The sequence below is a fragment of the Lelliottia sp. genome, assembly GCF_045627565.1.
In the GTDB taxonomy this organism is placed as follows: domain Bacteria; phylum Pseudomonadota; class Gammaproteobacteria; order Enterobacterales; family Enterobacteriaceae; genus Enterobacter.
On record NZ_JAZQNX010000024.1, the window covers coordinates 1 to 56,729 of the forward strand.

Annotated in this window: 57 protein-coding genes and 1 tRNA gene (1 of these 58 running past the window's edge); 43 read left to right on the forward strand and 15 right to left on the reverse strand. The window is 52.4% G+C overall.

Features of this window, described 5'->3' with window-relative positions:
• Positions 1–202: 202 nt before the first annotated feature.
• Positions 203–277: transfer RNA gene (locus ACKI5T_RS13075), tRNA-Arg, on the reverse strand.
• A gap of 75 nt (positions 278–352) precedes the next feature.
• Positions 353–1,294 (reverse strand): formate/nitrite transporter family protein, encoded by a 942-nt coding sequence (locus ACKI5T_RS13080; protein ID WP_407437983.1) that lies wholly within the window; start codon positions 1,292–1,294, stop codon positions 353–355.
• 315 nt (positions 1,295–1,609) lie between these two features.
• Between ACKI5T_RS13080 and mlaA the strand changes: the two genes are divergently transcribed.
• A complete protein-coding gene (gene mlaA / locus ACKI5T_RS13085) occupies positions 1,610–2,362 on the forward strand; it encodes a phospholipid-binding lipoprotein MlaA (RefSeq protein WP_015959883.1) in 753 nt (250 codons plus the stop codon).
• A gap of 46 nt (positions 2,363–2,408) precedes the next feature.
• Here the strand turns inward: mlaA and fadL are convergent, their stop codons facing one another.
• On the reverse strand, positions 2,409–3,731 hold the full coding sequence (gene fadL / locus ACKI5T_RS13090) for a long-chain fatty acid transporter FadL (RefSeq protein WP_407437985.1): 1,323 nt from the start codon (positions 3,729–3,731) through the stop codon (positions 2,409–2,411).
• Between the two features lie 372 nt (positions 3,732–4,103).
• Between fadL and ACKI5T_RS13095 the strand changes: the two genes are divergently transcribed.
• From ACKI5T_RS13095 to sixA, 4 genes are all read left to right on the forward strand, one after another.
• The gene (locus ACKI5T_RS13095; protein WP_015959881.1) at positions 4,104–4,388 is read left to right on the forward strand and encodes a YfcZ/YiiS family protein; all 285 of its coding nucleotides are present in this window, start codon (positions 4,104–4,106) and stop codon (positions 4,386–4,388) included.
• A gap of 163 nt (positions 4,389–4,551) precedes the next feature.
• Positions 4,552–5,862, forward strand: coding sequence for an acetyl-CoA C-acyltransferase FadI (gene fadI / locus ACKI5T_RS13100; RefSeq protein ID WP_407437987.1), 1,311 nt, complete (start codon positions 4,552–4,554; stop codon positions 5,860–5,862).
• Positions 5,862–8,009: a fatty acid oxidation complex subunit alpha FadJ gene (fadJ, locus tag ACKI5T_RS13105; protein WP_407437989.1), complete on the forward strand. Its 2,148-nt coding sequence runs from the start codon at positions 5,862–5,864 to the stop codon at positions 8,007–8,009. The genes fadI and fadJ overlap by 1 nt, the downstream gene beginning before the upstream one ends.
• A gap of 210 nt (positions 8,010–8,219) precedes the next feature.
• Positions 8,220–8,705 carry a phosphohistidine phosphatase SixA gene (gene sixA / locus ACKI5T_RS13110; RefSeq protein WP_133629697.1) on the forward strand — a complete coding sequence of 162 codons (486 nt, stop codon included), beginning with the start codon at positions 8,220–8,222 and terminating at the stop codon, positions 8,703–8,705.
• Positions 8,706–8,750: 45 nt separating this feature from the next.
• On the opposite strand, the gene smrB is transcribed toward sixA, so the two are convergent.
• Positions 8,751–9,302: an endonuclease SmrB gene (smrB, locus tag ACKI5T_RS13115; protein ID WP_407437991.1), complete on the reverse strand. Its 552-nt coding sequence runs from the start codon at positions 9,300–9,302 to the stop codon at positions 8,751–8,753.
• Between the two features lie 157 nt (positions 9,303–9,459).
• Between smrB and prmB the strand changes: the two genes are divergently transcribed.
• The 6 genes from prmB to ACKI5T_RS13145 are packed head-to-tail and all read left to right on the forward strand — an operon-like array spanning position 9,460 to position 14,011.
• Positions 9,460–10,392, forward strand: a complete 933-nt coding sequence (gene prmB / locus ACKI5T_RS13120; protein ID WP_015959876.1) for a 50S ribosomal protein L3 N(5)-glutamine methyltransferase — start codon at positions 9,460–9,462, stop codon at positions 10,390–10,392.
• 60 nt (positions 10,393–10,452) lie between these two features.
• Positions 10,453–11,538 carry a chorismate synthase gene (aroC, locus tag ACKI5T_RS13125; RefSeq protein ID WP_407437993.1) on the forward strand — a complete coding sequence of 362 codons (1,086 nt, stop codon included), beginning with the start codon at positions 10,453–10,455 and terminating at the stop codon, positions 11,536–11,538.
• A gap of 2 nt (positions 11,539–11,540) precedes the next feature.
• Positions 11,541–12,365, forward strand: a complete 825-nt coding sequence (gene mepA / locus ACKI5T_RS13130; RefSeq protein ID WP_407437995.1) for a penicillin-insensitive murein endopeptidase — start codon at positions 11,541–11,543, stop codon at positions 12,363–12,365.
• Positions 12,365–13,177, forward strand: coding sequence for a sulfite exporter TauE/SafE family protein (locus ACKI5T_RS13135; protein WP_407437997.1), 813 nt, complete (start codon positions 12,365–12,367; stop codon positions 13,175–13,177). Before mepA ends, ACKI5T_RS13135 begins: the two co-directional genes overlap by 1 nt.
• Complete coding sequence (locus tag ACKI5T_RS13140) at positions 13,174–13,719, forward strand: elongation factor P hydroxylase (protein WP_133629700.1); 546 nt, start codon at positions 13,174–13,176, stop codon at positions 13,717–13,719. The genes ACKI5T_RS13135 and ACKI5T_RS13140 overlap by 4 nt, the downstream gene beginning before the upstream one ends.
• A gap of 13 nt (positions 13,720–13,732) precedes the next feature.
• Positions 13,733–14,011: a YfcL family protein gene (locus ACKI5T_RS13145; protein WP_015959871.1), complete on the forward strand. Its 279-nt coding sequence runs from the start codon at positions 13,733–13,735 to the stop codon at positions 14,009–14,011.
• Between the two features lie 52 nt (positions 14,012–14,063).
• On the opposite strand, the gene mnmC is transcribed toward ACKI5T_RS13145, so the two are convergent.
• Complete coding sequence (mnmC, locus tag ACKI5T_RS13150) at positions 14,064–16,064, reverse strand: bifunctional tRNA (5-methylaminomethyl-2-thiouridine)(34)-methyltransferase MnmD/FAD-dependent 5-carboxymethylaminomethyl-2-thiouridine(34) oxidoreductase MnmC (RefSeq protein ID WP_407438000.1); 2,001 nt, start codon at positions 16,062–16,064, stop codon at positions 14,064–14,066.
• Between the two features lie 157 nt (positions 16,065–16,221).
• Between mnmC and fabB the strand changes: the two genes are divergently transcribed.
• Entirely contained in the window at positions 16,222–17,439 is a 1,218-nt protein-coding gene (gene fabB / locus ACKI5T_RS13155; protein WP_015959869.1) for a beta-ketoacyl-ACP synthase I, read from the forward strand.
• A gap of 153 nt (positions 17,440–17,592) precedes the next feature.
• Here fabB and flk read toward each other — a convergent pair whose 3' ends face one another.
• Positions 17,593–18,597 (reverse strand): flagella biosynthesis regulator Flk, encoded by a 1,005-nt coding sequence (gene flk / locus ACKI5T_RS13160; protein ID WP_407438002.1) that lies wholly within the window; start codon positions 18,595–18,597, stop codon positions 17,593–17,595.
• Positions 18,598–18,715: 118 nt separating this feature from the next.
• Here flk and pdxB point away from each other — a divergent pair, with 118 nt between their 5' ends.
• The 15 genes from pdxB (at position 18,716) to hisP (ending at position 32,933) form a co-directional block, all read left to right on the forward strand.
• On the forward strand, positions 18,716–19,852 hold the full coding sequence (gene pdxB, locus ACKI5T_RS13165) for a 4-phosphoerythronate dehydrogenase PdxB (protein WP_407438004.1): 1,137 nt from the start codon (positions 18,716–18,718) through the stop codon (positions 19,850–19,852).
• Between the two features lie 67 nt (positions 19,853–19,919).
• Positions 19,920–20,933, forward strand: coding sequence for an aspartate-semialdehyde dehydrogenase (locus ACKI5T_RS13170; RefSeq protein WP_407438006.1), 1,014 nt, complete (start codon positions 19,920–19,922; stop codon positions 20,931–20,933).
• Positions 20,933–21,745 (forward strand): tRNA pseudouridine(38-40) synthase TruA, encoded by an 813-nt coding sequence (gene truA, locus ACKI5T_RS13175; protein WP_407438008.1) that lies wholly within the window; start codon positions 20,933–20,935, stop codon positions 21,743–21,745. The genes ACKI5T_RS13170 and truA overlap by 1 nt, the downstream gene beginning before the upstream one ends.
• A 27-nt stretch (positions 21,746–21,772) precedes the next feature.
• A complete protein-coding gene (locus ACKI5T_RS13180) occupies positions 21,773–22,432 on the forward strand; it encodes a DedA family protein (protein WP_015959864.1) in 660 nt (219 codons plus the stop codon).
• Between the two features lie 154 nt (positions 22,433–22,586).
• The gene (gene accD / locus ACKI5T_RS13185; protein ID WP_015959863.1) at positions 22,587–23,492 is read left to right on the forward strand and encodes an acetyl-CoA carboxylase, carboxyltransferase subunit beta; all 906 of its coding nucleotides are present in this window, start codon (positions 22,587–22,589) and stop codon (positions 23,490–23,492) included.
• 69 nt (positions 23,493–23,561) lie between these two features.
• Positions 23,562–24,830, forward strand: coding sequence for a bifunctional tetrahydrofolate synthase/dihydrofolate synthase (gene folC / locus ACKI5T_RS13190; protein WP_407438010.1), 1,269 nt, complete (start codon positions 23,562–23,564; stop codon positions 24,828–24,830).
• Complete coding sequence (gene dedD, locus ACKI5T_RS13195) at positions 24,820–25,521, forward strand: cell division protein DedD (RefSeq protein ID WP_407438012.1); 702 nt, start codon at positions 24,820–24,822, stop codon at positions 25,519–25,521. The genes folC and dedD overlap by 11 nt, the downstream gene beginning before the upstream one ends.
• Before the next feature lie 253 nt (positions 25,522–25,774).
• Entirely contained in the window at positions 25,775–26,263 is a 489-nt protein-coding gene (cvpA, locus tag ACKI5T_RS13200; RefSeq protein ID WP_015959860.1) for a colicin V production protein, read from the forward strand.
• A 129-nt stretch (positions 26,264–26,392) separates the two neighbouring features.
• Positions 26,393–27,910, forward strand: a complete 1,518-nt coding sequence (gene purF / locus ACKI5T_RS13205; RefSeq protein WP_059179343.1) for an amidophosphoribosyltransferase — start codon at positions 26,393–26,395, stop codon at positions 27,908–27,910.
• 88 nt (positions 27,911–27,998) lie between these two features.
• Positions 27,999–28,568, forward strand: coding sequence for a UbiX family flavin prenyltransferase (locus ACKI5T_RS13210; RefSeq protein WP_015959858.1), 570 nt, complete (start codon positions 27,999–28,001; stop codon positions 28,566–28,568).
• A gap of 289 nt (positions 28,569–28,857) precedes the next feature.
• Positions 28,858–29,640, forward strand: a complete 783-nt coding sequence (gene argT / locus ACKI5T_RS13215; protein ID WP_015959857.1) for a lysine/arginine/ornithine ABC transporter substrate-binding protein ArgT — start codon at positions 28,858–28,860, stop codon at positions 29,638–29,640.
• 243 nt (positions 29,641–29,883) lie between these two features.
• A complete protein-coding gene (gene hisJ, locus ACKI5T_RS13220; RefSeq protein ID WP_015959856.1) occupies positions 29,884–30,666 on the forward strand; it encodes a histidine ABC transporter substrate-binding protein HisJ in 783 nt (260 codons plus the stop codon).
• Between the two features lie 88 nt (positions 30,667–30,754).
• Positions 30,755–31,441 carry a histidine ABC transporter permease HisQ gene (locus ACKI5T_RS13225; protein ID WP_407438015.1) on the forward strand — a complete coding sequence of 229 codons (687 nt, stop codon included), beginning with the start codon at positions 30,755–30,757 and terminating at the stop codon, positions 31,439–31,441.
• A complete protein-coding gene (locus tag ACKI5T_RS13230) occupies positions 31,438–32,151 on the forward strand; it encodes an ABC transporter permease (protein ID WP_131489097.1) in 714 nt (237 codons plus the stop codon). The genes ACKI5T_RS13225 and ACKI5T_RS13230 overlap by 4 nt, the downstream gene beginning before the upstream one ends.
• A gap of 8 nt (positions 32,152–32,159) precedes the next feature.
• Entirely contained in the window at positions 32,160–32,933 is a 774-nt protein-coding gene (gene hisP / locus ACKI5T_RS13235) for a histidine ABC transporter ATP-binding protein HisP (protein ID WP_015959853.1), read from the forward strand.
• Positions 32,934–33,069: 136 nt separating this feature from the next.
• On the opposite strand, the gene ACKI5T_RS13240 is transcribed toward hisP, so the two are convergent.
• The 4 genes from ACKI5T_RS13240 to yfcG form a co-directional block, all read right to left on the reverse strand.
• Positions 33,070–33,579 carry a GNAT family N-acetyltransferase gene (locus tag ACKI5T_RS13240; RefSeq protein WP_407438017.1) on the reverse strand — a complete coding sequence of 170 codons (510 nt, stop codon included), beginning with the start codon at positions 33,577–33,579 and terminating at the stop codon, positions 33,070–33,072.
• 57 nt (positions 33,580–33,636) lie between these two features.
• On the reverse strand, positions 33,637–34,530 hold the full coding sequence (locus ACKI5T_RS13245; protein WP_407438019.1) for a TIGR01777 family oxidoreductase: 894 nt from the start codon (positions 34,528–34,530) through the stop codon (positions 33,637–33,639).
• 19 nt (positions 34,531–34,549) lie between these two features.
• Positions 34,550–34,912 (reverse strand): dihydroneopterin triphosphate 2'-epimerase, encoded by a 363-nt coding sequence (gene folX / locus ACKI5T_RS13250; RefSeq protein WP_015959850.1) that lies wholly within the window; start codon positions 34,910–34,912, stop codon positions 34,550–34,552.
• A 78-nt stretch (positions 34,913–34,990) separates the two neighbouring features.
• Positions 34,991–35,614, reverse strand: coding sequence for a GSH-dependent disulfide bond oxidoreductase (gene yfcG, locus ACKI5T_RS13255; protein WP_407438020.1), 624 nt, complete (start codon positions 35,612–35,614; stop codon positions 34,991–34,993).
• 137 nt (positions 35,615–35,751) lie between these two features.
• Between yfcG and yfcF the strand changes: the two genes are divergently transcribed.
• The 3 genes from yfcF to yfcD are packed head-to-tail and all read left to right on the forward strand — an operon-like array spanning position 35,752 to position 37,612.
• A complete protein-coding gene (gene yfcF, locus ACKI5T_RS13260) occupies positions 35,752–36,396 on the forward strand; it encodes a glutathione transferase (RefSeq protein ID WP_407438182.1) in 645 nt (214 codons plus the stop codon).
• A gap of 55 nt (positions 36,397–36,451) precedes the next feature.
• Positions 36,452–37,003, forward strand: a complete 552-nt coding sequence (yfcE, locus tag ACKI5T_RS13265; RefSeq protein WP_407438022.1) for a phosphodiesterase — start codon at positions 36,452–36,454, stop codon at positions 37,001–37,003.
• 54 nt (positions 37,004–37,057) lie between these two features.
• A complete protein-coding gene (yfcD, locus tag ACKI5T_RS13270; RefSeq protein ID WP_133629720.1) occupies positions 37,058–37,612 on the forward strand; it encodes an NUDIX hydrolase YfcD in 555 nt (184 codons plus the stop codon).
• A 3-nt stretch (positions 37,613–37,615) separates the two neighbouring features.
• Here the strand turns inward: yfcD and ACKI5T_RS13275 are convergent, their stop codons facing one another.
• Positions 37,616–38,635, reverse strand: a complete 1,020-nt coding sequence (locus ACKI5T_RS13275) for a LacI family DNA-binding transcriptional regulator (RefSeq protein WP_015959845.1) — start codon at positions 38,633–38,635, stop codon at positions 37,616–37,618.
• A 236-nt stretch (positions 38,636–38,871) separates the two neighbouring features.
• On the opposite strand from ACKI5T_RS13275, the gene ACKI5T_RS13280 reads away from it, so the two are divergent.
• The 5 genes from ACKI5T_RS13280 (at position 38,872) to ACKI5T_RS13300 (ending at position 42,846) form a co-directional block, all read left to right on the forward strand.
• Positions 38,872–39,315, forward strand: coding sequence for a PTS sugar transporter subunit IIA (locus tag ACKI5T_RS13280; RefSeq protein ID WP_407438024.1), 444 nt, complete (start codon positions 38,872–38,874; stop codon positions 39,313–39,315).
• A 77-nt stretch (positions 39,316–39,392) separates the two neighbouring features.
• A complete protein-coding gene (locus tag ACKI5T_RS13285; RefSeq protein WP_015959843.1) occupies positions 39,393–39,665 on the forward strand; it encodes a PTS sugar transporter subunit IIB in 273 nt (90 codons plus the stop codon).
• 16 nt (positions 39,666–39,681) lie between these two features.
• On the forward strand, positions 39,682–41,073 hold the full coding sequence (locus ACKI5T_RS13290; protein WP_407438026.1) for a PTS ascorbate transporter subunit IIC: 1,392 nt from the start codon (positions 39,682–39,684) through the stop codon (positions 41,071–41,073).
• Positions 41,070–41,900, forward strand: a complete 831-nt coding sequence (locus ACKI5T_RS13295; RefSeq protein WP_407438028.1) for a transketolase — start codon at positions 41,070–41,072, stop codon at positions 41,898–41,900. The genes ACKI5T_RS13290 and ACKI5T_RS13295 overlap by 4 nt, the downstream gene beginning before the upstream one ends.
• Complete coding sequence (locus tag ACKI5T_RS13300) at positions 41,893–42,846, forward strand: transketolase family protein (RefSeq protein WP_015959840.1); 954 nt, start codon at positions 41,893–41,895, stop codon at positions 42,844–42,846. The genes ACKI5T_RS13295 and ACKI5T_RS13300 overlap by 8 nt, the downstream gene beginning before the upstream one ends.
• Before the next feature lie 59 nt (positions 42,847–42,905).
• Here the strand turns inward: ACKI5T_RS13300 and pta are convergent, their stop codons facing one another.
• A complete protein-coding gene (gene pta / locus ACKI5T_RS13305; RefSeq protein WP_015959839.1) occupies positions 42,906–45,047 on the reverse strand; it encodes a phosphate acetyltransferase in 2,142 nt (713 codons plus the stop codon).
• Between the two features lie 76 nt (positions 45,048–45,123).
• The gene (gene ackA, locus ACKI5T_RS13310; protein ID WP_407438030.1) at positions 45,124–46,326 is read right to left on the reverse strand and encodes an acetate kinase; all 1,203 of its coding nucleotides are present in this window, start codon (positions 46,324–46,326) and stop codon (positions 45,124–45,126) included.
• A gap of 337 nt (positions 46,327–46,663) precedes the next feature.
• Here ackA and yfbV point away from each other — a divergent pair, with 337 nt between their 5' ends.
• The 4 genes from yfbV (at position 46,664) to ACKI5T_RS13330 (ending at position 50,284) form a co-directional block, all read left to right on the forward strand.
• A complete protein-coding gene (yfbV, locus tag ACKI5T_RS13315; RefSeq protein ID WP_407438032.1) occupies positions 46,664–47,119 on the forward strand; it encodes a terminus macrodomain insulation protein YfbV in 456 nt (151 codons plus the stop codon).
• A 91-nt stretch (positions 47,120–47,210) separates the two neighbouring features.
• Entirely contained in the window at positions 47,211–47,705 is a 495-nt protein-coding gene (locus tag ACKI5T_RS13320) for a YfbU family protein (protein WP_015959836.1), read from the forward strand.
• Positions 47,706–47,715: 10 nt separating this feature from the next.
• Positions 47,716–48,375, forward strand: coding sequence for a sugar phosphatase (locus tag ACKI5T_RS13325; protein WP_407438033.1), 660 nt, complete (start codon positions 47,716–47,718; stop codon positions 48,373–48,375).
• Positions 48,376–48,451: 76 nt separating this feature from the next.
• Entirely contained in the window at positions 48,452–50,284 is a 1,833-nt protein-coding gene (locus ACKI5T_RS13330) for an SLC13 family permease (RefSeq protein ID WP_407438035.1), read from the forward strand.
• A gap of 32 nt (positions 50,285–50,316) precedes the next feature.
• Here the strand turns inward: ACKI5T_RS13330 and yfbR are convergent, their stop codons facing one another.
• Together yfbR and alaA are read right to left on the reverse strand one after the other, a co-directional pair.
• Positions 50,317–50,916: a 5'-deoxynucleotidase gene (yfbR, locus tag ACKI5T_RS13335; protein ID WP_131489120.1), complete on the reverse strand. Its 600-nt coding sequence runs from the start codon at positions 50,914–50,916 to the stop codon at positions 50,317–50,319.
• Between the two features lie 93 nt (positions 50,917–51,009).
• The gene (gene alaA / locus ACKI5T_RS13340) at positions 51,010–52,227 is read right to left on the reverse strand and encodes an alanine transaminase AlaA (protein ID WP_015959832.1); all 1,218 of its coding nucleotides are present in this window, start codon (positions 52,225–52,227) and stop codon (positions 51,010–51,012) included.
• A gap of 886 nt (positions 52,228–53,113) precedes the next feature.
• Between alaA and lrhA the strand changes: the two genes are divergently transcribed.
• The 4 genes from lrhA to nuoC all read left to right on the forward strand — a co-directional run.
• On the forward strand, positions 53,114–54,052 hold the full coding sequence (gene lrhA / locus ACKI5T_RS13345; protein ID WP_015959831.1) for a transcriptional regulator LrhA: 939 nt from the start codon (positions 53,114–53,116) through the stop codon (positions 54,050–54,052).
• A gap of 630 nt (positions 54,053–54,682) precedes the next feature.
• A complete protein-coding gene (nuoA, locus tag ACKI5T_RS13350; RefSeq protein WP_015959830.1) occupies positions 54,683–55,123 on the forward strand; it encodes an NADH-quinone oxidoreductase subunit NuoA in 441 nt (146 codons plus the stop codon).
• 15 nt (positions 55,124–55,138) lie between these two features.
• Positions 55,139–55,813, forward strand: a complete 675-nt coding sequence (gene nuoB / locus ACKI5T_RS13355) for an NADH-quinone oxidoreductase subunit NuoB (protein WP_015959829.1) — start codon at positions 55,139–55,141, stop codon at positions 55,811–55,813.
• 90 nt (positions 55,814–55,903) lie between these two features.
• Positions 55,904–56,729: the 5' portion of an NADH-quinone oxidoreductase subunit C/D gene (gene nuoC / locus ACKI5T_RS13360; RefSeq protein ID WP_407438038.1), read on the forward strand. The gene runs 974 nt beyond the window's last position; only the first 826 of its 1,800 coding nucleotides appear in the window; the start codon lies at positions 55,904–55,906; its stop codon lies beyond the right edge, outside the window.

The following is a 56,729-nucleotide window of genomic DNA, read 5'->3' on the forward strand; positions in this document are numbered from 1 at the left end:
TATGCTCTGGTGGCTCAGTCTGACGACGCTCAGCGCTCACTGATACAGTTGAAAACGACTGAGGATTGAAAAAAGATAAAACAGAGGAGGTGTAGGTTTTAAATTTCGTTGCAGAGAATAAGCCCTGGAACACTGATTAAATGGCGTTCATATACATTGAGGTTGCGAAGTTGAATTCGGTAGAAATTAAGAGAGGTTTATATGGTGTCCCCTGCAGGAATCGAACCTGCAACTAGCCCTTAGGAGGGGCTCGTTATATCCATTTAACTAAGGGGACGAAGCGGCACGAGTATAGCGTTATTTACACTATGCGTTAAGCTCAATGCCGCCTGACTGCTTAAAGAGTCGCCATTTAATCAGTTTTTTTTGGACTTTCGTCGTTGTTTTGCTGAGCTTTTTCTTTTTCCTTTAACTCGGCCTTACGTTTAGTCGACATGTCATTGCGAATTTGGGCATGGCTTAAAAGAGCGAAAATAAAGGTCCCGCCGCAGATATTTCCTGCCAGCGTCGGCAGTGCAAAGGGCCAGAAAAAGTCGGTCCAGTGCTGTGTGCCATTGAATACCAGGTACAACACTTCAACCGTTCCCACCACAATATGCGTCGTATCGGCCAGTGCAATAAGCCAGGTCATCAGGATAATCACGACAATTTTTGCGGATCCCGCAGACGGGAACATCCAGACCATGGTGGCAATAATCCAACCTGAGATAATGGCGTTGGAGAACATCTCAAGAGGCGTATTCTTCATGACGTCCATACCAATTTTGACGAACGCGTCGCGCGTGGGTTCATCAAATATGGGCATATACTCAAAGGCCCACGCCGCCACTCCTGTACCAATAATATTCCCCAGTAACACCACCCCCCACAGGCGCATCAAAAGCCCAAAATTACCCCACGTCGGACTTTGCATCACCGGCAGAACCGCCGTCACCGTGTTTTCCGTAAACAGCTGCTGGCGTGCCATAATGACGATGACAAATCCAAAGGTATAACCTAGGTTCTCAATCAAGAAACCACCGGGAACGCCTTCTAGCTGCACGTGGAAAATACCTTTCGCCAGCAGCGATGCGCCCATCGACAATCCTGCTGCAATCGCAGACCACAGCAGGGCCATGGCATCACGTTCAAGCTCTTTCTCGCCGTCCTGGCGGATATGCTCGTGAATAGCCATGGCTCGCGAGGGAAGGTGATCTTCATCGATTTCTATTTTTTTACCGCGCTGCTTTTCTTCGCTTTCAACTTCAAGCTCATCCGAATGTTCATCGATTTTTTCTTCTTTTAGATCGTCCATAGAAAGTGTCTCGGTTCGTTATCATCCGTATAATCGTAGCGTTTTTTTGGATATTGCCCGTCGGGATGCTCTTATTTTCTGGCAATGGCAACAAACGCGATACATCACGTTACGTCACAGGCTAAAATCGCCAACAAAATGAAATGGCAAAGTCAGGCTATGCTGTGATCAGGGCGAGCGTAATCATCACCCGGCACTGTGTGCGTGGACATCCAGAAACGTGCTGTTACAATCACTTGCATGTTTATAAGGGAGCGTCATGCGCTCCGTTACGGATGGCAATCTACGATAGCCATACTTAACAGGGAGAAATAAATGAAACTTCGGCTGTCGGCGCTTGCGCTGGGCACAAGCCTGCTTGTGGGCTGCGCCAGTTCGGGCGAGCAAACGGGGCGCTCCGATCCTTTAGAAGGATTCAACCGCTCAATGTATAGCTTCAACTACAACGTGCTGGATCCGTATCTGGTTCGTCCGGTGGCTGTTGCATGGCGCGACTATGTTCCGCAACCTGCGCGTAATGGATTGAGCAATTTCACCAGCAACCTGGAAGAGCCCGCGGTGATGGTGAACTTCTTCCTGCAGGGCGACCCCTATCAGGGGATGGTTCATTTTACTCGCTTCTTCCTGAACACCCTGTTGGGGATGGGCGGCTTTATCGATGTGGCTGGGATGTCAAATCAGAAACTGCAGCGTGAACAGCCGCACCGCTTTGGTAGTACGCTCGGGAATTATGGCGTCGGCTATGGCCCGTATATGCATTTGCCGTTCTACGGCAGCTTTACCGTGCGTGATGACGGTGGCGATATGGTCGATACACTTTATCCGGTGCTGTCATGGCTGACGTGGCCGCTGTCGATTGGTAAATGGACGGTCGAAGGTATCGAAACGCGCGCGCAACTGCTGGATTCAGACGGCCTGCTACGCCAGTCTTCCGATCCTTACATCATGGTGCGTGAAGCCTACTTCCAGAATCATGACTTCATAGCTAACGGCGGTAAGCTGAAGCCGGAAGATAACCCGAATGCGAAAGCTATCGAAAACGAACTGTCCGAGATTGATGCGGAATAAATAAAAAAAGGTGAGCAAATGCTCACCTTTTTTAATGACTGCGGAATTAGAATGCGTAGTTGAAGTTCATGCCGTACAACCACGCTTTCCCTTCGGAGGAGAATTCGTACGGGCCTTCCTGGAAGGTAACTTTCTGTCCGTGCATATAAGACACACCTGCATCAATAGACGCATCTTTGTTGAATGCGTAGGTTGCGCCTGCGCTCAGCCAGAAGCGGTCCTGATCCGGAATAGAGATTGAACGTTTGTCAGCCGGAACCGGGCTATCATCAAAGGCGATACCGGTACGGAACGTCCAGTTATCATCCATATAGTAGGTGGTACCAAGGGCGATACGGTAAGCATCGCGGAAGCTTTCATCTTTATAGAACAGCGTGTCGCCATTGCTATTGGTCGCTTTCAGCTCCTGGAATTGGCTCCAGCTGGTGTATGTCAAGCTGTAGTGAACTGCCCACTGAGGCGCCACTCGGTTATAACCCGACAGTTCCCACATTTCAGGCAGGTTCAGAGATAAAGAACCGCCCGTGGTACGGCCATCGGTACCCATAGGCAGGCCGAAGCTACCCAAAATCTGGTTATACGCAGATGGCAGGCTGCTCTTATAGTCGCCGTCGAAGTCGATTTTCACTTCTGAGCGATAAGTTAAGCCATAACGGTTGTTTTTATCGATTTCATACAGGATCCCCGCGTTCCAGCCAAAGCCCCATTCATCACCTTTCAGGTAAGCAATTTGGGTATCGCCAGGAATCTGTGCCACTTGGCCTGCAAGTGCAGGAGGCAGCATGCCGGATCCGGCAACAATCTGACCTAAGTCACCCGCGTAACGCTCAATTTTCGCTTTCGCGTAAACAGCATCAAAGCCAACGCCGAAGCTCCAGTGGCTATCCAGGCGATAAGCACCGCTCAGGTTAAGGTTCAGCGTTTCAAGATCGGTGGTACCGCCGTACGCGCCGGCAGCGTAATTATTGTTAAATTCAGTCGCCAGGCCATAGTTAGAGGTGACGGATGCACCCCAGCCAAACTGGTCATTGATTGGTGCAACGAAATGCAGGTTTGGCACCCATGCGGTTGGTGCAATGTTTTGTGCGTTAAGGCTCCGTCCTGTTGGGGAACGGCCAGAAATGTTCACATCGGGATCAACAAAAACGGCCCCGGCAGAAAAAGTAGGACGATCAAACATCGTGATCAGCGCCGGGTTACGGCTCACGTTGCCTGCATCATCGGCAATTGCGCCTTCCCCAGAATAGGCACGGCCAAGACCAGAGGAAGAAAATTCGTTGAGCTGGAAGCCCGCTGACCAGGCGGACGTTGATACGATTGCCACTGCGACTGCCAGCGCAGTCTTTTTGAACAGGGTTTTCTGGCTCATGACCATAACCTCATTGAGTTTTTTTTATTCAATAATTGTTACACGTAGTAACAGGAGCGCGGAGTGTAGGGTCTGCGGTAACACTTAGAAATCAGACCAGTGGCGAGAGTATAGGTCTGACCAGATGGAATGTTGCAAGTTTGTTTATTAAGTTTTTCAAAGATGTTTATCGAAACGGGATCTGCGTGGCAAAAATGCGACCCGTCGCACTCATGGAAAAGGGTGATTTTTGCGCTAGATCATTTTTTAGTGTGATATCGGTCACTTACCCCCTTTTGCGCCATTAACGACTGGAGAGACCATCGGCTCGGGGGTAAAATATCGCTAACGTGTTTATCTCGCGCCGTGCGCGAATCCAGAGGAACTTGAGCTATGAGTAAATGCAGTGCTGATGAAACCCCGGTTTGCTGCTGTATGGATGTCGGTACCATCATGGACAATACGGATTGCACCGCGTCATACAGCCGCGTGTTTAGCAAACGTGCGGACGCCGAAGAGACACTGAGCGCATTGACTAAGCGCGCTCGCGATGTGGAGTCCGACCCTTGCGAAATCAAATCCACGCTCACTGAAGTTGAAGGTGGTGTGAAATTGGATATTGATTTCATTTTTGCTTGTGAAGCAGAAACATTGATTTTCCAGCTCGGTTTACGTTAATCCCGTCTTTTACGCCTCTGTGCTTCAGGGGCGTTTTCTTTTTCTTCTCTGTGTTTTAGCTCGCACTTTTTCGTTTCCCTGATTGGCTGAATGTAAAAAAATGGTTAAGACTGTTATCAGGTCAGACCACTTAGTGCGTTTTTGTCATTTACAGGGGAGTGTTATGAGTCAGGCATTACCGCTTGTCACCCGTCAGGGCGATCGCATCGCCATTGTCAGCGGATTGCGTACGCCATTTGCACGTCAGGCGACGGCATTTCATGGAATACCGGCTGTCGATTTGGGAAAAATGGTGGTGGGGGAGATGCTGGCTCGCAGCGAAATATCCCCTGACGTCATCGAACAACTGGTTTTTGGCCAGGTTGTCCAGATGCCTGAAGCGCCGAATATCGCCCGTGAAATTGTGCTGGGGACCGGCATGAATGTGCGTACCGACGCTTATAGCGTCAGCCGCGCCTGTGCGACCAGCTTCCAGGCGGTGGCGAACGTGGCTGAAAGCCTGATGACGGGAACCATTCGCGCCGGTATTGCGGGTGGCGCAGACTCTTCTTCCGTTTTGCCTATCGGTGTTAGCAAGAAACTGGCGCGTGTGCTGGTTGACGTCAATAAAGCGCGCACAATGGGGCAGCGCCTCAAACTTTTCTCTCAACTGCGTTTGCGCGATCTCGCGCCTGTTCCTCCCGCCGTCGCGGAATATTCGACGGGCCTGCGCATGGGGGACACCGCCGAGCAAATGGCGAAAACGTACGGTATCACGCGCGAACAGCAAGATGCCCTGGCGCATCGTTCACATCAGCGCGCTGCGCTGGCCTGGTCGGACGGGAAACTGAGGGACGAGGTGATGACGGCGTATATCCCACCCTTCCGCGAACCCCTTTCCGAAGATAATAATATTCGTGGCACCTCGACGCTGGCGGATTATGCAAAATTACGCCCGGCGTTCGATCGTAAACATGGCACCGTCACGGCGGCAAACAGTACTCCGCTGACCGACGGCGCGGCGGCGGTGATCCTGATGACCGAGTCACGGGCGAAAGAGCTGGGTCTGGTTCCTCTTGGGTATCTGCGCAGCTATGCGTTTACCGCCATCGACGTCTGGCAGGATATGCTGTTGGGGCCTGCATGGTCGACACCGCTGGCACTCGAGCGTGCCGGATTAACACTGTCGGATTTAACACTCATTGATATGCACGAAGCCTTTGCCGCACAGACGCTAGCGAATCTTCAATTGCTGAGCAGCGAACGCTTTGCGCGCGATGTTCTGGGCCGGGCGCATGCCACGGGCGAAGTGGATGAGAGCAAATTTAACGTTCTGGGCGGCTCGATTGCTTATGGACACCCCTTTGCGGCTACCGGTGCACGAATGATTACGCAAACCCTGCACGAACTTCGCCGTCGCGGCGGAGGATTTGGTCTGGTCACCGCGTGTGCGGCGGGTGGTTTGGGTGCAGCGATGGTTCTGGAGGCTGAATAATGGAAACGACTTCCGCATTTACACTGAACGTGCGTCTGGACAATATCGCGGTTGTCACTATCGACGTACCGGGCGAGAAAATGAACACCCTGAAATCTGAGTTTGGCGTTCAGGTGCGCAGTATTTTGAAGCAGGTCCGCGACAACAAAAATATCTGCGGGCTGATCTTTATTTCCGCCAAATCTGACAACTTTATCGCCGGGGCGGATATCAACATGATTGCCCGCGCTAAGAGTGCGCAAGAGGCTGAAGAGCTTGCGCGACAAGGGCAGCAGATCATGGCGGAGATCCATGGTTTATCTATCCCGACGATCGCCGCGATCCATGGAGCCTGCCTTGGCGGTGGTCTCGAATTAGCGCTGGCGTGTCATAGCCGCGTTTGTACGGATGATGCAAAAACCGTTCTTGGCCTGCCGGAAGTGCAGCTTGGTTTATTGCCTGGCTCAGGCGGCACGCAACGATTACCACGGCTGGTGGGTGTAAGCACTGCTCTGGAAATGATTCTCACCGGTAAACAGCTCCGTCCACGTCAGGCCTTAAAAGTCGGTCTGGTCGACGAAGTGGTTCCTCATTCTATTCTTCTGACGGCGGCCGTTGAGCTGGCGCAAAAAGAGCGGCAGGCGAGCCGTCATTTACCCGTACGCGAGCGTATCCTGGCGGGTCCGCTTGGCCGCGCGCTGCTGTTTAATCGGGTTGGCAAGAAAACCGAACAAAAAACCAAAGGCAACTATCCGGCGACGAAACGTGTTCTTGACGTTATCGAAACGGGTCTGTCTCAGGGAAGCAGCAGCGGTTACGCCGCTGAAGCCAAAGCCTTTGGTGAATTAGCGATGACGCCCCAATCGCAGGCACTCCGCAGCATCTTTTTTGCCAGCACCGAGGTCAAAAAAGATCCCGGCAGCGAGGCCGCTCCCGGTCCGCTGAATGCCATTGGCGTTTTGGGTGGCGGATTAATGGGCGGAGGCATCTCTTTTGTCACCGCCAGTAAAGGCAAATTGCCCGTTCGTATCAAAGACATTAATGTGAAAGGCATCAACCATGCGCTGCAATATAGCTGGCAGTTGCTTGATCAAAAGGTAAAACGCCGCCATATCAAAGCCAGCGAGCGAGACCGAGCGCTGGCGTTGATTTCAGGCACCACAGACTTTAGCGGTTTCAAACACCGTGACGTGGTCATTGAGGCAGTGTTTGAAGATCTGAAACTAAAGCAACAGATGGTGGCCGACGTCGAGCAGCACTGCGCGCCACATACGATTTTTGCATCGAATACGTCATCTTTGCCAATAGGCGATATCGCGGCAAATGCGGCGCGACCGGAACAGGTAATTGGTTTGCACTTCTTCAGCCCGGTTGAAAAAATGCCGCTGGTTGAAGTGATTCCTCACGAGTCGACCAGCGCACAAACCGTGGCAACCGTGGTTAAGCTCGCTAAGCAGCAAGGAAAAACGCCGATAGTGGTGGCAGATAAAGCGGGTTTTTACGTCAATCGAATTCTTGCGCCTTATATCAATGAAGCCATGCGATTGCTGACCGAAGGCGAAAAAGTTGAAAATGTTGATGATGCGCTGGTGAAGTTTGGGTTCCCGGTTGGGCCAATCCAACTTTTGGATGAGGTCGGAATAGATACAGGCACTAAAATTATACCTGTGCTTGAAGCGGCTTACGGTGAGCGCTTTAGTCCCCCTGCGAATGTTGTTTTAGCAATTTTGAATGACGATCGCAAAGGCAGAAAAAATGGTCGGGGTTTCTATCTTTACGCCGCAAAAGGGCGTAAAAGCAAGAAACAGGTCGACCCCTCGGTTTATGGGCTTATCAATGCCAGCGGCCAGGGTAAACTCGCCGCGGAACAGTGCGCTGAACGCTGCGTCATGATGATGCTTAACGAAGCGGCGCGTTGCTTTGATGACAAAGTGATTAAAAACGCGCGCGACGGTGATATTGGCGCCGTATTTGGCATTGGCTTTCCACCTTTTCTGGGTGGCCCGTTCCGCTATATGGATAGTCTGGGCGCGGGTGATGTTGTGGCGACATTGCAGCGTCTGGCATCGCTTTATGGCTCTCGATTTACACCCTGCGAGACATTAAAGCAGATGGCAGAAAATGACCTGCGTTTTTGGCCAGCACAGGAAACTGACCCAATAAATTAGGGTCAAAATAGAGTAGATCCTGGGGTGAATGGGATAGCCATTGTCTAATTTGTAAACAGATATTGACTATACTTACGCCATTAAGGTAAAAAACAGCGTTTCATTCATCGAATGGATCAGGCACAATGCCCGGCCATCGGGTTTTCTGCCTTTTTGCTGTATTCGCGGGTAGTCAACGCCGGTGATCCTGGTCAACAAAAGCGGTGCAATATGCAAGTTTTTATCATGCGTCACGGCGACGCGGCACTCGATGCCGCCAGTGACTCTGTTCGTCCTTTGACAACCTGTGGCTGTGACGAATCCCGTCTAATGGCCACCTGGCTCAAGGGTCAAAAAGTGGACATTGAACGTGTTTTGGTGAGCCCATTCTTGCGTGCTGAACAGACGCTAGACGTGGTAGGCGAATGTATGAACCTGCCTAAAAACGTGGATGTTCTTCCTGAACTCACACCTTGCGGCGATATTGGTCTGGTGAGCGGTTATCTTCAGACATTGAGCCGTGAAGGCGTTGCTTCTGTGCTGGTCATCTCCCATCTGCCACTGGTCGGCTATTTAGTCGCTGAACTGTGCCCAGGCGAAACGCCGCCAATGTTCACCACCTCGGCCATTGCTAACGTCACGCTCGACGAAAACGGCAAAGGGGTGTTCAACTGGCAAATGAGTCCGTGCAACTTGAAGATGGCAAAAGCTATCTGACGTGACGCGCGATCTGGCGGGTAGACGTTGTCACCCGCCACTCTGTCAGGGCAGCTCCGGCGGCTGCCACTCTTCGATTTCAATCAACACCAGCAATGCGGCATCTCCGCCGTACTCTTTCGGTGCCTGATGAAAAGCCATCACATGTGGATGCTGAGCCAGCCACAGTGGCGTTTGTTGTTTAAGAATATGTTTGCCGTGCCCGTGCATGACACAGGTGCAAAAAACGTGTTCGCGGCGACAAGCGGCAATCAATGCCCCAAGCTCCTGTTTCGCCTGCATCTGCGTCAAGCCATGCAGATCGAGAAACAGCTCCGGCGAATAGTCCCCACGACGTAATTTTTTCAGCTCAAAATGGCTGACGTCTTCGCGCACGTATTTTACCGCGCCCTGTGTATTGAGCAGCGGCTGGAATTCATCAGAAAAATAGTGGCTGTTATCAGCCTGTTCCTGAAGCAGACGTTTAACCGGCACTTCGGTCACTTTTTTGCGGATCGGACGATGAACAATGGTGTCCTGCGCGATTTGACGCGTCCCGCTCATGAGCTGGCGAAACAGCGTCTGATCCTCCTCGCTAAGCGATGTTTTCTTTTTCATTTTTGAGTCTCATCTCTTATTTCCCTTAGTTTACCTGAGGGAGGCGCAAGCAAAACGCATTTTTTCACCAGTCTCGCGCAGCGACAATGCTGATTTATCGCCGTCTTCATGGCAAACTAGCCGCCGAAAATTATGCAAGCATGCCCTGGAGAGAATAATGGATAAAATTTTTGTCGATGAAGCAGTAAACGAGCTGCATACCATTCAGGACATGTTGCGCTGGTCCGTTAGCCGCTTTAGCGCCGCCAATATCTGGTACGGTCACGGCACCGATAACCCGTGGGATGAGGCTGTGCAGCTCGTACTGCCGTCGCTCTATCTGCCGTTGGATATTCCTGAAGACATGCGCACTGCGCGCCTGACCTCCAGCGAAAAACACCGTATCGTTGAGCGTGTGATCCGTCGCGTGAACGAACGCATTCCGGTCGCGTATCTGACCAACAAAGCCTGGTTCTGCGGCCACGAATTTTATGTTGATGAACGCGTGCTGGTGCCGCGCTCACCGATTGGCGAGCTGATCAACAATCATTTCGCGGGTCTGATGGACCATCAGCCAGAACATATTCTGGATATGTGTACCGGTAGCGGTTGTATTGCGATCGCGTGCGCCTACGCTTACCCGGAAGCAGAAGTTGATGCGGTGGACATCTCGACTGACGCGCTGGCCGTCACCGAACACAACATCGAAGAGCACGGTTTGATTCATCATGTGACGCCGATCCGCTCCGATCTGTTCCGCGATTTGCCGAAGCTGCAATACGATCTGATTGTGACCAATCCGCCGTATGTGGATGCGGAAGACATGTCCGATCTGCCGAATGAATATCGCCACGAACCGGAACTCGGCCTGGCATCCGGTACAGATGGCCTGAAGCTGACGCGCCGCATTCTGGCCTGTGCACCGGATTATCTGACCGATGACGGTATTCTGATTTGTGAAGTCGGTAACAGCATGGTACATCTGATGGAGCAGTACCCGGAGGTGCCTTTCACCTGGCTCGAATTTGACAACGGTGGCGAGGGCGTCTTCATGCTGACCAAAGCGCAGCTTATCGCCGCGCGTGAATACTTCAGCATCTATAAAGATTAATCTTACGGGCTTCGGCCCGTTTCACCTGCTCAAACTGAGAACAACGATAACGGAGCCGTGATGGCAGGAAACAGTATTGGACAATTATTCCGCGTGACCACGTTTGGTGAGTCGCACGGACTGGCACTCGGATGCATCGTTGACGGCGTTCCGCCTGGCATCGAACTGACCGAAGCCGATTTACAACACGACCTTGACCGTCGCCGTCCGGGTACCTCGCGTTACACCACGCAGCGTCGCGAGCCTGACCAGGTCAAAATCCTCTCCGGCGTCTTTGAAGGGCGCACCACGGGCACCAGTATCGGCCTCCTGATTGAAAATACCGACCAGCGTTCTCAGGATTACGGCGCGATTAAAGATGTTTTCCGCCCAGGTCACGCTGATTACACCTACGAGCAAAAATTTGGTTTCCGTGATTATCGCGGCGGCGGTCGTTCATCTGCGCGCGAAACCGCGATGCGCGTTGCGGCAGGTGCGATTGCGAAAAAATATCTGGCACAGAAATTTGGCATCGTGATCCGCGGCTGTCTGACCCAAATGGGCGATATTCCGCTGGCCATTAAAGACTGGGATCTGGTTGAACAGAACCCGTTCTTCTGTGCCGATGCGGACAAAATCGACGCGCTGGACGAGCTGATGCGCGCCCTGAAAAAAGAGGGCGACTCCATTGGCGCTAAAGTCACCGTTGTTGCTGATGGCGTGCCGCCAGGCTTAGGCGAACCAGTGTTTGACCGTCTGGATGCTGATATCGCGCACGCGATGATGAGCATTAACGCCGTGAAAGGCGTGGAGATTGGCGACGGTTTTGAGGTCGTTGCACTACGCGGCAGTCAGAATCGCGATGAAATCACCGCGCAAGGTTTCCAGAGCAATCATGCGGGCGGTATTTTGGGCGGCATCAGCAGCGGTCAGCAGATCGTGGCTAATATTGCACTGAAACCCACTTCCAGCATTACGGTGCCTGGACACACGATTAATCGCGCGGGCGAAGAAGTTGAAATGATCACCAAAGGCCGTCACGATCCTTGCGTGGGTATCCGCGCGGTGCCGATTGCTGAAGCCATGCTCGCGATCGTGCTGATGGATCATTTCATGCGCCAGCGCGCGCAGAATGCGGATGTGATTCCCCCTCTTCCACGCTGGTAACCATGAAAAAAACCGCAATTGCTCTGCTGGCACTGCTCGCCAGTGGAGCCAGTCTGGCAGCCACTCCGTGGCAAAAAATTACCCATCCGGTGGCGGGCAGCGCGCAATCGATCGGCGCGTTTTCTAACGGATGCATCGTTGGCGCGCAGGAATTGCCGCTGCAGTCCGATACCTATCAGGTGATGCGAACCGATCAGCGCCGTTACTTTGGTCATCCTGATCTGGTGATGTTTATCCAGCGTCTGGGTAACCGGGTTCACGACCTGGGGCTGGGGACGATGCTGATTGGCGATATGGGCATGCCAGCGGGCGGTCGCTTTAATGGCGGACACGCCAGCCACCAGTCGGGGCTTGATGTCGATATTTTCCTGCAATTGCCAAGAACACGCTGGAGTTCCGCACAGCTGCTTAAACCTCAGGCGCTGGATTTGGTGGCGCGTGACGGTAAAAATGTTGTGCCGTCACTGTGGACGCCCGATGTGTTCAGTCTGATCAAAGTGGCCGCAAAAGATAACGATGTGACGCGTATTTTCGTCAATCCGGCGATCAAACAGCAACTCTGTCTGGATGCCGGAACGGATCGCGACTGGTTAAGCAAAGTTCGCCCATGGTTCCAGCATCGCGCGCACATGCATGTCCGCTTGCGTTGCCCGGCGAACAGTCTGGAGTGCGAAGATCAGCCATTACCACCGCCTGGCGACGGCTGTGGTGCCGAACTGCAAAGTTGGTTTGAACCTGCCAAACCTGGAACCACACAGCCTGAGAAGAAGACACCGCCTCCGTTGCCGCCTTCCTGCCAGGCGCTACTGGATGAGCATGTACTGTAATGGATAATTTCGTCGATCTTTTCATGGTGTCACCGCTGTTGCTGGCGGTGCTTTTTTTGGTCGCCATGCTGGCCGGTTTTATTGATGCGCTGGCGGGCGGTGGGGGATTATTAACGGTCCCCGCGCTGTTGGCGGTGGGCATGAGCCCTGCGCAGGCGTTGGCAACCAATAAGCTCCAAGCCTGCGGTGGATCTCTTTCTGCCTCCATCTATTTTATTCGCCGCAAAGTCGTTAGCCTTGCCGATCAGAAGCTCAATATTCTGATGACGTTTATCGGTTCAACGTCAGGTGCGCTGCTGGTTCAGCACGTCCAGTCCGATATTTTGCGCCAAATTTTACCGATTCTGGTTATCTGTATTGGTCTCTATTTTTTACTCATGCCAAAGCTTGGGGAAGAAGACCGACAGCGTCGCTTGCACGGCTTGCCGTTCGCCCTGATTGCGGGCGGTTGCGTCGGTTTTTACGACGGATTCTTTGGCCCTGGCGCGGGTTCATTTTATGCGCTGGCGTTTGTCACGCTGGCCGGTTTTAATCTCGCCAAATCCACAGCGCACGCCAAAGTGCTGAATGCGACCTCCAATCTCGGCGGCCTGCTGCTGTTTATCATTGGTGGCAAAGTTATCTGGGCCACCGGTTTTGTGATGATGGTGGGGCAGTTTTTAGGCGCGCGCGTAGGCTCTCGCCTGGTATTAAGCAAAGGGCAAAAACTCATTCGTCCCATGATCGTAATTGTGTCGGCGGTGATGAGCGCCAAACTTCTTTATGACAGCCACGGACAGGAGATCCTCCACTGGTTGGGGATGAACTCATGAACAGTACGCATAATTATGAACAGCTGATTGACATCTTTGACGGCTGTTTCGCTGATGATTTTAATACCCGTCTGATTAAAGGCGACGACGAACCGATCTATCTTCCTGCTGATGCCGACGTACCGTACAACCGGATTGTGTTTGCGCATGGCTTTTATGCCAGCGGGTTGCATGAGATTTCTCACTGGTGTATTGCCGGGAAAGCGCGTCGCGAGCTGGTAGACTTTGGTTACTGGTACTGCCCGGACGGGCGTGACGCGGCGACGCAGGGGCAGTTTGAAGATGTGGAAGTCAAACCCCAGGCGTTCGACTGGCTGTTCTGTGTGGCGGCAGGTTTTCCGTTCAACGTCAGCTGTGACAACCTCGAAGGCGATTGTGAGCCGGACAGAATTACCTTCCAGCGCCGCGTTCATGCGCAGGTAATGGAATATCTTGAGAAAGGCATCCCGGAACGTCCGGCGCGTTTCATCAAAGCATTGCAGAATTATTATCACACGCCGGAATTAAAGGCGGAACACTTCCCATGGCCGGAAGATATTTAACTGAGGAAAGAAGATGATCGCAGAATTTGAATCACGCATTCTGGCGCTAATTGATGGCATGGTAGAGCACGCCAGTGACGATGAACTGTTTGCCAGCGGTTATCTGCGTGGTCACCTGACGCTTGCTGTAGCGGAGCTGGAAGCGGGCGACGATCACTCGCCTGAAGCCGTTCATGCTGCCGTGGGTCGTGGTCTTGAAAAAGCCATCCAGGCAGGTGAGCTTTCTCCACGCGACCAGTCTCTGGTGCTGGATATGTGGGATAACCTCTTCGAACAGGCAAAATCGCAGTAAGTTTTTGCTGTTGTGAAAACCCTCTCCCTCAGGAGAGGGAGCAGCCCACGCTTTATTTCACTGCTTTCCCTTTCAGTAATTTCCGTACCCACAAACGATTCGGACTCAGACCCGCAAGCGTCGTACTGTCCATTGGAATCGGTTCTTCGCTCATTTGTGATGCCAGAATTTCTGCCAGCAGCGGGGCAGTACACAAGCCGCGTGACCCCAGCGCACCCTGCATAAAGAGACCTGGATACACCGGCGCTGTGATGGCTGTTTCGGGGTTTTCGGCAAGATCCTGATATTCCGTTAGCGTCGATGCGTAATCCGGCACATTCCCGACCATCGGCAAGTGATCGCGCGTCGCGCACCGCACGCCACAGCGGGCATCGGAGTCAGAAATATCGACCTCTTTTGCCCATTCGGCCTTCGGGAAGCAATCCACTAAACGCTGACGATTTTGCTGCTGATCGGCCTCGCTGTAGCGCATTTCTGTCTGGCCGCGATGATAGCTAGCGCCTATGCAATGATGACCATTTTCCGGGTTCTGCGGCGTTAAATAGCCGTCATAACACAGCACCTGACGGAGTTTTTCGAGCTGCAAAGTTGTGGGAATGTGACTGACCTGACCGCCAACCGGATAAACGGGTAACTTTTCTGTTTGCGAAAAGTCGCTGATGCGATGGCCGTTAGCCAGCACAACGCTTGAGTGCTGGGCATCAGCGCCATTGTTGAACCGCAATTGCCAGTCACCTTGCTGATGATTCAAAGAGTCCAGGTGATAGCCGTAGTGCACAGCCAGCCCGCGAGACTGCGCCAGGTTTATCACCGCAGCGGTCAGTTCAGCCGGGCATAACCAGCCGCCTTCAGGATAGTGAATGCCACCGCAGCCGGTTGGCAGACCGGTATTGTCCTGAACCTGCTGCGCATCAACCGCTGCAGCGATTTGCTCCGGTAAACCCAGTGAAAGCATCTGGTCTATTTTTTGTTGGCTTTTTTCATCCCAGCCAAGCTGCGTCACGCCGCACCAGTCGTGTGCGTAAGAAACGGGAAGGGCGTCATAGAGGCGACGAGCAAAGGTAAATGCCGCTGGGAAAAACTGACTGATTGCCGGGTCGTGAGCGCTCAGAAGCGGATACAACGCGCCCTGACGGTTGCCGGATGCGCCTTTTGCCGGTGATTTGTCGGCGCAGTAGAGCGTCACGCGCCAGCCGCGCTGAAGTAGTGCGAAGGCAAGCAGTGCGCTGGCAATGCCGCCGCCAATAATCGCCGTTTCACGGTTTTCAACGCCACTGCGAGTAAACCAGGGGGCGCGGGTGGGAAGGGCATTGTCCTGCGCCATGACGCCCGTCAGCATTTCGCGCTTGCGGCCAAAACCTTTGCATTTTTGCATGGTAAAACCGGCATCCTGCAAACCGCGACGTACAAATCCGGCGCAAGTAAATGTTGCCAAAGTTGCACCGGGGCGAGCCAGACGCGCCATTGCAGCGAATAAATGCTCGCTCCACATGTCCGGATTTTTGGCCGGCGCAAAACCATCTAAAAACCAGGCGTCGACCTTTTGATTGAGAGAGTCGTCGAGTTGGTCGGTCAGTGCATTGATATCCCCGAACCACAAATCGAGTGTGACTCTGCCTTCATCAAGTAACAGGCGGTGGCATCCACCGAGTGGCAACGGCCATTGCGTTTGTAATTGTTCAGCCCACTGTGCCAGCTCTGGCCAATGCTGATGCGCTAGTTTGAGATCGTGACCGGTGAGCGGATATTTCTCAAAACTGATGAAATGTAATCTTTGTAGCGTAGCCTCGGGGTGGTCAGCGCGGAACTGGTCAAACGCCTGCCAGAGGGTGAGGAAGTTTAAACCGGTGCCAAAACCGCTCTCCGCCACGACAAACTGGCTGCGGGGATGGAGGGGGAAGCGCGCGTTGAGGTGGTTTCCATCCAGAAAAACATAACGGGTCTCTTCCAGCCCGTTATCATTAGAGAAATAGACATCGTCGAAATCTCGGGAAACAGGTGTACCCTCAGCGTTGAACTCAAGGTTAGCGGGTTGTACGACGTTTTGTTTCACGTAAGTTACTCGTCTGACAGGCAGTGGCATGATCTTAACGATGTGCGTCCGCTGGTGCAAATTTCCGCAGAAATTGGCTGATCGGACTTGTTCAGCGTACAAGTGTACGCTATTGTGCCAGTCGAAACTTTCATAGTGCGACTTATAGAGGTATTGAATGAAACGTGCAGTGATTACTGGCTTGGGCATCGTTTCCAGCATCGGTAACAACCAGCAGGAAGTCCTGGCATCTCTGCGTGAAGGACGCTCCGGGATCACTTTCTCTGAAGAGTTTAAAGATTCAGGTATGCGTAGCCACGTATGGGGTAACGTCAAACTGGACACCACCGGTTTGATTGACCGTAAAGTGGTTCGTTTCATGAACGATGCCTCTATTTATGCTTATCTCTCCATGCAGGAAGCGATTGCTGATGCTGGCCTGAGCGAAGACGTTTATCAGAGCAACCCACGTGTGGGTCTGATTGCAGGTTCCGGCGGGTCTTCAAAAGCACAGGTTTTCGGCGCTGACGCAATGCGTAGCCCGCGTGGCCTGAAAGCAGTCGGTCCGTACGTTGTGACCAAAGCTATGGGTTCAGCGGTTTCCGCGTGCCTGGCAACGCCATTCAAAATTCACGGCGTAAACTATTCCATCAGCTCTGCCTGTGCGACCTCTGCACACTGTATTGGCAACGCAGTTGAACAAATTCAACTGGGTAAACAGGACATCGTCTTTGCCGGCGGCGGCGAAGAGCTGGGCTGGGAAATGGCCTGTGAGTTTGATGCGATGGGCGCACTGTCCACCAAATACAACGAAACGCCAGAAAAAGCGTCCCGTACCTATGATGCACACCGCGACGGTTTCGTTATCGCGGGCGGCGGCGGTATGGTTGTCGTTGAAGAGCTGGAACATGCCTTGGCTCGTGGCGCACACATTTATGCTGAAATCGTGGGTTACGGTGCAACGTCAGATGGCGCAGACATGGTCGCTCCATCCGGTGAAGGCGCAGTGCGCTGCATGAAGATGGCGATGCAAGGTCTGGATACCCCGATCGATTACCTGAACTCCCACGGCACTTCTACGCCAGTAGGCGACGTGAAAGAGCTGGGTGCTATTTGTGAAGTGTTCGGCGACAACAGCCCGGCCATTTCCGCCACCAAAGCGATGACCGGCCACTCTTTGGGTGCCGCTGGCGTTCAGGAAGCGATTTACTCGCTGCTGATGCTGGAACATGGCTTTATCGCACCAAGCATCAACGTTGAAGAACTGGACGAGAAGGCTGCGGGTCTGAACATCGTGACCAAGCCAACTGAGCAGACGCTGACAACCGTTATGTCTAACAGCTTCGGCTTCGGCGGGACCAACGCCACGCTGGTTATGCGTAAACTGAAAGCGTAAGTTTTCCGTATCACGTCAAGCATCATGTAAAAAGGGAGCCAGATGGCTCCCTTTTTGTGCATTCATTTCGGTGTCATGCTGCTCAGCGCCGACGATAGCTCAACGCGCTGTCTCAGCGAATCTATCGCATCCGCGCGAGTATTTGCGCTGCGGTTAAATCACAATCCACACGATCGCCAGCGCAATCATTAGGGCAATGAACATCAGCCCTGGGCGCGCGGACATTGATTTGAGTGTTTCCACCACAGGCGCAAACAGCGGGCTGTAGATGGGCTGGATATTGCGGGCTTCTGGCACACCCGATTCACGTTCAGCGCGGCGGACAAAGATCTGATTGAGGAGATCCTGCACCTGCGCGGTCGTCAGCACCGCTTGCGGCGTCACCTGCCAGTTTTGTTGCGCGTAATCACGCATCGCGTCAAATTCCCGTGGCTCAAGCGGCTGTTTTAGCGCCGCTTGCAAGGTGTGCAGCGTTGGCGCGCTTTGCGTGCTCAACGTCTGACGCGCCTGTAGCCAGGTCACCAGATGGGTAAACTGTTTGGCCGGGATCAACTCGCCATCTTTAACGCCAGAAAGTTCCAGCATGGATTGCCAGATGAGCTTCGTGGGCTCCCCGGTCGCAGCGGCGAGTTTTGTCACCATCTGCTTGAGCGTGTTGTGCTCTGCAGGCAAGAGCGGGCGTTCTGTCGCCGGGCGCGTTTGCGGCTGCGGAATCGACATTTCATTGTTTTGCAGCAGCGTTAGCACGGTTTTTAGCTGATCCGGCGTCAGTTGACTCAGCGCCGTCTGGCCAAATTGCTGACGAATAAAATCACTCACCGCCTGGCGATTATTTCCCTGACCTAATAGCTCGGTCAGTTGCGAGATGGTCTGGCGTGTCGTGTGATTTTGTAGCGCGGTGTTCAGGCGCGTATTCAGGTTTTGTTCCGCCGCCGGAAAGTGGCGCGACAACAATGGCGCATCGCTTTTCAGCCCGAGTTCGTGTTTGACCCCAGCCCACACTTCAGCGTTCTGCTGCGAGGTGAGTGCAACCAGACGGATGATCAGACGCTCCAGCACGGTGCGCTGCAGCGTAGAAAGCGGTTGTTCGCCAACGGCTGAGGGAACTCCCGGGCCATCACCTGGAGGGCGCGGCGGCGTACCTGAAATGGGCTGCATCGTCATAAATCCTTAAAGTCGTTACTCACCGTAATCCAGGCCAGCTGTACGTATATGCCTGGGGGCGAGATTATGGCACACTTGCCCGGTTAACTTCCTCTCAAACAGGTACTCAGACGTGAAAATCCTCGTTGACGAAAATATGCCTTACGCTCGCGAGCTCTTCAGCCGCCTGGGCGAGGTTAAGGCTGTTCCTGGTCGTCCTATTCCGGTTGCTGAACTCGATGATGCGGATGCTCTGATGGTGCGGTCCGTGACCAAAGTGAATGAGACGCTGCTGGCCGGAAAAGGCATCAAGTTTGTGGGTACCGCAACGGCGGGAACCGATCATGTGGATGATGCCTGGCTCGCAAAAGCCGGTATTGGATTTTCAGCCGCACCCGGCTGTAACGCCATTGCGGTGGTGGAATACGTTTTCTCGTCGTTGCTGATGTTAGGTGAGCGCGATGGTTTTGCGCTTCAGGACCGCACCGTGGGCATCGTCGGTGTCGGTAACGTTGGCGGACGCCTGCAAAAACGTCTCGAAGCATTGGGCATTCGTACGCTGCTGTGCGATCCGCCGCGCGCCGATCGCGGTGATGAAGGCGATTTCCGCACCCTTGATGAACTGGTCGAGCACGCGGATGTGATCACCTTTCATACGCCGCTGTTTAAAGACGGTGCGTATAAAACGTTCCATCTGGCCGACGAGACGCTGATTCGTCGTCTCAAGCCTGGCGCTATTCTGATAAATGCCTGCCGTGGCCCGGTTGTGGATAATGCGGCATTGCTGAAATGCCTGGAAGAGGGGCAAAATCTCAGCGTTGTGCTGGATGTCTGGGAGCCAGAGCCGGATCTCAACGTGGCGCTGTTGAATCGCGTTGATGTGGCAACCGCACATATCGCGGGCTACACGCTGGAAGGTAAAGCGCGCGGCACAACGCAGGTCTTTGAGGCCTATAGCGCGTTTATCGGCAATGCACAGCAGGTGGCGCTTGATACGCTGCTGCCCGCGCCGGAATTTGGTCGCATTACGCTGCATGGCCCGCTCGATGAGTCTTCGCTAAAAAGGCTGGTGCATTTAGTGTATGATGTGCGCCGCGATGACGCGCTGCTGCGAAAAGTAGCAGGAATTCCAGGTGAGTTTGACAAGCTGCGCAAGAATTATCTCGAGCGCCGCGAATGGTCTTCTTTGTATGTGATTTGTGACGATGCCGATGCGGCAGCGTTATTGAATAATCTCGGGTTTAACGCCGTTCATAACCCGGCGCGTTAATGTCTTCTTAATGCTCCCTGCCGGATAATCTGGCGGGGACGCTTATTTATTTCTGGAGTACACCACCATGTCTGAAGGCTGGAATATTGCCGTACTGGGTGCCACTGGCGCTGTGGGCGAAGCCCTGCTCGAAACACTTGCGGAGCGTCAGTTCCCGGTGGGAGAAATTTTTGCACTGGCGCGCGCAGAAAGCGCGGGTGAAGGGCTGCGGTATGAAGGAAAAACGGTGCGCGTTCAGGATGTCGCACAGTTTGACTGGTCGCAAGCCCAACTGGCGTTCTTTGCTGCGGGCGCTGAGGCATCAGCCGCTTACGCCGATGAAGCCGCCAACGCGGGATGTTTAGTTATCGATCTGAGCGGCCATTTTGCGCTGGAGCCTGACGTTCCATTGATCGTGCCGGACGTAAACCCGTTTGTGCTGGCTGATTACCGCAATCGCAATATTATCGCCGTACCGGATAGCCTGACCAGCCAGCTCCTGACTGCGCTCAAACCGCTGATCGACGATGGCGGTTTATCGCGTATTTCAGTGACCAACCTGCTTTCTGTCTCCGCGCGCGGTAAAAAAGCCGTCGACGCGTTAGCCGGGCAGAGTGCGAAACTCCTGAACGGTATTCCGGTTGATGAGGATGATTTTTTTGGCCGTCAACTGGCGTTCAATATGATGCCAATCCTGCCGGATCGCGAAGGTAGCGTGCGCGAAGAACGTCGTATCGTTGAAGAGACGCGGAAAGTGATGCAGGACGAAGGCCTGATGGTTTCCGTCAGTTGCGTGCAGTCTCCGGTGTTTTACGGTCATGCACAGATGGTGAGCTTTGAAGCGCTGCGCCCGCTGGCCGCCGACGAAGCCCGCGAAGCGTTTGAACGCTGCGAAGATATCTCCCTCAGCGACGAAACCGAATTCCCGACCCAGGTAGGGGATGCAACCGGCAGTGCGCATCTTTCCGTCGCCTGCGTGCGTAATAACTACGGCGTGCCGGGCGAAGTACAGTTCTGGTCGGTTGCCGATAACGTTCGTTTTGGTGGTGCGCTAATGGCCGTCAAAATCGCTGAGAAACTGGTGCAGGAGTATCTGTACTGATGTCGGGAGTGGAACTCAAGCCGGTTCATAGAATTGCCCTTGGAATTGAGTACGATGGCAGTAAATACTATGGCTGGCAGCGTCAAAATGAAGTGCGTAGCGTTCAGGAAAAACTGGAAAAAGCGCTTTCTCAGGTGGCGAATCAACCGATCGCTGTCTATTGCGCGGGTCGGACTGATGCCGGCGTGCACGGTACCGGACAGGTTGTGCATTTTGAAACCACGTCGGTGCGTAAAGACGCTGCATGGACGCTAGGCGTAAATGCGAATTTACCTGGTGACATCGCCGTGCGCTGGGTGAAAGATGTGCCGGATGATTTTCACGCGCGTTTCAGCGCCACGGCGCGTCGCTATCGCTACATCATCTACAATCAGCGCCTTCGCCCGGCAGTACTTGGTCAGGGTGTGACGCACTTTTACGAGCCTTTGGATGCGGAGCGTATGCAACGTGCAGCGCAATCGCTGATTGGTGAAAATGACTTTACCTCGTTTCGCGCGGTGCAGTGCCAGTCGCGCACGCCGTGGCGAAACGTGATGCACATAAACGTCAGCCGTTATGGCGCGTATGTGGTGGTGGATATCAAAGCAAATGCCTTTGTACATCATATGGTGCGGAATATTGTTGGCAGCCTGATGGAAGTGGGCGCCGGACACCAGCCGGAGAGCTGGATTGCAGAACTGCTGGCAGCGAAGGACAGAACGCTTGCGGCAGCAACGGCGAAAGCGGAAGGCTTGTATCTGGTTTCTGTTGATTATCCAGAACGTTTTGACCTTCCAAAACCGCCAATGGGCCCGCTGTTTTTAGCGGACTAACGCAGTTGCAATTAAGGCTTAACCAATATGGACGTAATACATTTTATCATCGATTTCATTCTGCATATCGATGTGCATTTGGCAGAACTGGTCGCGCAGTATGGCGTCTGGGTTTATGCCATTCTGTTCCTGATTTTGTTCTGTGAAACCGGCCTGGTGGTGACACCGTTTTTGCCGGGCGATTCACTGCTGTTCGTCGCGGGTGCGCTTTCAGCGCTACCGACCAACGATCTGAATGTGCACCTGATGGTGATGCTCATGATCGTTGCGGCGATTATCGGCGATGCGGTGAATTACACTATTGGACGGCTGTTTGGTGAAAAGCTGTTCAGTAATCCAGATTCGAAGATCTTCCGTCGCAGCTATTTAGACAAAACGCACGCGTTCTATGCACGGCATGGGGGCAAGACCATTATCCTGGCGCGTTTTGTCCCGATCGTGAGAACGTTTGCCCCGTTTGTGGCGGGAATGGGGCATATGTCCTATCGTCATTTTGCGGCGTATAACGTGATCGGCGCGCTGCTGTGGGTTCTGCTGTTTACCTATGCAGGCTACATCTTTGGCGATCTGCCGATCGTGCAGGAAAATCTTAAGTTATTGATTGTTGCTATCATTGTGCTCTCGGTTCTGCCGGGTGTGGTCGAAATCATTCGACACAAACGAGCAGCAGCAAAGCAAGCGAAGTAAGTACGCATTTGCGGTTCGACCACTTTTTTATCCAAAGTTTCGGGCTGTTATGTTTTAATGTGCAACATTCATGGTCTGTTTGTGGCAAAAATGGCATTATGCGCCGCTTACAGCAAAACTGGCATACGACCAGGTTCAGGCAGAAAGGTTATCAATGAGCTGGATTGAACGAATTAAAAGCAACATAGCCCCCACCCGTAAGGCGAGTATTCCTGAAGGGGTGTGGACCAAGTGTGATAGCTGCGGCCAGGTTCTGTACCGCGCTGAGCTGGAACGCAATCTTGAGGTTTGCCCGAAGTGTGACCATCACATGCGTATGTCGGCGCGTAATCGCCTGCATAGCTTGCTGGATGAAGGCACGATGGTAGAGCTGGGCAGTGAACTTGAGCCGAAAGATCTGCTGAAGTTCCGTGACTCTAAGAAATACAAAGACCGCATCGCTTCTGCACAAAAAGAGACCGGCGAGAAAGATGCGCTGGTGGTGATGAAAGGCACTCTGCACGAGATGCCAGTTGTCGCTGCAGCCTTTGAGTTCTCCTTTATGGGGGGCTCGATGGGTTCTGTCGTGGGCGCGCGTTTCATCCGCGCCGTTGAGCAGGCACTGGAAGACAACTGTCCGCTGATCTGCTTCTCCGCCTCGGGTGGCGCGCGTATGCAGGAAGCGCTGATGTCCCTGATGCAGATGGCGAAAACCTCTGCGGCACTGGGCAAAATGCAGGAACGCGGTCTGCCGTATATCTCCGTACTGACTGACCCAACCATGGGCGGCGTGTCGGCGAGCTTCGCGATGCTTGGCGATCTGAACATCGCTGAACCGAAAGCGCTGATTGGCTTTGCCGGTCCGCGTGTTATCGAGCAAACCGTACGTGAGAAATTGCCGCCTGGCTTCCAGCGCAGTGAATTCCTCATCCAAAAAGGCGCAATTGATATGATCGTTCGCCGTCCGGAAATGCGCCTGAAACTGGCGAGTGTCCTGGCGAAGCTGATGAATCTCCCTGCGCCGAGCCCGGATGAACCACGCGAAAGCGTCGTTGTACCGGATCAGGAACCCGAAGCCTGATAACTTGAAAGGGCAGGGCCAAACGGCGCTGCCCTTTTGCTTTCTCACCGTAACTGAAAAGTGCGTATCATGGAAAACAACAGCATTCCCCAAGCCACGTCGCCCCTGGTCACGTGGCTTTCTTATCTGGAAAACCTGCACAGTAAAACCATCGATATGGGGCTTGAACGCGTCAGCCAGGTGGCGGCTCGCCTTCATGTGTTGAAGCCTGCGCCGTTTGTTTTCACCGTGGCTGGTACCAACGGTAAAGGCACCACCTGCCGCACGCTAGAATCTATGCTGATGGCCGCAGGGTATAAGGTCGGCGTGTACAGCTCTCCGCACCTGGTGCGTTACACCGAGCGCGTTCGCATTCAAAATACCGAGCTGCCAGAGTCTGCACACACCGCCTCTTTTGCCGAAATCGAAGCGGCGCGTGGTGAGATCTCCTTATCTTATTTCGAGTACGGCACGCTCTCGGCGCTGTGGCTGTTTAAGCAGGCGAAGCTGGACGTGGTGATTCTGGAAGTGGGTCTCGGCGGGCGTCTTGATGCGACCAATATGGTTGATCCCGATGTTTCGGTGGTCACCAGCATCGCCCTGGATCATATCGACTGGTTGGGACCGGATCGTGAAAGTATTGGTCGTGAAAAAGCGGGCATTTTCCGGGCGAATAAACCGGCAGTCGTGGGCGAGCCTGATATGCCGCACACCATCGCCGATGTGGCGCAAGAAAAGGGCGCTCTCCTGCTGCGTCGGGGTGTTGACTGGCAGTATGACGTGAAGGAAAACGACTGGCGCTTTACTGATGCGCAGGGTGTGCTTGAGCATCTTCCGCTCCCGCATGTCCCTCAGCCCAATGCCGCCACCGCGCTGGCGGCGATTCGAGCGAGCGGGTTGAACGTCAGCGAGCAGGCTATCCGCGACGGTATTCAAAACGCCATGCTTCCGGGACGTTTCCAGATAGTGAGTGAATCACCGCGTTTGATTCTGGATGTTGCACACAACCCGCACGCTGCTGGCTATCTCGCAGAACGCCTTAAATCATTGCCAAAAAACGGGCGCGTTCTGGCGGTTATCGGTATGCTTCATGATAAAGATATTGGCGGTACGCTGGCCTGCATGGAGAGTGTTGTCGATTGCTGGTATTGTGCTCCACTGGAAGGGCCACGCGGTGCGACTGCTGAACAGCTGATGGAACATATCAGCGCAGGAACCGCCTACGAAAGCGTGGCGCAGGCGTGGCATGCGGCGATGGCCGATGCTAAACCTGAAGATACCGTGCTGGTATGTGGATCATTCCATACCGTTGCACATGTCATGGAAGTGATGGACGCGGGGAGAACCAGTGGCGAGTAAGTTTCAGAACCGTTTGACAGGCACCATTGTGTTGGTTGCGCTGGGAGTGATTATTCTTCCTGGCCTGTTGGATGGGCAAAAAAAACATTATCAGGATGAGTTTGCGGCAATCCCACTGGTGCCAAAACCAGGCGATCGTGATGAACCTGACATGTTACCTGCGGCAACGCAGGCGCTGCCAGCACAGCCGCCAGAAGGTGCCGCAGAAGAAGTGCGCGCCGGAGACGCGGCAGCGCCATCGCTCGATGCCACTCGCTTAACCGGCAATGGCAGTAATGAACTGGATCCTGCCGCAGAACCGGTGGTGCAACCAAAGCCTGTCGAGAAGGCAAAACCTGTCGAAAAACCTCAACCAAAACCGCTGCGTGACAAAGCCAGCGAGCAAATCGCTGCCGCTACGGAAGTACCGCCGGAAAAACCGGTCCAGGAAGAAAAACCTGCCCCAACCGGAAAAGCCTACGTTGTGCAGTTGGGCGCGTTGAAAAATGCCGATAAAGTCAATGAAGTCGTGGGTAAATTACGCGGCGCAGGATATCGCGTTTACACTTCACCTTCGACGCCAGTGCAGGGTAAAATTACCCGCATTCTCGTTGGCCCGGATGCCTCAAAAGACAAACTGAAAGGGTCGCTTGGCGAGCTGAAGCAGATTTCCGGTCTGAGCGGCGTGGTGATGAATTACAGTGCGAACTGATTGGCCTTAATCCGTCCCTCTTGCTAAAAAAGGGGCAGAAAACCGTCCCATTTCTCCTTTGAAAAGGGGGGGGACGGTCAGAGGAGAAGGTCCAGGCATCCGTCCGAAGAGACGTAAGAAGCCCTCGGCGTTGAACATTTTTTCAGCGCCTTTTTTATTTACGCGGGGGAAGGAAATCCCTACGCAAACGTTTTCTTTTTCTGTTAGAATTCGCCCCGAACTGGATGACAGGGCGTTTAATCGTGGGACATATATGGTCTGGATTGATTACGCCATCATTGCGGTGATTGGTTTTTCCTGTCTGGTTAGCCTGATCCGTGGCTTTGTTCGTGAAGCGTTATCGCTGGTGACTTGGGGTTGTGCTTTCTTTGTTGCCAGTCATTACTACACGTACCTGTCCGTCTGGTTCACGGGCTTTGAAGATGAACTGGTTCGAAATGGGATCGCCATCGCGGTGCTGTTTGTCGCGACGCTGCTCGTCGGCGCTATCGTCAATTACGTGATAGGTCAGCTGGTCGAGAAAACCGGTCTGTCAGGAACGGACAGAGTGTTGGGGATCTGTTTTGGTGCGTTGCGAGGCGTGCTGATTGTGGCCGCGATACTGTTCTTCCTTGATACCTTTACCGGGGTTTCAAAAGGTGAAGACTGGCAGAAATCGCAGTTGATACCACAGTTCAGCTTCATCATCAGATGGTTCTTTGACTATCTGCAAAGCTCGTCGAGTTTCTTGCCCAGGGTCTAACCCTGAGATGTGGCTTAGAGTTTGGTTTAATAGGCTACGCGTTCGCTCCGGTTGTTGTGCGCTCTCCGCGCTCAACCTGCCTGCGACAATGACGCCTACTAAACCAAGCTCTTAACGAGGAAAAGACGAATGTGCGGTATTGTCGGTATCGCCGGTTTCATGCCGGTAAACCAGTCTATTTATGACGCGTTATCGGTGCTTCAGCACCGTGGTCAGGATGCAGCGGGTATCATCACGATTGATGCAAATAACTGCTTCCGTTTACGCAAAGCGAATGGCCTGGTCAACGATGTGTTTGAAGCCCGCCATATGCAGCGCCTGCAAGGCAACATGGGTGTTGGTCACGTTCGTTATCCTACTGCTGGCAGTTCCAGCGCTTCTGAAGCACAGCCTTTTTATGTGAACTCACCGTACGGTATTACGCTTGCCCACAATGGCAATCTGACCAATGCGCATGAGCTACGTAAAAAGCTCTTCGAAGAGAAACGTCGCCACATTAACACCACTTCTGATTCAGAAATCCTGCTCAATATCTTCGCCAGTGAGCTGGATAACTTCCGCCATTATCCGCTGGAAGCAGACAACATTTTTGCCGCGATTGCCGCGACGAATCGTCTGATTCGTGGCGCTTACGCCTGCGTCGCGATGATCATCGGCCACGGTATGGTGGCCTTTCGCGACCCGAACGGTATTCGTCCGCTGGTGCTGGGTAAACGCGATCTGGGTGATGGCCGAACCGAATACATGGTTGCCTCCGAGAGCGTGGCGCTGGACACATTGGGCTTTGAATTTCTGCGCGACGTTGCGCCGGGTGAAGCGGTGTACGTTACCGAAAAAGGCCAGCTGTTTACCCGCCAGTGTGCGGAAAACCCGGTCAGCAATCCGTGCCTGTTTGAGTACGTTTACTTCGCACGCCCAGACTCCTTTATCGATAAAATTTCTGTGTACAGCGCGCGCGTTAACATGGGAACTAAACTCGGTGAAAAAATTGCTCGCGAGTGGGATGATCTGGATATCGACGTAGTCATTCCGATTCCGGAAACTTCCTGCGATATCGCACTGGAAATGGCGCGTATTCTGGGTAAACCGTACCGCCAGGGCTTTGTGAAAAACCGCTACGTTGGCCGTACCTTTATCATGCCGGGTCAGCAGCTGCGCCGTAAATCAGTGCGGCGCAAGCTGAACGCCAACCGCGCTGAGTTCCGTGATAAGAACGTATTGCTGGTGGATGACTCTATCGTGCGTGGCACTACCTCTGAGCAGATTATTGAGATGGCGCGTGAAGCCGGTGCGAAAAAAGTCTACCTGGCCTCTGCAGCACCCGAAATTCGCTTCCCGAATGTGTACGGCATCGATATGCCAACGGCGAACGAACTGATTGCGCATGGTCGTGAAGTCGACGAAATTCGTCAGATAATCGGTGCTGACGGTCTGATTTTCCAGGATCTGGATGATTTGATTGACGCGGTTCGTGCCGAGAATCCGGATATTCAGCAGTTTGAATGTTCCGTGTTTAACGGCATTTACGTGACCAAAGATGTTGATCAGCAATATCTGGATTATCTGGATTCGCTGCGCAATGACGACGTTAAAGCCGTTCAGATGCAAAACGATCTCGAAAGTTTAGAGATGCACAACGAGGGCTAATCCCTTCGCAAGTGAGGGCGCTGGCCCTCACTTGCAACTCCCCGCAAAATCCTGCAAAGTCTGCCCTGATACAAGAAAGGGCGAAATTATGAAACGACTCATCGTAGGGATCTCAGGTGCCAGTGGCGCAATTTACGGCGTACGCCTGCTACAAGTGCTGCGCGACGTGCCAGAGGTCGAAACCCATCTGGTGATGAGTCAGGCTGCGCGCCAGACTTTGACGCTCGAAACCGATTTTTCTCTGCGCGATGTTCAGGCTCTGGCAAACGTTGTGCACGATGCCCGTGATATCGCCGCCAGCATCTCTTCCGGCTCCTATAAAACGGCTGGCATGGTTATCTTGCCTTGCTCAATCAAAACTCTTTCTGGCGTTGTGAACAGCTATACTGACACGTTGGTGACACGTGCGGCGGATGTGGTGCTTAAAGAGCGCCGTCCACTGGTGCTGTGCGTGCGTGAAACTCCGTTGCATTTGGGGCATTTGCGTTTGATGACGCAGGCAGCCGAACTCGGTGCGGTCATTATGCCGCCGGTCCCGGCGTTTTATCATCGTCCTCAGTCGCTGGATGATGTGATTAACCAGACCGTCAACCGCGTACTCGATCAGTTTGATATCGACCTGCCTGAAGATCTCTTTACCCGCTGGCAGGGCGCGTAACCCCCGCACAACGGCGGTGCATCAAAAATTGATTTGCCCTGTTTCGGGGCAAATATGCAACCGCGATCAAATCCTCAACATTTAATTCGTTTTTTCCCTTTTTCCCTCTGCGGTTCGTTCGGTAGACCTGCTATCTTTCACCATTAAGGCATTATCGCAACGTTTTATTAACATATTTAACGTCGATTTTTTTACCCGACGGCAATGTGGCATAAGACCTGCAAGGATCGCCTGCAATACAACACACAACACAATACATAATAAAATCACGACACTTGAGGGTAAATGTATGAAGAAGACGGTTCTGGCTCTGTCTTTGCTGGTGGGGTTAAGTGCGGCGGCAAGCAGCTATGCAGCACTTCCACAGACAGTTCGTATCGGTACCGACGCAACCTACGCGCCATTCTCGTCGAAAGATGCCAAAGGTGATTTTGTCGGCTTTGATATCGATCTGGGCAATGAGATGTGCAAGCGTATGCAGGTTAAGTGCACCTGGGTGGGCAGTGACTTTGACGCGCTGATCCCCTCGCTGAAAGCCAAAAAAATTGATGCGATTATCTCCTCTCTCTCAATCACCGAAAAACGTCAGCAGGAAATTGCGTTCTCCGAGAAGCTGTACGCTGCGGATTCCCGTCTGATTGCTGCCAAAGGTTCTCCGATCCAGCCGACTATCGAGTCGCTGAAAGGCAAGCATGTGGGCGTGCTGCAAGGCTCCACTCAGGAAGGGTATGCCAACGCTGACTGGCGTGAAAAAGGTGTCGATGTCGTGGCTTACCAGAACCAGGATCTGATCTATTCCGATCTGGCGGCGGGTCGTCTGGATGCGGCATTCCAGGACGAAGTGGCGGCGAGCGAAGGCTTCCTGAAGCAGCCTGCAGGTAAAGAGTTTGCGTTTGCGGGCCCGTCAGTTAAAGACAAAAAATACTTTGGCGACGGCACCGGGATTGGCTTACGTAAAGACGATGCCGAGCTCAAAGCCGCATTCGATAAAGCCTTTAACGAACTGCGCAAAGACGGCACTTACGACAAACTGGCTAAAAAATACTTCGACTTCAACGTCTACGGCGATTAATCGTCAATGACGGGAAAGGGTGCCATGACGATTCCCTGTCACGGTGCGCTTCGGGTGTGAGTGACCCAACATGGTGCAAAAAGTGCACCATGTTGGGTCGTCAGGTGCATAGTTAAGCACTTATGATGCAAAAAACTCCACGCAGCGGGCATTATACTTTGCCATGTCTGGGGGATTGATGGCACATTAACGACGCCCCTGCGTCGTAAAATCCCGTAATAAGACAGTTTGTTGAGGATAGATATGAAAAAACTGGTGTTGTCACTTTCTCTGGTGCTGGCGTTTTCCAGCGCTACCGCGGCATTCGCTGCCCTTCCGCAAAAAGTTCGCATCGGCACAGATCCTACTTATGCTCCGTTCGAATCGAAGAATTCGAAAGGTGAACTGGTCGGTTTTGATATCGATCTGGCGAATGAGCTGTGCAAACGTATCAAAGTGCAATGTACCTACATTGAGAACCCACTGGATGCGCTGATCCCCTCGCTGAAAGCGAAAAAAATCGACGTGATCATGTCTTCTCTGTCTATCACCGAAAAGCGCCAACAAGAGATTGCCTTCACGGACAAACTCTACGCGGCTGATTCTCGTCTGGTGGTCGCAAACGCCTCTGATATCCAGCCGACACTTGAGTCCTTGAAAGGCAAACGCGTAGGCGTGTTGCAGGGTACGACTCAGGAAACGTACGGCAATGAACACTGGGCGCCAAAAGGGATCGAAATCGTCTCTTATCAGGGCCAGGAAAATATCTACGCTGACCTGACTGCGGGTCGTATTGACGCTGCGTTCCAGGACGAAGTGGCTGCCAGCGAAGGTTTCCTCAAAACGTCAGTTGGTAAAGACTATAAGTTTGGCGGTCCGTCCATTAAGGACGAAAAACTCTTTGGCGTCGGCACCGGTATGGGTCTGCGTAAAGAAGATAATGAATTGCGTGAAGCGCTGAATAAGGCCTTTGCGGAAATGCGCGCTGACGGAACTTACGAAAAGCTGGCAAAAAAATACTTCGATTTTGATGTATACGGCGGCTAATAGCGCTGTTGAATAACGTGCGGCCCCTCTCGTTTCGGGAGGGGAAAAGACACGGTTTGACCACTCACGACACAACAGGGCAGGCGTTATGCTGTACGGATTTTCTGGCGTTATTTTACAAGGCGCGCTTGTTACCCTCGAACTGGCCCTCAGTTCTGTGGTGCTGGCAGTGCTGATAGGCCTGGTGGGTGCGGGAGCGAAACTTTCGAGCAATCGAATTCTGGCATTGGTTTTTGAAGCCTATACTACGCTGATTCGCGGCGTACCCGACCTGGTGTTGATGTTATTGATTTTCTACGGTCTGCAAATTGCGCTCAACATCGTGACGGATGCTATAGGTATGTCGCAAATTGATATTGACCCGATGGTGGCCGGTATCATTACGCTGGGCTTTATTTACGGCGCGTACTTTACCGAGACGTTCCGTGGCGCGTATATGGCCGTCCCCAGAGGACACATCGAGGCGGCGACCGCGTTTGGCTTTACCGCGTCGCAAATCTTCCGTCGAATTATGTTCCCGGCCATGATGCGCTTTGCCTTACCGGGCATTGGCAACAACTGGCAGGTTATCCTCAAAGCGACGGCGCTGGTTTCACTGCTGGGTCTGGAAGACGTGGTCAAAGCCACTCAGCTTGCTGGCAAAAGTACCTGGGAACCATTCTACTTTGCTGTCGTATGCGGATTGATTTATCTGGTGTTTACCACCGTCTCCAATGGCGTGCTGCTTCTACTCGAACGTCGCTACTCCGTGGGTGTGAAGAGGGCTGACCTGTGATTGAGATTATTCAGGAATACTGGAAATCGCTGCTGTGGACAGATGGCTATCGCTTTACAGGCGTGGCGATCACCCTGTGGCTGCTGATTTCCTCTGTCGTGGTCGGCGGGATTTTGGCGGTGTTTTTAGCGATTGGTCGCGTCTCGAACAATAAGTACATTCGCTTCCCGATCTGGCTGTTCACCTATGTGTTCCGTGGAACGCCGCTGTATGTGCAACTGCTAGTGTTCTATTCCGGCATGTACACGCTGGAGATCGTGAAAGGCACCGAGATGCTGAACGCGTTCTTTCGCAGCGGGCTGAACTGTACCGTCCTGGCGCTCACGCTGAATACTTGTGCCTATACCACCGAGATTTTCGCCGGGGCGATTCGTTCCGTGCCTTACGGCGAGATTGAAGCGGGGCGTGCGTACGGCTTTTCATCGGTGAAACTCTATCGCTGCATTATTCTGCCCTCGGCGCTGCGTATTGCGCTTCCGGCCTACAGCAACGAAGTGATCCTGATGCTGCACTCCACCGCGCTGGCGTTCACCGCCACCGTACCGGATTTGCTGAAAATCGCCCGTGATATTAACTCGGCGACCTATCAGCCCTTTACCGCATTTGGTATCGCTGCGGTGCTGTACTTAATCATTTCGTACGTTCTGATTAGCCTGTTCCGTAAAGCGGAAAAACGCTGGCTGCAGCATGTCAAACCTTCGACGCACTGAGAATAAAGATGGCTGAGAACAAACTAAACGTTATCGACTTGCACAAGCGCTACGGCGAACATGAAGTGCTGAAAGGGGTGTCGTTGCAGGCAAACGCGGGCGATGTCATCAGTATTATCGGCTCATCCGGTTCGGGGAAAAGTACCTTCCTGCGCTGCATTAACTTCCTTGAAAAACCGAGCGAAGGTTCCATCGTCGTCAGTGGGCAACAAATTAACCTGGTGCGCGATAAAGACGGGCAGCTAAAAGTGGCGGACAAGCATCAGCTGCGTTTGCTGCGTACCCGTCTGACGATGGTATTCCAGCACTTTAATCTCTGGAGCCATATGACGGTGCTGGAGAACGTGATGGAAGCACCGATTCAGGTGCTGGGTCTGAGCAAGCAAGAGGCGCGCACCCGCGCAGAAAAATATCTGGCGAAAGTGGGGATCGACGAGCGCCAGCAGATTAAATACCCGGTGCATCTGTCGGGCGGTCAGCAACAGCGCGTTTCCATTGCGCGTGCTCTGGCGATGGAGCCCGAAGTGCTGCTGTTTGATGAACCGACGTCGGCGCTGGACCCGGAACTGGTAGGTGAAGTGCTGCGCATTATGCAGCAACTCGCTGAAGAGGGAAAAACGATGGTGGTCGTGACGCACGAAATGGGCTTTGCCCGTAACGTATCCAACCACGTCATCTTCCTGCATCAGGGTAAAATTGAGGAGCAGGGACATCCGGATGACGTCTTAGCGAATCCGAAAAGCCCGCGCTTGCAGCAGTTCTTGAAGGGGTCGTTGAAGTAACAGGGAGTTCTCCCTCTCCCTGTGGGAGAGGGCCGGGTGAGGGCATCAGACCGCAGTGGAACCACATCGCCCGGTGGCGCTTCGCTTACCGGGCTACAAAAAACATAGATCGGGCAAACGCATCACCGTACGGCATTCAGGCTGCACCACATTCAAGCCGATACGCCCAGTCGTCATACTTCACACCGTCAATTTCGTAAGCCTTCTCCAGCACCTGCGTGCGCACAAATCCGGTTTTCTCCAGCACCCGCACCGAACCGACATTATCCGCCAGCACATACGCATTTACCGCTTTAACGCCCACCTGATTAAACGCGTAATCGCACACCGCACGTAGCGCTTCGCTGGCAATACCTCTGCCCTGCGCGTGCGGAATCACGGTATAACCGATGTCTGCCTCTTCACGAAACTGTGCGCTAACGTGCAGGCCAATGTCACCCAACGGGGTGTCATCGTCATGAGTACGAATAACAAAGGTATGCTGCGCCGTCAGACGGGCGGCAAAAACGCGGCGGGTCTCTTTTTCTGAAGCGATGCTGGCCATAAACCGCATAATGTTGCGGTCTTCACGCAGCGAGCGAAAAAACGCCCAATCGGAGGGTTCAAAAGGAGTGAGAAGGAGCCGGGGAGTGGTGATCGTCGCCATTGTTACGCCATTGCAGGGAGTCAGAATAGTGACTTTACCATACGTAACGCGGCCAATTTAACCCACCACATCTCCCAGCGCTTCCTCTAAGTCATACCAGCGAAACGCAAACCCGGCCGCTTCGAGGCGTTTTGGCAGAGCGCGTTGTCCGCCAAGCACCAGCACTGACGATTCGCCCATTATCAATCGAACAGCGGTTGCCGGCGCACGCAGAATGGCAGGGCGTTTTAGCGCGTGGCCGAGCGCATGCGCAAACTGTTCATTGCGAACCGGATACGGCGACACCATGTTGAACGGGCCGCGCAGATCGTTATCCAGCAGCCAAATAATCGCATTGATCATATCGTCGACATGAATCCACGCCAGATACTGACGTCCGTTGCCAATGGGGCCGCCCAGTCCCAGCTTAAAGACGGGCATCATCTTCGCCAGAATCCCGCCTTTAGGCGCCAGCACAACGCCGGTACGCAGCAGACAGACGCGTGTGCGATCGCTTTGCGCACCGCAGGCAATCTGCTCCCAGCGCGCGCACAGTTTGTGGGTGAACTCGTTATGTGGTGGCTCTTCTTCGGTAACAACGACTTCGCCTAGATCGCCGTAATAACCCGCCGCTGAACCAGAGATCAATACCGATGGCGGCGTTTCACTGGCGTGGAACAGATCGACCAGTTTTTGCGTGATGTTCCAGCGGCTCTCGCACAAACGCTGTTTTTGCTGTTCCGTCCAGCGCTTATCGGCAATGGGTTCACCGGCAAGATTAATCACAGCATCGAAGCCGTCGAGATTCTGATGTTCAGACAGTCCTTTCCAGATGCCAACATCATTGCCGAGCACCTGGCGCGCTTTATCCGGGCTGCGCGTGACGACGGTGACATCATGTTTCAGCGCCTGCAGGCGTGGAACGAGATGGCGACCAATCAGGCCAGTACCGCCTGTCATCAGAATCTTCATACGACCTCCTGACTTGCGCTTAGCGGCGCCAGCTCAACGTCATTGAGACGGAGTCGGCATACCGTAGCGCGTGAAGTTTATCGATCTCTACCTCAGCATAAGTGACCCAGGGATGTTCGCGTGCGATATCGAGCACATCCTGAGTTAATTTTTCCAGCAAGGAGAAACGGTTATTTTCAACGTATTTAATGATGTTTTTGGTAATGGTGCGATAGTTCAGCGCATCGTTGATATCCTCGCTGGCGCGCGCTTTATCGGCCGGATAGTGGATGACCACATTGATGAGGATATCCTGGCGATTCTCCATCTCTTCGGCTTTGATCCCAATAAACGTGCGCAGGCGTAAATTTTTTATACGAATAATCGCGTCGTGCTGTGACATTGCAGGCTTCCTCCGTTCATTATTTGCCTCATGATACATGAGGAAATACGCCGCGCACATTCCGCCACGCGCTTATATTTACTGCATTTTCTGCATGGCACGTTCGGTCGCCGGGCGGTGACGGATTCGCTCGAACCAGTTGTTCACCGCAGGGTAGCTGGACAGATTAATTCGCTGGCGCTCATGCGCGTTGATCCACGGCCAGCAGGCGATATCGGCAATGCTGTAATGGTCTCCGCCCAACCACGGCGACGTCTCCAGCCGTTTGTTCATTACGGTGTAAAGCCGTTGAGTTTCAAACTGATAACGTTCAATGGCATAGGGAATGGTTTGCGGGGCGAAATGATTAAAATGATGATTTTGCCCGAGCATCGGCCCAAGCCCGCTTGACTGCCAGAAGAGCCACTGCAGCGTGTGGTGGCGCTCACGCAGTTCACCACTCAACAGTTTTCCGGATTTTTCAGCCAGATACAGCAAGATTTCGCCCGATTCAAACAAACTGAATGGTCTTCCGCCATCTGCCGGTTCGCTATCGACGATGGCCGGAATTTTGTTATTGGGGGAGATGGCCAGAAAGTCGGGCCTGAACTGATCGCCCTTGCTGATATCCACTTTAATGATGCGGTAATCTATCTGTGTTTCTTCCAGAAAAAGCGTGATTTTATGGCCGTTTGGGGTTGGGGCGTAATAGAGGTCTATCATTTCAACTCCTGTCGTGACGTGACTCAGCGAATAGAATCGAGTATAGGTGCTGGCGGTAAATCGTGAGTTTTGATCAAGTGACAGAAAAGCCAGGAGGCGATATGTTGGATGAAAACCGAACTGCCGATGAGGATGCTATGAGTCAACCTGCGATTACCCTGTGGTCTGATAACAACTTTTTCTCACCCTATGTCATGAGTGTGTACGTTGCGCTGGCGGAGAAGGGGCTGACATTTACGCTTAAAACCGTGGATTTGGATCGGGGTGAGCATCTTACGCCGCACTGGCAGGGCTATGCGCTGACGCGCCGTGTGCCTGTTCTGGAAATTGACGGCTTTGAGTTGAGCGAGTCTTCAGCGATTGATGAATATCTGGAAGAGCGTTTTGCACCGCCTGAATGGGAGCGAATCTATCCGCACGACCTGCAAAAGCGCGCCCGTGCCCGGCAGATTCAGGCATGGTTACGCAGCGATTTAGGACCGATTCGTGAAGAGCGTTCGACCGACGTGATTTTTGCTGGCGTGAAAAAACCTGCGCTGTCGCACGCCGGGGCGGTGAGTGCCAGTAAATTGTTTGATACGGCCTCCAGACTGCTTGAGCATGGCAACCCCAACTTGTTTGGTGAATGGTGTATCGCCGATGCCGATCTTGCCCTGATGTTAAATCGTCTGGTTCTGAATGGAGATGACGTGCCGCAAGCGCTGGTGGATTATGCCGTGTTCCAGTGGCAACGCGCATCGGTACAGCGTTATGTCGCGCTTTCTGCTAAGCGTGCAGGCTGATTAAGACTGCTGACTGCGGTATCATAGGGCCGTGTTTTTTCGTCAGGAGTGATTGATGAAACTAATGTTTGCATCAGATATCCACGGATCGTTGCCCGCCACCGAACGCGTACTGTCGCTGTTTGAACAAAGCGGCGCGCAGTGGCTCATTATTTTGGGGGACGTGCTCAATCATGGCCCGCGCAACGCACTGCCGGAAGGCTATGCCCCCGCCCAGGTAGCAGACAAACTTAATCAGTGCGCGGATAAAATCATCGCTGTACGCGGTAATTGCGACAGCGAAGTGGACCAGATGTTGCTGCATTTCCCAATAACCGCGCCGTGGCAACAGGTTTTGCTGGAGAATTGCCGTTTATTTTTGACCCACGGTCATCTCTTCGGCCCGGATAATCTGCCCGCGCTGACGACTGGCGATGTGCTGGTTTACGGTCATACTCATATTCCAGTGGCTGAGAGGCGGGAGGGAATTGTACATTTCAATCCCGGCTCAGTCAGCATACCGAAAGGCGGTCATACGCCTAGCTACGGTGTTCTGGACGATAATCAATTACGCGTTATCGCACTTAATGGTCAGCAAGTTATTGCGCAGGTCAGCATTAATACGTAAGTTACACCTCAACTGTAAACGCGCCAAAAGAGCGCTTAACGAGAAGGGTTCCCGATGGTGGAGCAGAGTCATTTGGCAAGTACAGAATGGGTTGATATTGTCAACGAAGACAATGACGTGATCGCCCAGGCGAGCCGCGAGCAAATGCGCGCGCAGCGTCTGCGTCATCGCGCAACTTACATCGTTGTCCACGACGGAATGGGTAAGATCCTGGTACAGCGACGTACTGAAACAAAAGATTTTCTTCCGGGTATGCTGGATGCCACCGCAGGAGGCGTCGTGCAGGCAGATGAAATTCTGCTGGACTCTGCTCGCCGCGAAGCAGAAGAAGAGTTAGGCATCGCGGGCGTGCCGTTTGCCGAGCACGGACAGTTCTATTTTGAAGATCAGCACTGCCGCGTCTGGGGAGGCCTGTTTAGCTGCGTGTCCCACGGACCGTTTGCGCTTCAGGAAGAAGAAGTGAGCGAAGTGAGTTGGATGACGCCAGAAGAGATTACCGCGCGCTGCGATGAGTTCACGCCGGACTCACTTAAAGCGCTGGCTCTGTGGATGAGCCGGAATGCCAAAAATGAATCCGCTAAACCTGAAAAGCAAGAACAGGCAGAATAAGCCTTAGCAACTCTCCCGCAGGCACAGACTGGAGGCGATCGGTTTCTGATCGCGCCAGTCGCCGCCATTCATCCGTTCCAGCAAAGCCCGCCCGGCTTCAACACCAATCTTACGGTGTGGCACAGCCATTGTGGTCAAGGGGGGCTGACAAACGCGGCTCACATCACTGTCGCCAAAACCGACGACGGCCAGATCGTCAGGCACTTTGATGCGTCTGCGCTGACATTCGTACAACACCCCGCACGCCAGCTCATCCGAAACGCACACCAGCGCATCCAGTTCCGGCCAGGCGAGTAAAAACTCCGGCAGTTGTGACGCGCCGGTCGAGAAATTAGGCGGGAGCGCAGCATTGATCACTCTGTTAGGCGAAAGGTGGTGGCGTAACATCGCTTTATACCAGCCTTGCAGATGCTGCTGGAAAATCCACTGTTCCTGATTGGCGCACAGCAGTCCAATGTTTTGATATCCCCGCTGAATGACCAGTTCGGTTATCTCGTACATTGCCGCAACGTTATCAATTCCAATGTTCATATCGAGCGGATCGGCGCGCATCGCACCCATTTCCATCACCGGAATTGACGCGTTTTTCAGCCAGTGGCGGACGGTGTCGGTATGTTCAACACTGAGTAAAATAGCGGCAGCGATGTTCGATGCCAGGAGCGTTTCCAATAATTTCTCTTCTTGCTCGGGGCGGTGTTGAGATTCAGCCAGGATAATCTGGTATCCGGCTGGTTGCAGGATTTGCTGTAATCCGGCAAACATCTCAGAACAGCCATCTTCTGCAAGATTGGGAACGACCATTGCTATGGTCCATGATGACGCTGATGCCAGCGCACTGGCGGCAAGATTGGGCATGTATCCCAGTTCATGCACCGCAGCTTCTATTTTTTCTCGTAGCTTATCGGAAACCTGTTCGGGCGTGCGCAATGCGCGGGACACCGTCATGGTACCCACGCCGGCAAGCTGCGCGACGTCAGAGATCGTCACTTTGCCGGTACTACGTCGTTTTCGGGTTAAAGACATACTCGTTCCTGATGACAGACGCGATTTTCTTCTCATCCTTCGTTTCACGTTGATTCAGTATACGCCTTAAATCCCTTTTTTTACTGTGATTTCCCGCGCTGAATGTAATTTGATAGCGCTATCACAATTTTGAATGTTAGAGATTGGTAGCGCTATCTTTGTGATCTTGATCGCAGCTAACTATTTATGGGTTGAATAAAGTTTGCTCATTGCAGGCGCAAGGGCAGGAGAAGACAGTGCTCAATAAATGGTTAAACGATGCCACCATCATGCTCGAGGATCGGGTTGAAAACTGGCCACAGGCACTGGAAATATGTGCCCAGCCACTGCTGGATATGAACCTGATTGCTCCGGAATACGTTACGGCGATCGTTGAGCAACATTATAAGTTAGGACCGTATTATGTGCTGGCACCAGGGCTAGCGATGCCGCATGCGCGGCCAGAAGAAGGGGCTAAAGGACTGGGTCTCTCATTATTAAAACTTAAGCAGGGAGTTTCATTTGGCGCCGGAGAATTCGATCCGGTTGATATTATCATCATGCTTGCTGCACCTGACAAAAATAGTCACATCGAAATGATCTCTGCGCTGGCTGAGTTATTTTCCAGTGATGACGATTTGGCTGAATTGCACAGGGCAAACACACGGGAGGAAATAAACGCCGTCATCGAACGATTCTAGATATTACGCATTCCAATAAATAAACACATTACGCCTGCGCGTGATGCGGATGTACTCTACTCGAAAAAGGCATAACAATGAAAATTATGGCGATTTGTGGTTCCGGCCTGGGCAGCAGTTTCATGGTCGAAATGAATATCAAAAAAGTGCTAAAAAAATTAAATATTGAAGCTGAAGTAGAGCACTCCGATCTGTCATCTGCTACGCCGGGTGCTGCCGACGTTTTCGTGATGGCGAAAGATATCGCCGCCAGCGCAAGCGTGCCTGAAAGCCAGCTGGTGGTGATCAACAACATCATCGACATTAATGAACTCGAAGCGCAATTACGCGCCTGGTTCGACAAACAATAATTTTAGTGAGGTGGATATGTTTATCCTCGAAACGCTGAACTTCGTTGTTGATATTTTAAAAGTCCCTTCGGTATTAGTTGGCTTAATTGCATTGATCGGGCTGGTGGCGCAGAAAAAACCTTTTTCTGATGTCGTTAAAGGTACGATTAAAACCATTCTCGGCTTTATTGTGTTGGGCGGTGGTGCGACCGTACTGGTCGGATCATTAAATCCATTAGGCGGTATGTTTGAGCACGCATTCAATATTCAAGGGATTATCCCGAATAATGAAGCGATTGTTTCCATCGCTCTGGAAAAATATGGCGCATCAACCGCGCTGATTATGGCTTTTGGTATGGTGGCGAATATTATTGTCGCCCGCTTTACACGCCTTAAATACATCTTCCTCACCGGCCACCACACTTTTTATATGGCCTGTATGATCGGTGTGATCCTGACGGTCGCTGGGTTTGAAGGCGTCGGTCTGGTCTTTACCGGTTCGTTGATTCTCGGCCTGGTGATGGCGTTCTTCCCCGCGATTGCGCAACGCTACATGAAACGTATCACCGGTAACGACGATATCGCCTTTGGTCACTTCGGTACTCTGGGCTACGTGCTTTCCGGTTGGATCGGCAGCAAATGCGGTAAGGGTTCACGTTCAACGGAAGAGATGAATCTGCCGAAGAACCTGAGCTTCCTGCGCGACAGCTCAATTTCAATCTCGCTGACCATGATGATTATTTATCTGATCATGGCGGTGAGTGCCGGACGCGAGTACGTAGAAAGCACGTACAGCGGCGGGCAAAACTACCTGGTTTACGCGATTATCATGGCCATTACGTTCGCCGCTGGCGTGTTCATCATCCTGCAGGGTGTGCGTCTGATTCTGGCAGAAATCGTTCCGGCCTTTACCGGGTTCTCGGAAAAACTGGTACCGAATGCGCGCCCTGCGCTGGACTGTCCGGTGGTTTATCCCTACGCCCCTAACGCCGTGCTGATCGGTTTCCTGTTCAGCTTCCTGGGTGGACTGGTGGGCTTGTTAATCTGCGGCCAGTTGAACTGGGTGCTGATCCTGCCTGGCGTAGTTCCACACTTCTTCACCGGTGCGACAGCAGGTGTATTTGGTAATGCAACGGGTGGCCGTCGTGGCGCGATGATTGGCGCATTTGCCAACGGTCTGCTGATCACGTTCCTCCCGGTCCTGCTGCTGCCAGTGCTCGGCGCAATCGGGTTTGCTAACACCACGTTCTCGGACGCTGACTTCGGCGCTGTCGGGATTCTGTTGGGCAACCTTGCACGTTATCTTTCACCGATTGCGATTACAGGCCTTGTCGTGGCGGTATTCGCCCTGCTGGTGGCCTACAACGTGTTTGCTAAAAACAAATCTGCTGGCGGTAATACGCAGGAAAACACCGGAGCTAAATCATGAATGTGAATGAGGTTACCCGACTGGCGCGTGATATCCGCGTGGCGACGCTCAAATCGCTAACGCAGCTGGGTTTTGGGCATTATGGCGGCAGTATGTCGGTGGTCGAGACCCTGGCGGTACTTTACGGTTCGGTGATGAAAATCGACCCAGCCGATCCCGACTGGTCAGAGCGTGATTACTTTGTGCTGTCGAAAGGCCACGCCGGACCAGCGCTTTACAGCACGCTGGCGATTAAAGGTTATTTCCCGGTTGAGGAGCTAAGCACGCTTAATCATAACGGCACACGCTTGCCGAGCCACCCGGATCGGCTCAAGACGCGTGGTGTGGATGCCACGACCGGTTCACTGGGGCAGGGGATTTCCATTGCGGGCGGCATGGCGCTGTCGCACAAGCTGGCGGGCCGGCCAAATCGCGTCTTCTGCATTGTGGGAGATGGTGAGCTGAATGAAGGACAGTGCTGGGAGGCGTTTCAGTTTATTGCCCATCACCGTCTGAATAATCTGACCGTATTCGTCGACTGGAATAAACAACAGCTCGATGGTGAGCTGGACGAAATTATTTGCGCCTTTGATCTGGAAGGTAAATTCCGCGCATTCGGTTTTGACGTGGTGACGGTCAAAGGCGATGACATTCCCGGTCTGCTCAAGGTCGTGACGCCAGTACCTGAGGCTCTGGCCAGGCCGCGCGTGGTGATCCTCGACAGCATAAAAGGGCAGGGCGTGCCATATCTGGAGCAGCTTAGCAACTCTCACCATTTACGCCTGACGGATGAAGTTAAAGCCGCGCTCAATGAGACGATTCGCCAACTGGAGGCCGCAAATGATTAAGGTTGCACCCGCAGGACAGAAAGACGCTGTTGAGATGCGTAAAGTGTATGCCGGTTTCGTGGCGAGTCAGATAGAAGCGGGCAGCGATATTATTGCCCTTGAAGCGGACCTGATGAGCTCAATGGCGATGGATGGCGTGGCGCGTGATTATCCGCAGCACGTCATCAACTGCGGCATTATGGAAGCCAACGTGATTGGCACGGCCGCGGGTTTATCGCTGACTGGACGTAAGCCGTTTGTGCATACTTTTACGGCCTTTGCCAGCCGTCGTTGTTTCGATCAGCTATTTATGTCTTTGGATTATCAGCGAAATAATGTCAAGGTCATCGCTTCGGATGCAGGCGTTACGGCCTGCCATAACGGCGGTACGCACATGTCATTTGAGGATATGGGCATTGTGCGTGGTCTGGCGCATTCCGTGGTGCTGGAAGTGACGGATGCCGTGATGTTTGAGGATGTATTGCGTCAGCTTATCGATCTGGAAGGATTCTACTGGGTCCGCACAATCCGCAAGCAAGCGCCAAGCGTTTACGCGCCGGGCTCAACGTTTACCATCGGCAAGGGCAACGTATTGCGGGAAGGTCACGACATTACCCTTATCGCCAACGGAATCATGGTTGCGGAAGCGTTAGAAGCAGCACGTCAGCTTGAACAGGAGGGCGTAAGTGCGGCAGTCATCGATATGTTCACCCTGAAACCTATCGACCGAATGCTGGTGAAAAACTACGCTGAAAAAACGGGCCGGATTGTGACTTGCGAAAACCACAGCATCCACAACGGATTGGGTTCGGCGGTGGCGGAAGTGCTGGTCGAAACGTGCCCGGTACCGATGCGGCGTGTGGGCGTGAAAGAGCGTTACGGTCAGGTTGGAACGCAGGATTTCTTGCAAAAAGAGTATGGTCTGACGGCGCACGATATTGTGTCAGCGGCGCGAGAGTTGTTGTAATACAGAGGTAAATAAAAAGGCGACCAACAGGTCGCCTTTTTTGATTGCCCGGAGGCAGATTACTGCTGCTGAGAAGACTGAATCGCAGTCAGTGCGATGGTATAAACGATATCGTCTACCAGCGCGCCACGGGACAGGTCGTTCACAGGTTTGCGCATGCCTTGCAGCATCGGCCCAATGGAGATCAGGTCGGCAGAACGCTGTACCGCTTTATAGGTGGTGTTGCCGGTGTTCAAATCAGGGAAGATGAACACAGTAGCGCGACCCGCAACCGGAGAGTTAGGCGCTTTGGATTTCGCCACATCAGCCATTACGGCGGCATCATACTGCAGTGGACCGTCGATGATCAGATCAGGACGTTTTTCCTGTGCAAGACGTGTCGCTTCGCGCACTTTTTCTACATCGCTACCTGCACCCGAAGTCCCGGTAGAGTAGGAAAGCATTGCAACGCGTGGCTCGATACCAAAGGCAATCGCGGAATCCGCAGACTGAATCGCGATTTCAGCCAGCTGTTCTGCGGTTGGATCTGGGTTGATCGCGCAGTCACCGTAAACATAAACCTGTTCTGGCAGCAGCATGAAGAACACAGAAGAAACCAGCGAACTGCCTGGTGCTGTTTTGATCAACTGCAGCGGCGGACGAATGGTGTTCGCAGTGGTATGAACCGCACCAGAAACCAGGCCATCGACTTCATCCTGTTCCAGCATCAGCGTGCCCAGCACCACGTTGTCTTCCAGCTGTTCGCGCGCAACGGCTTCGGTCATGCCTTTGCTTTTACGCAGCTCAACCAGACGGGCAACATAGCTTTCGCGAACCACTTCTGGATCAACGATTTCGATACCTGAACCCAGCTCAACGCCTTGAGATGCGGCGATGCGGGTGATTTCATCAGGGTTACCGAGCAGTACGCAGGTCGCGATTCCGCGCTCAGCGCAGATAGCGGCTGCTTTAACGGTACGTGGCTCATCACCTTCTGGCAGAACAACGCGTTTGCCGGCTTTACGTGCCAGCTCAGTCAGCTGGTAACGGAAGGCTGGCGGGGACAGGCGGCGACTGCGCTCAGAGGTAGCTGTCAGGGATTCGATCCACTCAGCATTGATGAAGCTTGCAACGTATTCCTGAACTTTCTCGATACGCTCATGGTCGTCAACCGGAACTTCCAGGTTGAAGCTCTGCAGGCTCAGAGAGGTCTGCCAGGTGTTGGTGTTCACCATGAATACTGGCAGGCCAGTCGCGAAAGCACGTTCGCACAGCTTGCTGACACGAGCGTCCATTTCGTATGCACCGGTCAGCAGAATCGCACCGATTTCTACACCATTCATCGCGGCCAGACACGCTGCAACCAGCACGTCTGGACGATCTGCGGAAGTCACCAGCAGGGAACCTGCACGGAAGTGTTCCAGCATGTGCGGAATGCTACGCGCACAGAAGGTAACGGACTTCACGCGGCGGGTCTGAATGTCGCCTTCGTTAACCACGGTAGCGTTCAGGTGGCGTGCCATGTCGATTGCACGAGTTGCAATCAGATCAAAGCTCCACGGCACCGCGCCCAGAATTGGCAGTGGGCTGCTTTCGCTAAGCTGAGCAGGGTCCACTTTCACGACGGTCGCTTTGGAAGAGTCGTCGAAAATTTCTGACAGATCAGGGCGAGTACGGCCTTGTTCATCAACAGGCGCGTTCAGCTTGTTGACGATAACGCCAGTGATGTTGGCGTTTTTCGCGCCGCCGAAGCTGCTGCGGGTCAACTCAATACGTTCTTTCAGCTGTTCCTGCGTGTCGGTACCCTGAGACATCACGAACACGATTTCTGCGTTCAGTGTCTTAGCGATTTCGTAGTTCAGTGACTGAGCAAACTGGTGTTTACGCGTCGGAACCAGACCTTCAACCAGAACCACTTCCGCATTCTGGGTATTCGCGTGGTAGTTCGCGATGATCTCTTCCATCAGCACGTCTTTCTGATTGCTGGAGAGCAGAGATTCAACGTGACTCATCTTCAGCGGTTCAGCCGCTGGCAGATTGGAATTGGCACGCACAATGGCGGTGGTTTGATCTGGCGCATCGCCACCCGCACGAGGCTGGGCGATAGGCTTAAAGACGCTCAGACGAACGCCTTTGCGCTCCATAGCACGGATAACGCCAAGGCTGACGCTGGTCAGGCCGACGCTGGTTCCGGTAGGGATGAGCATAATAATACGGGACACGGTTTATCCTCTTTTGGTTACCGCCGCAGTGGGCGGGGTACAAAACAGCACCGCCAGCAAGGCTGGCGGTGTGGTATTAGGCAGTCAGACGGTTTGCGTCTTGTGCGATGACCAACTCTTCATTGGTTGGGATAACCATCGCCAGACGGGTGCCTTCTTTGTTGATGTAACCGGATTTGCCAAAACGCGCGGCCAGGTTACGTTCGTGATCAACATCGAAGCCCAGAACGCCCAGTTTGGCCAAGGACAGTTCGCGAACCATCGCGGCGTTTTCACCGATACCACCGGTGAAGACAACAGCATCCAGACGACCGTCCATCAGTGCAGTGTAAGAACCGATGTATTTCGCCAGGCGGTGGCAGTAAACGTCCATTGCACGTTTAGCGTCTTCTTTATCTGCGTAGTTGTCTTCAACATAACGGCAGTCGCTGGTGACTTCGGTCAGACCCAGCAGGCCAGACTCTTTGGTCAGCATTTTGTTGATCTCGTCAACGCTCATGCCCAAAGTGTCGTGAAGGTGGAAGATAATAGCCGGATCGATATCGCCAGAACGCGTACCCATCACCAGGCCTTCCAGCGGGGTCAGACCCATGGAAGTATCAACGCATTGGCCGTTACGGATGGCAGAAACGGAACCGCCGTTGCCCAGGTGGCAAGTGATGATGTTCACTTCTTCCACTGGCTTGTTCAGCATTTTTGCGGCTTCTTGAGTCACGTAGAAGTGGCTGGTACCGTGCGCGCCGTAGCGACGTACACCGTGCTCTTTGTACAGTTTGTACGGCAGGGCGTAGAGGTAAGACTCTTCCGGCATCGTCTGATGGAACGCAGTGTCAAACACAGCCACGTTTTTGTCTTTCAGGTTCGGGAAGGATTTCAGTGCTTCGTAAATGCCGATCAGGTGAGCCGGGTTGTGCAGCGGAGCGAACGGCGCAGCATCTTTGATGCCCTGAATTACGGTTTCATCAATGATGACGGAGCGGGTGTATTTTTCACCGCCGTGGACGATACGGTGACCGATCGACGTCAGCTGAGCAGACAGTTCTGGTTTTTGTGCCAGAATAGTGTTAACGATAAAGTTCAGCGCTTCACTGTGAGCGGCGCCTGCACCTAAAGCCGCTTCTTGTTTGCTGCCGTCCATTTTCCATTTGATACGTGCTTCAGGAAGATGGAAACACTCGGACAAACCAGAGAGGTACTCTTCACCGTTGATCGCATCGATGATGGCGAATTTAAGGGAGGAGCTACCGCAGTTCAGAACCAGTACTAACTTACTCGACATGGAAGTACCTATTATTGATACGTGGCTAAAAAAACGTCAGTGAGTCTCAAAGCGTAGCGCATGAGGACCCAGACATTTATGATTAACATCATGCCAAACGAACTTTCTGGCATGATGAAAGAAATCCATATGATTTTACGCCATTTTGAACGATTTTCAGACAATGGCATAATATGCGATAATTTGACGAGTTAACGATTCTCGTCTAAGGCCCTTTGAGGCTGGCACAGAATACCCGATACTGGGTAGCGATGACAAAATATTTTGAACGTTGTCATGGCTTGTTGTGGTTTTGCACGAAAATTTTAATTTTTATATGTGAAGTTGAGGTACAGCCATGTCGACACCTGAGAACCCCTCCGTGAGCTTCTTTAGCCTTTTTCGTCGAGGCCAGCTTTATGCAAAAACGTGGCCCCTGGAGAAACGTCTTGCGCCCGTGTTCGTAGATAACCGGGTCATTCGCATTACCCGCTATGCGATTCGCTTTATGCCGCCGATAGCGGTCTTTACCCTGTGCTGGCAAATTGCGCTGGGTGGACAACTGGGACCGGCTGTCGCCACGGCGCTGTTTGCGCTCAGTCTGCCAATGCAGGGTTTATGGTGGCTGGGCAAACGTTCGGTTACGCCATTGCCACCTACAATTTTAAACTGGTTTTACGAAGTGCGCGGCAAACTTCAGGATGCAGGGCAAGCGCTTGCTCCGGTCGAAGGCAAACCCGATTATCAGGCGCTGGCGGACACGCTCAAGCGGGCATTTAAGCAACTTGACAAAACATTCCTTGATGACTTGTGATTGATCATCGAAACGGTTGTAAAAAGAAGGCACAGTAACAAATAGTTACCGTGTCTTTTTTTTAAGTGCCATGCGCAACAGGAGTCGAAAGATGGAAATGACCAACGCTCAACGTCTGATTTTGTCCAATCAGTACAAAATGATGACCATGCTTGATCCCGACAACGCTGAGCGCTACCGCCGCTTGCAAACCATCGTCGAACGCGGCTTTGGCTTGCAGATGCGCGAGCTGGACCGTGAGTTTGGTGAATTGAAAGAAGAAACCTGTCGCACCGTTATCGACATCATGGAGATGTATCACGCGCTGCACGTTTCCTGGACCAACCTGAAAGATGCCCAAACCATTGATGAGCGTCGCGTGACGTTTCTGGGCTTTGACGTCGCCACCGAATCACGCTATCTGAGTTACGTCCGCTTCATGGTCAACACGGAAGGGCGTTATACCCATTTTGATGCGGGCACGCATGGCTTTAACTCGCAAACCCCAATGTGGGAAAAATATCAACGGATGTTGAGCGTGTGGCATTCATGCCCGCGTCAGTACCATTTAAGCAGCAACGAGATCCAACAAATCATCAATGCCTGAGGGGGTGAACGTGCAGTGTAAAGGTTTTCTGTTTGATCTGGACGGTACGCTGGTGGATTCGCTGCCGGTTGTCGAGCGTTCATGGTGCCATTGGGCCGACAGGCATGGCATTGACCATCAGGACGTACTGAATTTTATCCATGGTAAACAGGCCATTACTTCTCTCCGCCATTTTCTCCCCGGAAGAAGCGAAGACGAAATTCAGTCCGAGTTCACGTATCTGGAGCAAATCGAAGCGGCCGATACCGATGGCATCGTCGCGCTACCGGGGGCAATTGAACTGCTCCAGCATTTGAATGAAGCACACATTCCATGGGCAATTGTGACGTCTGGTTCGGTTCCGGTCGCGCATGCGCGCCACAAAGCAGCGCGGCTCCCGTTACCGGAAGTTTTTGTCACGGCAGAACGTGTGAAACGCGGTAAACCTGAGCCGGATGCCTTTTTGTTAGGTGCGGAATTGTTGGGGCTTCACCCTGCCGATTGCGTGGTGGTCGAAGATGCAGCCGCCGGTGTTCTGGCGGGGCTTAACGCCGGAAGCCATGTCATTGCCGTCAATGTGCCGACCGGTTCACCCCGGCTGGACGAGGTCGACTTTGTGATCTCTTCGCTGGAGACTCTTGAAGTCCACAGGAATTCAGGCGGAAATGTGACCGTCTCCTTGAAAATGTAATCTCATGAATTGGCCCCACAGTGTTGGGGCCTTTTTGTGGCAAAATTTCTCCTTTTCCCCCAGACAAGGACATGTTGTGAACGGTGAATTGATTTGGGTGCTCAGCCTGCTCGCTATCGCCATTATTCTCTTTGCAACTGGCAAAGTACGCATGGACGCCGTTGCGCTGCTGGTTATTGTCGCGTTCGTACTGAGCGGTACGCTTACGCTTCCTGAAGCTTTCTCTGGATTTAGCGATCCCAACGTCATTCTGATTGCCGCCCTCTTTATTATTGGTGACGGGCTGGTCCGAACCGGGGTAGCGACGGTGATGGGCTCGTGGCTGGTTAAAGTGGCGGGTAGTAGTGAAACCAAGATGCTCATCTACCTGATGCTCACGGTGGCAGGTCTTGGCGCGTTTATGAGTTCCACCGGCGTGGTCGCTATTTTTATCCCGGTCGTGCTGAGCGTCTCAATGCGTATGCAAACCTCGCCCTCGCGGTTAATGATGCCACTGAGTTTTGCAGGGCTCATCAGCGGGATGATGACGCTGGTTGCGACGCCGCCAAACCTGGTGGTGAACAGCGAGCTGTTGCGAGAAGGGTACGCGGGTTTCAGCTTCTTTAGCGTGACGCCTATTGGTCTGGTCGTGTTGGTTCTTGGCGTGTTTTACATGCTGCTGACCCGCTTTGCCTTGAAAGGGGATCCCCTCCATAAAAATAAAGATGGCTGGCGTCGACGGACCTTTCGCGATCTGATCAAAGAGTATCGCCTTACCGGCCGGGCACGCCGCCTGGCGATCCGCCCGGGCTCGCCGTTGATCGGCCAGCGCCTTGACGATCTCAAGCTGCGCGAGCGTTATGGCGCGAATGTTATTGGTGTCGAACGCTGGCGGCGGTTCCGGCGCGTTATTGTCAACGTCAACGGGGTGTCGGAGTTCCGTGCGCGAGACGTTTTACTGATCGATATGTCGAAGGCCGATGTTGATTTACGTGAGTTTTGCGCTGAACAACTGTTGGAGCCGATGGTGCTGCGCGGGGAATACTTCTCCGATCAGGCGCTTGACGTAGGAATGGCGGAAGTTTCACTAATTCCAGAATCCGAACTGTTGGGCAAAACCGTGCGCGAAATGGGTTTTCGTACCCGCTATGGCCTTAACGTCGTGGGGCTAAAGCGTGATGGCGTGGCAGTGGAAGGGGCAGTGGTGGATGAGCCGTTACAGTTGGGGGATATCTTCCTTGTCGTCGGAAACTGGAAGCTCATCAGCCAGTTAGGGCAAAAAGGGCGCGATTTTGTGGTGCTGAATATGCCTATAGAAGAGAGTGACGCCTCACCCGCTCATAGCCAGGCTCCGCACGCCATTTTCTGTCTGGTCCTCATGGTGGCATTGATGCTAACCGACGAAATCCCTAATCCTATCGCCGCGATAGTTGCCTGTTTATTGATGGGGAAATTCCGTTGTATCGATGCCGAAAGTGCTTATAAAGCCATTCATTGGCCGAGCATTATTCTTATTGTAGGGATGATGCCATTTGCTCTTGCGCTGCAAAAAACAGGCGGCGTGGATTTGGTCGTCAAAGGATTGATGGACGTCGGCGGGGGTTACGGTCCCTACATGATGCTGGTGTGTCTGTTCGTTATGTGCGCGACGATTGGACTCTTTATTTCCAATACTGCAACGGCTGTCCTGATGGCACCTATCGCTTTGGCGATGGCGAAATCAATGGGAGTGTCACCTTATCCATTTGCCATGATGGTAGCGATGGCGGCTTCCGCTGCGTTTATGACGCCCGTATCATCACCGGTAAATACGCTGGTGTTGGGGCCGGGAAATTATAAATTCAGCGATTTCGTCAAGCTTGGCGTGCCGTTTACGCTTTTAGTGATGATGGTGTGCGTCGTGCTGATCCCGGTTCTTTTCCCGTTCTGATGTATTCGCCCGGCAGTCGCCGGGCGAGATTTTTACAGCGGTGAATCCTGACTTATCTCATCCAGCGAAAGCTGAAAACTTGGCACAAAGACCTGCATAAAATAGTCCATCTCTTCACTGCGTCGTGATTCTAACGTTTTTTCCAGGCGCGATTTTGCAAGCAAGAATTCGTTGTTGCCCGCAGAAAGTTCTTCCAGACATTTCAGATAGGCGCACAACGCATCGGCTTGTTTCACCAGTAATCTCTCTTCTTCGCTGCACTGATGTTCGTCGATGAGCGGCGCAAAAATATCGCGTAACTCCTCTGGAACCATATCAACCAGCTTCTGCTGGGCTATTTTTTCTATGGCCTTATATTCTTGCGCTATCTGCGAGTTGAAATATTTGACCGGCGTCGGTAAATCGCCCGTTAGCACTTCTGACGCGTCGTGATACATCGCCAGCAGGGCAATGCGTTCGGCGTTGACGTTCCCATTGAATTTACGATTTTTAATCGCCGCTAGCGCATGGGCGACCATCGCCACCTGCAAACTGTGCTCAGAGACATTTTCGGTACGCACATTGCGCATGAGCGGCCAGCGGTTGATGAGTTTCAGGCGGGAGAGATGGGCGAAGAAATGACTTTGACTCATAAGTTACCTTTTGTCTTTCACTGCGACAGATTTCATTGTGCGGGGAGGGGAGGCAAGATGCAAATCAGGCTGCCGTGGGCAGCCTGATGAAGGTTACAGCTGATGGTAACCGGAGAGGAAACGGCCAAATCGGCTGATTGCCATTTCAAGCTCGTCTTCGCGCGGTAAGGTAACGATACGAACGTGGTCAGGCCATGGCCAGTTGAACGCTGTACCTTGTACCAGCAGCACTTTTTCCTGTAACAGGAAATCGAGCACCATTTTCTGGTCATCATGAATATTGAAGCGCTTGGCATCAATTTTCGGGAACATGTAGAGTGCGCCATTCGGCTTCACGCACGACACGCCAGGAATATCATTAATCAATTCCCACGCGCGGTTACGCTGCTCATACAGGCGTCCGCCAGGCACGATAAATTCGCTGATGCTCTGATACCCGCCAAGCGCAGTCTGAATCGCGTGTTGCGCCGGAACGTTGGCACATAAACGCATCGACGCCAGCATTTCCAGGCCCTCAATATAACCTTTAGCGTGCTTTTTCGGACCGTGAAGGACCATCCATCCCTGGCGGAAACCCGCCACGCGGTAGGTTTTTGACAGGCCGTTAAATGTCACCGTTAGCAGATCGGGTGCCAGCGCCGCGATGGAGTGGTGCTGTGCGGCGTCGTACAGGATTTTGTCGTAAATCTCGTCGGCGTAAATGATCAGGTTATGCTGACGGGCGATCTCAACGATCTCCATTAACAGCTCTTTGGAGTAGACCGCACCGGTTGGGTTATTCGGGTTGATAATAACGATACCACGGGTGCGCGGGGTGATTTTAGAACGGATATCGTCAAGGTCCGGGAACCAGTCAGAAGATTCATCACAAAGATAATGCACGGCTTTACCGCTAGAAAGCGAAACGGCGGCAGTCCACAACGGATAATCCGGCGCGGGGACGAGCATCTCATCGCCGCTGTTCAACAGCGCCTGCATGGCCTGCACGATCAATTCGGAAACGCCGTTACCGATATAGATATCTTCAACGGTGACATCACGCATACCCCGGGCCTGATAATGCTGCATGATCGCTTTACGGGCGGAGTACAACCCCTTTGAATCACAGTAGCCTTGGGCCGTGGGAAGATTTCGAATCACATCAACGAGGATTTCGTCCGGCGCATCAAAACCAAACGGCGCAGGGTTACCAATGTTGAGTTTCAGAACTTTGTTGCCTTCCTCTTCCAGGCGTTTTGCCTCTTTGAGAACGGGGCCGCGGATGTCGTAACAGACGTTATCTAATTTGCTGGATTTTTCGATAGGGGACATGAATCTTTGACCTTTTAGCTGTTATTGCCACTCCCTGCCGTGGAAGTCAGCACGAAACAATGTACTCCCACCGCGTGGCATTTTGAAGGGTGTGCAGTAGAAGATTTTGTAGAGTGAAGAAAATGGTGTGGAATGTCTTTAACTGAGTATTTAGCTTTTATGTGGTCAAAACGTTTGTTTAATTATTGTTTATTAGTGTTATATCTTGATGGATAAAATTTTTATTGTATTTTATCCTGTTTGAAATTAAGGTAAAGGCAACTAAAATCGATGAGTCTTGAATGGTTTCTTCTCGTGACCTTTCGTAAAATCGGAATGCTTCTTACTATCTTTGGTAAATGTTTAATTTTGACAAACGTTACGCGTATGAAAATAATGTTAAGCAGTATTAATGAATAAACCTAATCTAAATTAATGTTTATTTATTATTGACGCTTAAATCTTAACTTTCGTTAATTTTAATAAAATTAGTTTAGCGCTATATCAACATCGTTTAATCAGTGATGATGCGATAATACTTATAAATAAAGCGGGTTTGAGTTAAGATGTTGTCTCAGTAAACGGATGAATGTTTACATTTCAGTGTATTTTTTTCTGTTTTGACTGTATTAATTGATTGTTATTGTAAGAATTATCTCTGTTATAACGGATATGCGACACTTTTGCTGCTTTAGCCGTGTTGCCTGAAAGATGAGGCTGATTTGAAATTTCTTTAATGGAATTTACCTGGATCGGCAAAACCTCTAAATATTCTTAACGTTTAAGAGAATAAAATTATCGTCATGGAACGTTGTTTCTGACTTTCGCTATACACCAGCCAATAACTATCTGTCAGGTAGTCTGCCGGTCTGGCAGCTCCGCACGAGCAACTAGTAAGTGAATAGATATGATAAATGCAAATCGTCCGATAATGAATCTCGACCTCGATCTGCTGAGAACTTTTGTTGCGGTCGCTGATCTCAATACATTTGCAGCCGCTGCTGCGGCTGTGTGTCGTACCCAGTCGGCTGTTAGTCAGCAAATGCAGCGGCTGGAACAACTTGTCGGTAAAGAGCTTTTTGCCCGTCATGGCCGCAATAAGCTCTTAACCGAGCATGGAATTCAGCTTCTGGGTTACGCCCGGAAGATACTTCGCTTCAATGATGAAGCATGTATGTCATTAATGTTTAGTAATCTTCAGGGCGTGCTAACCTTAGGTGCATCTGATGAGTCGGCTGATACGATCTTGCCATTTTTGCTTAATCGCATTAGTTCGGTTTATCCGAAGCTTGCGCTGGATGTGAGCGTAAAACGCAATGCGTTTATGATCGATATGCTAAAAGAGCACGAAGTTGATCTGGTGGTGACCACACATCGCCCTGGACAATTTGATTGTTTGACGCTGCGAACGTCCCCGACCCACTGGTATTGTGCCGCGGAATATGTGCTGCAAAAAGGCGATCCAATTCCGTTGGTGTTGCTTGACGATCCAAGTCCATTCCGCGATATGGCGCTTAATGCACTGAATGAAGCGAATATTCCATGGCGTCTGGCTTATGTGGCTTCTACGTTGCCAGCAGTACGCGCCGCTGTTAAGGCTGGACTGGGCGTCACGGCACGTCCTGTTGAGATGATGAGTCCAGATTTACGTGTGTTAGGCCGTGCAGATGGACTGCCAATGCTACCGGACACGGAATATCTCCTGTGTCACAACACTGCCAGCAATAATGAACTGGCTAAAATCGTGTTCGACGCGATGGTGAGCTACCATAATCCGTGGCAATACGAGAATCTTACTCCTGAAGGGGGGGATGATTCGCTTGTTGTTGAAAAGGATTTTCAGTGATCTGGATCCTAAAATTCTCGTAACAATTTGTAATTGTAAAAAAAGGCCACTCGCGAGCAATTCTCGCGGAGTGGTTTTTTTTTGACAATAATATCAATATTATTATTATGCCTTTTAAAAATACCTGTTTATTTTCATCTGGATAATCAATTTTGGTGGATTTGTGGGCATTTTGATTTTGAAATTTTGCTTTAGACGTTAATGTTAAAAAAACAGTAAAAATGTTGCCGTTTTTTTGGTTGGATTAACAAAAGCGTGTCTCAGATCAAGAAAATACTCCTCTTTGGGGGGAGGAATCAGCGGCAAATCCTGTCAAAATAGGAGGGTAATATTACTTTTACTGCAAAACGGACACGATTCAACAGCCTGCAGTTGACGTAGAGTCAACCACCCACCAGGGTTAAAGGGCATGAAATGTTAATGAGAATTGATCCGTGTGATTTAATGTGAAGAAACCTTTGTTAAAGTTGACAAAAGGTTATAGAAAGGAGTAAAAAACCACATCATTTTGCTGTCTATGTCTCACTTCTGACAGTCGATGTAAGGTTATTTATTCCTCCCCATGAATCGATGTGATGTCCATCTGCCAGTAAGAGCAGAGCTATAGGTATCACTTTTGATGAGTAAGCAATGAGTATGTCAACATCCACAGAAGTCGTCGCTCATCACTGGGCATTCGCAATCTTTCTTATTGTTGCCATAGGTCTGTGCTGCCTGATGTTAATCGGCGGCTGGTTCCTGGGCGGTCGCGCCCGCGCAAGGCACAAAAACACCCCATTTGAATCGGGTATCGATTCGGTAGGTACTGCACGCTTACGCCTGTCCGCCAAGTTTTATCTGGTGGCCATGTTCTTCGTCATCTTCGACGTTGAAGCGCTCTACCTGTTCGCATGGTCAACCTCAATTCGTGAAAGCGGATGGGTGGGCTTTGTCGAAGCCGCAATTTTCATTTTAGTGCTACTGGCCGGTCTGGTTTATCTGGTGCGCATCGGCGCTCTGGACTGGACACCTACGCGTTCACGCCGTGAACTGGTTAACCCGGAAAACAGTAACTCTAATCGTCAGCAGTAACAGCGAGGCAATAAGATGGATTATACGCTCACCCGCATAGATCCTAACGGTGAGAATGACCGTTACCCCCTGCAAAAACAGGAGATCGTAACCGACCCCCTGGAGCAAGAAATCAACAAAAGCGTGTATATGGGCAAACTCGAACATGCCATGCACGATATGGTCAACTGGGGTCGTAAGAACTCAATCTGGCCATACAACTTTGGTCTTTCTTGCTGCTACGTTGAAATGGTGACGTCATTCACTGCGGTGCATGACGTTGCGCGTTTTGGTGCCGAGGTACTGCGTGCGTCACCACGTCAGGCTGACCTGATGGTGGTCGCAGGAACGTGCTTCACCAAAATGGCACCAGTTATTCAGCGTCTTTACGATCAAATGCTCGAGCCGAAATGGGTCATTTCCATGGGGGCATGTGCAAACTCCGGTGGTATGTACGACATTTATTCCGTCGTACAGGGCGTCGATAAGTTTATCCCAGTGGATGTTTACATTCCTGGCTGTCCGCCACGTCCGGAAGCTTACATGCAGGCACTGATGCTGCTGCAGGATTCGATCGGCAAAGAGCGCCGTCCGCTTTCCTGGGTGGTTGGCGATCAGGGCGTGTATCGCGCCAATATGCAATCAGAGCGCGAGCGTAAACGCGGCGAACGTATTGCAGTGACTAACCTGCGTACGCCTGACGAAATTTAATTTACGCCTGCGGGCAGTGGCGAAACCCTTCGCATATCACTATACAAATAGCGCGAAGCCATGCCCGACAGTCACCACGGACCATTTGCAATGGTGAACAATATGACCGACTTAACCGCGCAAGCCGCTTGCCTTACCCGGGACCATCTGGATGACCCGGTCATCGGCGAACTGCGCAACCGTTTTGGGCCGGATGCCTTTACTGTTCAGGCCACCCGCACCGGGGTACCCGTAGTTTGGGTTAAGCGTGAACAATTACTGGAAGTGGGCGATTTCTTAAAGAAACTGCCAAAACCTTACGTCATGCTGTTTGACCTCCACGGCATGGATGAGCGCTTACGTACGCACCGTCACGGTTTACCTGCGGCGGATTTTTCCGTTTTCTACCACCTGATCTCAATAGACCGCAATCGGGATATCATGCTCAAGGTGGCATTGTCTGAAAACGACATGCGCTTGCCAACGTTTACCAAACTTTTCCCGAACGCTAACTGGTATGAGCGTGAGACCTGGGAAATGTTTGGCATGACCTTCGACGGTCACCCGCATCTGACGCGTCTTCTGATGCCGCCAACGTGGACCGGCCACCCGCTGCGTAAAGATTACCCGGCGCGAGCGACCGAATTCGATCCGTTTGAGCTCACCAAAGCCAAACAGGATCTGGAGATGGAAGCACTGACGTTCAAGCCTGAAGACTGGGGCATGAAGCGCAGCACCGAAAACGAGGATTTCATGTTCCTCAACCTCGGTCCAAACCACCCATCTTCACACGGTGCATTCCGTATTATCCTTCAGCTTGATGGCGAAGAGATTGTCGACTGCGTTCCTGATATCGGCTATCACCACCGTGGTGCTGAGAAGATGGGCGAGCGTCAGTCCTGGCACAGTTACATTCCGTACACCGACCGTATCGAAT

What these genes read in the sequence shown, in the direction of transcription:
- ACKI5T_RS13080 (WP_407437983.1), bottom strand. Translation starts at nt 1,294, where the DNA reads ATGGACGATCTAAAAGAAGAAAAAATCGATGAACATTCGGATGAGCTT.
- mlaA (WP_015959883.1), top strand. Translation starts at nt 1,610, where the DNA reads ATGAAACTTCGGCTGTCGGCGCTTGCGCTGGGCACAAGCCTGCTTGTG.
- fadL (WP_407437985.1), bottom strand. Translation starts at nt 3,731, where the DNA reads ATGAGCCAGAAAACCCTGTTCAAAAAGACTGCGCTGGCAGTCGCAGTG.
- ACKI5T_RS13095 (WP_015959881.1), top strand. Translation starts at nt 4,104, where the DNA reads ATGAGTAAATGCAGTGCTGATGAAACCCCGGTTTGCTGCTGTATGGAT.
- fadI (WP_407437987.1), top strand. Translation starts at nt 4,552, where the DNA reads ATGAGTCAGGCATTACCGCTTGTCACCCGTCAGGGCGATCGCATCGCC.
- fadJ (WP_407437989.1), top strand. Translation starts at nt 5,862, where the DNA reads ATGGAAACGACTTCCGCATTTACACTGAACGTGCGTCTGGACAATATC.
- sixA (WP_133629697.1), top strand. Translation starts at nt 8,220, where the DNA reads ATGCAAGTTTTTATCATGCGTCACGGCGACGCGGCACTCGATGCCGCC.
- smrB (WP_407437991.1), bottom strand. Translation starts at nt 9,302, where the DNA reads ATGAAAAAGAAAACATCGCTTAGCGAGGAGGATCAGACGCTGTTTCGC.
- prmB (WP_015959876.1), top strand. Translation starts at nt 9,460, where the DNA reads ATGGATAAAATTTTTGTCGATGAAGCAGTAAACGAGCTGCATACCATT.
- aroC (WP_407437993.1), top strand. Translation starts at nt 10,453, where the DNA reads ATGGCAGGAAACAGTATTGGACAATTATTCCGCGTGACCACGTTTGGT.
- mepA (WP_407437995.1), top strand. Translation starts at nt 11,541, where the DNA reads ATGAAAAAAACCGCAATTGCTCTGCTGGCACTGCTCGCCAGTGGAGCC.
- ACKI5T_RS13135 (WP_407437997.1), top strand. Translation starts at nt 12,365, where the DNA reads ATGGATAATTTCGTCGATCTTTTCATGGTGTCACCGCTGTTGCTGGCG.
- ACKI5T_RS13140 (WP_133629700.1), top strand. Translation starts at nt 13,174, where the DNA reads ATGAACAGTACGCATAATTATGAACAGCTGATTGACATCTTTGACGGC.
- ACKI5T_RS13145 (WP_015959871.1), top strand. Translation starts at nt 13,733, where the DNA reads ATGATCGCAGAATTTGAATCACGCATTCTGGCGCTAATTGATGGCATG.
- fabB (WP_015959869.1), top strand. Translation starts at nt 16,222, where the DNA reads ATGAAACGTGCAGTGATTACTGGCTTGGGCATCGTTTCCAGCATCGGT.
- flk (WP_407438002.1), bottom strand. Translation starts at nt 18,597, where the DNA reads ATGCAGCCCATTTCAGGTACGCCGCCGCGCCCTCCAGGTGATGGCCCG.
- ACKI5T_RS13170 (WP_407438006.1), top strand. Translation starts at nt 19,920, where the DNA reads ATGTCTGAAGGCTGGAATATTGCCGTACTGGGTGCCACTGGCGCTGTG.
- truA (WP_407438008.1), top strand. Translation starts at nt 20,933, where the DNA reads ATGTCGGGAGTGGAACTCAAGCCGGTTCATAGAATTGCCCTTGGAATT.
- ACKI5T_RS13180 (WP_015959864.1), top strand. Translation starts at nt 21,773, where the DNA reads ATGGACGTAATACATTTTATCATCGATTTCATTCTGCATATCGATGTG.
- accD (WP_015959863.1), top strand. Translation starts at nt 22,587, where the DNA reads ATGAGCTGGATTGAACGAATTAAAAGCAACATAGCCCCCACCCGTAAG.
- folC (WP_407438010.1), top strand. Translation starts at nt 23,562, where the DNA reads ATGGAAAACAACAGCATTCCCCAAGCCACGTCGCCCCTGGTCACGTGG.
- cvpA (WP_015959860.1), top strand. Translation starts at nt 25,775, where the DNA reads ATGGTCTGGATTGATTACGCCATCATTGCGGTGATTGGTTTTTCCTGT.
- purF (WP_059179343.1), top strand. Translation starts at nt 26,393, where the DNA reads ATGTGCGGTATTGTCGGTATCGCCGGTTTCATGCCGGTAAACCAGTCT.
- ACKI5T_RS13210 (WP_015959858.1), top strand. Translation starts at nt 27,999, where the DNA reads ATGAAACGACTCATCGTAGGGATCTCAGGTGCCAGTGGCGCAATTTAC.
- argT (WP_015959857.1), top strand. Translation starts at nt 28,858, where the DNA reads ATGAAGAAGACGGTTCTGGCTCTGTCTTTGCTGGTGGGGTTAAGTGCG.
- hisJ (WP_015959856.1), top strand. Translation starts at nt 29,884, where the DNA reads ATGAAAAAACTGGTGTTGTCACTTTCTCTGGTGCTGGCGTTTTCCAGC.
- ACKI5T_RS13225 (WP_407438015.1), top strand. Translation starts at nt 30,755, where the DNA reads ATGCTGTACGGATTTTCTGGCGTTATTTTACAAGGCGCGCTTGTTACC.
- hisP (WP_015959853.1), top strand. Translation starts at nt 32,160, where the DNA reads ATGGCTGAGAACAAACTAAACGTTATCGACTTGCACAAGCGCTACGGC.
- ACKI5T_RS13240 (WP_407438017.1), bottom strand. Translation starts at nt 33,579, where the DNA reads ATGGCGACGATCACCACTCCCCGGCTCCTTCTCACTCCTTTTGAACCC.
- ACKI5T_RS13245 (WP_407438019.1), bottom strand. Translation starts at nt 34,530, where the DNA reads ATGAAGATTCTGATGACAGGCGGTACTGGCCTGATTGGTCGCCATCTC.
- folX (WP_015959850.1), bottom strand. Translation starts at nt 34,912, where the DNA reads ATGTCACAGCACGACGCGATTATTCGTATAAAAAATTTACGCCTGCGC.
- yfcG (WP_407438020.1), bottom strand. Translation starts at nt 35,614, where the DNA reads ATGATAGACCTCTATTACGCCCCAACCCCAAACGGCCATAAAATCACG.
- yfcF (WP_407438182.1), top strand. Translation starts at nt 35,752, where the DNA reads ATGAGTCAACCTGCGATTACCCTGTGGTCTGATAACAACTTTTTCTCA.
- yfcE (WP_407438022.1), top strand. Translation starts at nt 36,452, where the DNA reads ATGAAACTAATGTTTGCATCAGATATCCACGGATCGTTGCCCGCCACC.
- yfcD (WP_133629720.1), top strand. Translation starts at nt 37,058, where the DNA reads ATGGTGGAGCAGAGTCATTTGGCAAGTACAGAATGGGTTGATATTGTC.
- ACKI5T_RS13275 (WP_015959845.1), bottom strand. Translation starts at nt 38,635, where the DNA reads ATGTCTTTAACCCGAAAACGACGTAGTACCGGCAAAGTGACGATCTCT.
- ACKI5T_RS13285 (WP_015959843.1), top strand. Translation starts at nt 39,393, where the DNA reads ATGAAAATTATGGCGATTTGTGGTTCCGGCCTGGGCAGCAGTTTCATG.
- ACKI5T_RS13290 (WP_407438026.1), top strand. Translation starts at nt 39,682, where the DNA reads ATGTTTATCCTCGAAACGCTGAACTTCGTTGTTGATATTTTAAAAGTC.
- ACKI5T_RS13295 (WP_407438028.1), top strand. Translation starts at nt 41,070, where the DNA reads ATGAATGTGAATGAGGTTACCCGACTGGCGCGTGATATCCGCGTGGCG.
- ACKI5T_RS13300 (WP_015959840.1), top strand. Translation starts at nt 41,893, where the DNA reads ATGATTAAGGTTGCACCCGCAGGACAGAAAGACGCTGTTGAGATGCGT.
- ackA (WP_407438030.1), bottom strand. Translation starts at nt 46,326, where the DNA reads ATGTCGAGTAAGTTAGTACTGGTTCTGAACTGCGGTAGCTCCTCCCTT.
- yfbV (WP_407438032.1), top strand. Translation starts at nt 46,664, where the DNA reads ATGTCGACACCTGAGAACCCCTCCGTGAGCTTCTTTAGCCTTTTTCGT.
- ACKI5T_RS13320 (WP_015959836.1), top strand. Translation starts at nt 47,211, where the DNA reads ATGGAAATGACCAACGCTCAACGTCTGATTTTGTCCAATCAGTACAAA.
- yfbR (WP_131489120.1), bottom strand. Translation starts at nt 50,916, where the DNA reads ATGAGTCAAAGTCATTTCTTCGCCCATCTCTCCCGCCTGAAACTCATC.
- alaA (WP_015959832.1), bottom strand. Translation starts at nt 52,227, where the DNA reads ATGTCCCCTATCGAAAAATCCAGCAAATTAGATAACGTCTGTTACGAC.
- lrhA (WP_015959831.1), top strand. Translation starts at nt 53,114, where the DNA reads ATGATAAATGCAAATCGTCCGATAATGAATCTCGACCTCGATCTGCTG.
- nuoA (WP_015959830.1), top strand. Translation starts at nt 54,683, where the DNA reads ATGAGTATGTCAACATCCACAGAAGTCGTCGCTCATCACTGGGCATTC.
- nuoB (WP_015959829.1), top strand. Translation starts at nt 55,139, where the DNA reads ATGGATTATACGCTCACCCGCATAGATCCTAACGGTGAGAATGACCGT.